This window comes from Streptomyces sp. NPDC050416 (assembly GCF_044458845.1).
Lineage (GTDB): Bacteria > Actinomycetota > Actinomycetes > Streptomycetales > Streptomycetaceae > Streptomyces.
In genome coordinates this window covers 733,603-790,024 of the sequence record NZ_JBITII010000001.1, presented here as the reverse complement: position 1 = coordinate 790,024, position 56,422 = coordinate 733,603, and the positions used below count along the sequence as shown (strand labels likewise).

Annotated in this window: 49 protein-coding genes, 1 tRNA gene and 1 pseudogene (2 of these 51 running past the window's edge); 27 read left to right on the top strand and 24 right to left on the bottom strand. The window is 72.1% G+C overall.

Annotated elements, in window-relative coordinates:
* The 3 genes in view from sucC to ACIBL4_RS03580 are tightly spaced (at most 44 nt apart) and all read left to right on the top strand, a layout consistent with a single transcriptional unit that may run on beyond the window.
* Nucleotides 1-151: the end of an ADP-forming succinate--CoA ligase subunit beta gene (gene sucC / locus ACIBL4_RS03590; RefSeq protein ID WP_399406087.1), read on the top strand. Its footprint begins 980 nt before the window's first position; 151 of the gene's 1,131 nt are visible here — the last part of the coding sequence; its start codon lies off the left edge, out of view; the stop codon is at nt 149-151.
* A gap of 9 nt (nt 152-160) precedes the next feature.
* A complete protein-coding gene (sucD, locus tag ACIBL4_RS03585; RefSeq protein ID WP_399406085.1) occupies nt 161-1,084 on the top strand; it encodes a succinate--CoA ligase subunit alpha in 924 nt (307 codons plus the stop codon).
* Nucleotides 1,085-1,128: 44 nt separating this feature from the next.
* Nucleotides 1,129-2,670: an aldehyde dehydrogenase family protein gene (locus tag ACIBL4_RS03580; RefSeq protein WP_399406083.1), complete on the top strand. Its 1,542-nt coding sequence runs from the start codon at nt 1,129-1,131 to the stop codon at nt 2,668-2,670.
* Between the two features lie 456 nt (nt 2,671-3,126).
* Here the strand turns inward: ACIBL4_RS03580 and ACIBL4_RS03575 are convergent, their stop codons facing one another.
* Nucleotides 3,127-4,461, bottom strand: coding sequence for a DUF2254 domain-containing protein (locus ACIBL4_RS03575; protein ID WP_399406081.1), 1,335 nt, complete (start codon nt 4,459-4,461; stop codon nt 3,127-3,129).
* 141 nt (nt 4,462-4,602) lie between these two features.
* Between ACIBL4_RS03575 and ACIBL4_RS03570 the strand changes: the two genes are divergently transcribed.
* Nucleotides 4,603-4,687, top strand: a tRNA-Leu gene (locus ACIBL4_RS03570).
* Nucleotides 4,688-4,790: 103 nt separating this feature from the next.
* On the opposite strand, the gene ACIBL4_RS03565 is transcribed toward ACIBL4_RS03570, so the two are convergent.
* Nucleotides 4,791-6,587: a sigma-54-dependent Fis family transcriptional regulator gene (locus tag ACIBL4_RS03565; protein WP_399406079.1), complete on the bottom strand. Its 1,797-nt coding sequence runs from the start codon at nt 6,585-6,587 to the stop codon at nt 4,791-4,793.
* A 152-nt stretch (nt 6,588-6,739) separates the two neighbouring features.
* Here ACIBL4_RS03565 and ACIBL4_RS03560 point away from each other — a divergent pair, with 152 nt between their 5' ends.
* The 7 genes from ACIBL4_RS03560 to ACIBL4_RS03530 all read left to right on the top strand — a co-directional run bounded on the left by ACIBL4_RS03560 (nt 6,740) and on the right by ACIBL4_RS03530 (nt 16,152).
* The gene (locus ACIBL4_RS03560) at nt 6,740-8,512 is read left to right on the top strand and encodes an FAD-dependent oxidoreductase (protein WP_399406077.1); all 1,773 of its coding nucleotides are present in this window, start codon (nt 6,740-6,742) and stop codon (nt 8,510-8,512) included.
* Nucleotides 8,513-8,590: 78 nt separating this feature from the next.
* Entirely contained in the window at nt 8,591-9,460 is an 870-nt protein-coding gene (locus ACIBL4_RS03555; RefSeq protein ID WP_399406074.1) for an intradiol ring-cleavage dioxygenase, read from the top strand.
* Nucleotides 9,457-10,599 (top strand): maleylacetate reductase, encoded by a 1,143-nt coding sequence (locus ACIBL4_RS03550; RefSeq protein WP_399406072.1) that lies wholly within the window; start codon nt 9,457-9,459, stop codon nt 10,597-10,599. Before ACIBL4_RS03555 ends, ACIBL4_RS03550 begins: the two co-directional genes overlap by 4 nt.
* Nucleotides 10,600-10,608: 9 nt before the next feature.
* Nucleotides 10,609-11,451, top strand: coding sequence for an SDR family oxidoreductase (locus ACIBL4_RS03545; protein WP_399406070.1), 843 nt, complete (start codon nt 10,609-10,611; stop codon nt 11,449-11,451).
* A 138-nt stretch (nt 11,452-11,589) separates the two neighbouring features.
* The gene (locus ACIBL4_RS03540; protein WP_399406068.1) at nt 11,590-12,504 is read left to right on the top strand and encodes a YceI family protein; all 915 of its coding nucleotides are present in this window, start codon (nt 11,590-11,592) and stop codon (nt 12,502-12,504) included.
* A 533-nt stretch (nt 12,505-13,037) separates the two neighbouring features.
* On the top strand, nt 13,038-15,080 hold the full coding sequence (gene fusA / locus ACIBL4_RS03535) for an elongation factor G (protein WP_399406066.1): 2,043 nt from the start codon (nt 13,038-13,040) through the stop codon (nt 15,078-15,080).
* 208 nt (nt 15,081-15,288) lie between these two features.
* Entirely contained in the window at nt 15,289-16,152 is an 864-nt protein-coding gene (locus ACIBL4_RS03530; protein WP_399406064.1) for an alpha/beta fold hydrolase, read from the top strand.
* 124 nt (nt 16,153-16,276) lie between these two features.
* Here ACIBL4_RS03530 and ACIBL4_RS03525 read toward each other — a convergent pair whose 3' ends face one another.
* Complete coding sequence (locus ACIBL4_RS03525; protein WP_399406062.1) at nt 16,277-16,894, bottom strand: HD domain-containing protein; 618 nt, start codon at nt 16,892-16,894, stop codon at nt 16,277-16,279.
* A 171-nt stretch (nt 16,895-17,065) separates the two neighbouring features.
* Between ACIBL4_RS03525 and ACIBL4_RS03520 the strand changes: the two genes are divergently transcribed.
* Nucleotides 17,066-17,608 carry a hypothetical protein gene (locus ACIBL4_RS03520; RefSeq protein WP_399406560.1) on the top strand — a complete coding sequence of 181 codons (543 nt, stop codon included), beginning with the start codon at nt 17,066-17,068 and terminating at the stop codon, nt 17,606-17,608.
* A 13-nt stretch (nt 17,609-17,621) separates the two neighbouring features.
* Here the strand turns inward: ACIBL4_RS03520 and ACIBL4_RS03515 are convergent, their stop codons facing one another.
* Together ACIBL4_RS03515 and ACIBL4_RS03510 are read right to left on the bottom strand one after the other, a co-directional pair.
* Complete coding sequence (locus tag ACIBL4_RS03515; protein WP_399406059.1) at nt 17,622-18,014, bottom strand: SCO5389 family protein; 393 nt, start codon at nt 18,012-18,014, stop codon at nt 17,622-17,624.
* Nucleotides 18,015-18,036: 22 nt separating this feature from the next.
* On the bottom strand, nt 18,037-18,996 hold the full coding sequence (locus ACIBL4_RS03510) for an ATP-binding protein (RefSeq protein ID WP_399406057.1): 960 nt from the start codon (nt 18,994-18,996) through the stop codon (nt 18,037-18,039).
* A 151-nt stretch (nt 18,997-19,147) separates the two neighbouring features.
* Here ACIBL4_RS03510 and ACIBL4_RS03505 point away from each other — a divergent pair, with 151 nt between their 5' ends.
* Nucleotides 19,148-20,662 carry an ABC transporter substrate-binding protein gene (locus ACIBL4_RS03505; RefSeq protein ID WP_399406055.1) on the top strand — a complete coding sequence of 505 codons (1,515 nt, stop codon included), beginning with the start codon at nt 19,148-19,150 and terminating at the stop codon, nt 20,660-20,662.
* A 30-nt stretch (nt 20,663-20,692) separates the two neighbouring features.
* Here the strand turns inward: ACIBL4_RS03505 and ACIBL4_RS03500 are convergent, their stop codons facing one another.
* The gene (locus ACIBL4_RS03500) at nt 20,693-21,094 is read right to left on the bottom strand and encodes a RidA family protein (protein ID WP_399406053.1); all 402 of its coding nucleotides are present in this window, start codon (nt 21,092-21,094) and stop codon (nt 20,693-20,695) included.
* A 122-nt stretch (nt 21,095-21,216) separates the two neighbouring features.
* Here ACIBL4_RS03500 and ACIBL4_RS03495 point away from each other — a divergent pair, with 122 nt between their 5' ends.
* A complete protein-coding gene (locus tag ACIBL4_RS03495; RefSeq protein WP_399406051.1) occupies nt 21,217-21,597 on the top strand; it encodes a winged helix-turn-helix transcriptional regulator in 381 nt (126 codons plus the stop codon).
* Nucleotides 21,598-21,620: 23 nt separating this feature from the next.
* Here the strand turns inward: ACIBL4_RS03495 and ACIBL4_RS03490 are convergent, their stop codons facing one another.
* A complete protein-coding gene (locus ACIBL4_RS03490) occupies nt 21,621-22,379 on the bottom strand; it encodes a CDP-alcohol phosphatidyltransferase family protein (RefSeq protein ID WP_399406049.1) in 759 nt (252 codons plus the stop codon).
* A 108-nt stretch (nt 22,380-22,487) separates the two neighbouring features.
* On the opposite strand from ACIBL4_RS03490, the gene ACIBL4_RS03485 reads away from it, so the two are divergent.
* The 5 genes and pseudogenes from ACIBL4_RS03485 to ACIBL4_RS03465 all read left to right on the top strand — a co-directional run.
* Nucleotides 22,488-23,468, top strand: coding sequence for a zinc-binding alcohol dehydrogenase (locus ACIBL4_RS03485; protein ID WP_399406047.1), 981 nt, complete (start codon nt 22,488-22,490; stop codon nt 23,466-23,468).
* Nucleotides 23,469-23,606: 138 nt separating this feature from the next.
* Nucleotides 23,607-24,005, top strand: a complete 399-nt coding sequence (locus tag ACIBL4_RS03480; RefSeq protein ID WP_010043117.1) for a 6-carboxytetrahydropterin synthase — start codon at nt 23,607-23,609, stop codon at nt 24,003-24,005.
* The gene (locus tag ACIBL4_RS03475) at nt 24,002-25,207 is read left to right on the top strand and encodes a glycosyltransferase family 4 protein (protein WP_399406045.1); all 1,206 of its coding nucleotides are present in this window, start codon (nt 24,002-24,004) and stop codon (nt 25,205-25,207) included. The genes ACIBL4_RS03480 and ACIBL4_RS03475 overlap by 4 nt, the downstream gene beginning before the upstream one ends.
* 350 nt (nt 25,208-25,557) lie before the next feature.
* On the top strand, nt 25,558-26,523 hold the full coding sequence (locus ACIBL4_RS03470) for a class I SAM-dependent methyltransferase (RefSeq protein WP_399406558.1): 966 nt from the start codon (nt 25,558-25,560) through the stop codon (nt 26,521-26,523).
* Nucleotides 26,520-27,542 (top strand): annotated as a pseudogene (locus ACIBL4_RS03465) (lysylphosphatidylglycerol synthase transmembrane domain-containing protein); the annotation flags it as partial. The gene ACIBL4_RS03470 and the pseudogene ACIBL4_RS03465, both read left to right, overlap by 4 nt.
* A gap of 155 nt (nt 27,543-27,697) precedes the next feature.
* Here the strand turns inward: ACIBL4_RS03465 and ACIBL4_RS03460 are convergent.
* The gene (locus tag ACIBL4_RS03460; protein WP_399406043.1) at nt 27,698-28,426 is read right to left on the bottom strand and encodes a creatininase family protein; all 729 of its coding nucleotides are present in this window, start codon (nt 28,424-28,426) and stop codon (nt 27,698-27,700) included.
* A gap of 41 nt (nt 28,427-28,467) precedes the next feature.
* Here ACIBL4_RS03460 and ribA point away from each other — a divergent pair, with 41 nt between their 5' ends.
* The 3 genes from ribA (at nt 28,468) to ACIBL4_RS03445 (ending at nt 31,483) form a co-directional block, all read left to right on the top strand.
* A complete protein-coding gene (gene ribA / locus ACIBL4_RS03455) occupies nt 28,468-29,127 on the top strand; it encodes a GTP cyclohydrolase II (RefSeq protein ID WP_399406041.1) in 660 nt (219 codons plus the stop codon).
* A 147-nt stretch (nt 29,128-29,274) separates the two neighbouring features.
* Entirely contained in the window at nt 29,275-30,336 is a 1,062-nt protein-coding gene (locus ACIBL4_RS03450) for a saccharopine dehydrogenase (RefSeq protein WP_399406039.1), read from the top strand.
* Nucleotides 30,326-31,483: a saccharopine dehydrogenase family protein gene (locus tag ACIBL4_RS03445; protein ID WP_399406037.1), complete on the top strand. Its 1,158-nt coding sequence runs from the start codon at nt 30,326-30,328 to the stop codon at nt 31,481-31,483. Before ACIBL4_RS03450 ends, ACIBL4_RS03445 begins: the two co-directional genes overlap by 11 nt.
* 6 nt (nt 31,484-31,489) lie before the next feature.
* Here the strand turns inward: ACIBL4_RS03445 and ACIBL4_RS03440 are convergent, their stop codons facing one another.
* Nucleotides 31,490-32,722: a serine hydrolase domain-containing protein gene (locus ACIBL4_RS03440; RefSeq protein ID WP_399406035.1), complete on the bottom strand. Its 1,233-nt coding sequence runs from the start codon at nt 32,720-32,722 to the stop codon at nt 31,490-31,492.
* A 255-nt stretch (nt 32,723-32,977) separates the two neighbouring features.
* Here ACIBL4_RS03440 and ACIBL4_RS03435 point away from each other — a divergent pair, with 255 nt between their 5' ends.
* The gene (locus tag ACIBL4_RS03435) at nt 32,978-33,388 is read left to right on the top strand and encodes a VOC family protein (RefSeq protein ID WP_399406033.1); all 411 of its coding nucleotides are present in this window, start codon (nt 32,978-32,980) and stop codon (nt 33,386-33,388) included.
* Nucleotides 33,389-33,428: 40 nt separating this feature from the next.
* Here ACIBL4_RS03435 and ACIBL4_RS03430 read toward each other — a convergent pair whose 3' ends face one another.
* Nucleotides 33,429-34,787 (bottom strand): MFS transporter, encoded by a 1,359-nt coding sequence (locus tag ACIBL4_RS03430; protein WP_399406031.1) that lies wholly within the window; start codon nt 34,785-34,787, stop codon nt 33,429-33,431.
* Between the two features lie 175 nt (nt 34,788-34,962).
* The gene (locus tag ACIBL4_RS03425; protein WP_399406029.1) at nt 34,963-35,634 is read right to left on the bottom strand and encodes a TetR/AcrR family transcriptional regulator; all 672 of its coding nucleotides are present in this window, start codon (nt 35,632-35,634) and stop codon (nt 34,963-34,965) included.
* 141 nt (nt 35,635-35,775) lie between these two features.
* Between ACIBL4_RS03425 and ACIBL4_RS03420 the strand changes: the two genes are divergently transcribed.
* Both ACIBL4_RS03420 and ACIBL4_RS03415 read left to right on the top strand, forming a co-directional pair.
* The gene (locus tag ACIBL4_RS03420; RefSeq protein WP_399406027.1) at nt 35,776-36,651 is read left to right on the top strand and encodes a shikimate dehydrogenase; all 876 of its coding nucleotides are present in this window, start codon (nt 35,776-35,778) and stop codon (nt 36,649-36,651) included.
* Between the two features lie 14 nt (nt 36,652-36,665).
* Nucleotides 36,666-38,471, top strand: coding sequence for a bifunctional sugar phosphate isomerase/epimerase/4-hydroxyphenylpyruvate dioxygenase family protein (locus ACIBL4_RS03415; protein WP_399406025.1), 1,806 nt, complete (start codon nt 36,666-36,668; stop codon nt 38,469-38,471).
* Here ACIBL4_RS03415 and ACIBL4_RS03410 read toward each other — a convergent pair.
* From ACIBL4_RS03410 to tkt, 8 genes are all read right to left on the bottom strand, one after another.
* The gene (locus ACIBL4_RS03410; protein WP_399406023.1) at nt 38,458-39,924 is read right to left on the bottom strand and encodes a membrane-associated oxidoreductase; all 1,467 of its coding nucleotides are present in this window, start codon (nt 39,922-39,924) and stop codon (nt 38,458-38,460) included. The two genes, ACIBL4_RS03415 and ACIBL4_RS03410, sit on opposite strands and share 14 nt — an antisense overlap.
* A gap of 73 nt (nt 39,925-39,997) precedes the next feature.
* A complete protein-coding gene (locus ACIBL4_RS03405; RefSeq protein ID WP_399406021.1) occupies nt 39,998-40,585 on the bottom strand; it encodes a histidine phosphatase family protein in 588 nt (195 codons plus the stop codon).
* Nucleotides 40,586-40,588: 3 nt separating this feature from the next.
* Nucleotides 40,589-41,473: a phosphogluconate dehydrogenase (NAD(+)-dependent, decarboxylating) gene (gnd, locus tag ACIBL4_RS03400; protein WP_399406019.1), complete on the bottom strand. Its 885-nt coding sequence runs from the start codon at nt 41,471-41,473 to the stop codon at nt 40,589-40,591.
* A 1-nt stretch (nt 41,474) separates the two neighbouring features.
* A complete protein-coding gene (pgi, locus tag ACIBL4_RS03395; RefSeq protein WP_399406017.1) occupies nt 41,475-43,139 on the bottom strand; it encodes a glucose-6-phosphate isomerase in 1,665 nt (554 codons plus the stop codon).
* Complete coding sequence (gene opcA / locus ACIBL4_RS03390; RefSeq protein WP_399406015.1) at nt 43,132-44,067, bottom strand: glucose-6-phosphate dehydrogenase assembly protein OpcA; 936 nt, start codon at nt 44,065-44,067, stop codon at nt 43,132-43,134. Before opcA ends, pgi begins: the two co-directional genes overlap by 8 nt.
* Nucleotides 44,064-45,734 carry a glucose-6-phosphate dehydrogenase gene (gene zwf, locus ACIBL4_RS03385; RefSeq protein ID WP_399406013.1) on the bottom strand — a complete coding sequence of 557 codons (1,671 nt, stop codon included), beginning with the start codon at nt 45,732-45,734 and terminating at the stop codon, nt 44,064-44,066. The genes opcA and zwf overlap by 4 nt, the downstream gene beginning before the upstream one ends.
* On the bottom strand, nt 45,731-46,876 hold the full coding sequence (gene tal, locus ACIBL4_RS03380) for a transaldolase (RefSeq protein ID WP_399406011.1): 1,146 nt from the start codon (nt 46,874-46,876) through the stop codon (nt 45,731-45,733). The genes zwf and tal overlap by 4 nt, the downstream gene beginning before the upstream one ends.
* A gap of 20 nt (nt 46,877-46,896) precedes the next feature.
* On the bottom strand, nt 46,897-48,972 hold the full coding sequence (gene tkt / locus ACIBL4_RS03375; RefSeq protein ID WP_399406009.1) for a transketolase: 2,076 nt from the start codon (nt 48,970-48,972) through the stop codon (nt 46,897-46,899).
* 184 nt (nt 48,973-49,156) lie between these two features.
* On the opposite strand from tkt, the gene ACIBL4_RS03370 reads away from it, so the two are divergent.
* A complete protein-coding gene (locus ACIBL4_RS03370; protein WP_399406007.1) occupies nt 49,157-50,044 on the top strand; it encodes a helix-turn-helix domain-containing protein in 888 nt (295 codons plus the stop codon).
* A 64-nt stretch (nt 50,045-50,108) separates the two neighbouring features.
* Here ACIBL4_RS03370 and ACIBL4_RS03365 read toward each other — a convergent pair whose 3' ends face one another.
* From ACIBL4_RS03365 to ACIBL4_RS03345, 5 genes are all read right to left on the bottom strand, one after another.
* The gene (locus tag ACIBL4_RS03365) at nt 50,109-51,503 is read right to left on the bottom strand and encodes a glycoside hydrolase family 16 protein (RefSeq protein ID WP_399406005.1); all 1,395 of its coding nucleotides are present in this window, start codon (nt 51,501-51,503) and stop codon (nt 50,109-50,111) included.
* Between the two features lie 232 nt (nt 51,504-51,735).
* On the bottom strand, nt 51,736-52,527 hold the full coding sequence (locus ACIBL4_RS03360) for an IclR family transcriptional regulator (protein ID WP_399406003.1): 792 nt from the start codon (nt 52,525-52,527) through the stop codon (nt 51,736-51,738).
* Complete coding sequence (locus ACIBL4_RS03355) at nt 52,524-53,888, bottom strand: alpha/beta hydrolase family protein (protein ID WP_399406001.1); 1,365 nt, start codon at nt 53,886-53,888, stop codon at nt 52,524-52,526. The genes ACIBL4_RS03360 and ACIBL4_RS03355 overlap by 4 nt, the downstream gene beginning before the upstream one ends.
* Nucleotides 53,889-53,890: 2 nt before the next feature.
* Complete coding sequence (locus ACIBL4_RS03350) at nt 53,891-55,183, bottom strand: MFS transporter (RefSeq protein ID WP_399405999.1); 1,293 nt, start codon at nt 55,181-55,183, stop codon at nt 53,891-53,893.
* 136 nt (nt 55,184-55,319) lie between these two features.
* Nucleotides 55,320-55,745, bottom strand: coding sequence for a MarR family winged helix-turn-helix transcriptional regulator (locus ACIBL4_RS03345; RefSeq protein ID WP_399406556.1), 426 nt, complete (start codon nt 55,743-55,745; stop codon nt 55,320-55,322).
* 209 nt (nt 55,746-55,954) lie between these two features.
* Here ACIBL4_RS03345 and ACIBL4_RS03340 point away from each other — a divergent pair, with 209 nt between their 5' ends.
* Nucleotides 55,955-56,422 carry the 5' portion of an SDR family NAD(P)-dependent oxidoreductase gene (locus tag ACIBL4_RS03340; RefSeq protein ID WP_399405997.1) on the top strand. It continues 450 nt past the right edge of the window, so only the first 468 of its 918 coding nucleotides appear in the window; its start codon is at nt 55,955-55,957; its stop codon lies off the right edge, out of view.

The window sequence follows — 56,422 nt, the reverse complement described above, 5'->3', positions numbered from 1 at the left end:
CCTCACCAAGCCGCTCGTCGTGCGCCTCGACGGCAACAACGCGCCACGGGGCCGCGCCATCCTCGACGAGCACGCGCATCCGCTGGTCCAGCAGGTCACCACCATGGACGGCGCCGCCCGCCGTGCCGCCGAACTCGCCACCACAGCCTGAGGGGGCGTCATGGCCATCTACCTGACCAAGGAGAGCAAGGTCCTCGTCCAGGGCATGACCGGCAGCGAGGGCATGAAGCACACCCGGCGCATGCTGGTGGCCGGCACGAACGTCGTCGGCGGCGTCAACCCGCGCAAGGCGGGCAGCACCGTCGACTTCGACGACCGGGCCGTCCCCGTCTTCGGCACGGTCGCCGACGGGATGCGCGCGACGGGAGCGGACGTCACCGTCGTCTTCGTGCCGCCGGCCTTCGCCAGGGCGGCCGTCCTCGAAGCCGCCGACGCCGGCATCGGCCTCGCGGTCGTCATCACCGAGGGCATCCCCGTCCACGACTCCGTCGCCTTCACCACGTACGCGAGGAAGAAGGGCACACGGGTCGTCGGACCCAACTGCCCGGGCCTCATCACCCCCGGCCAGTCCAACGCGGGCATCATCCCGGCCGACATCACCAAACCGGGCCGCATCGGCCTGGTCTCCAAGTCGGGCACGCTGACGTACCAGCTGATGTACGAGCTCCGCGACATCGGCTTCTCGACCTGCGTCGGCATCGGCGGCGACCCGGTCGTCGGCACCACGCACATCGACTGCCTCGCCGCCTTCCAGGACGACCCCGACACCGAACTCATCGTCCTCATCGGCGAGATCGGCGGCGACGCGGAGGAACGGGCGGCGGCCTACGTCCGCGAGCACGTCACCAAGCCGGTCGTCGGCTACATCGCCGGGTTCACCGCACCCGAGGGCAAGACGATGGGGCACGCGGGCGCCATCGTCTCCGGCTCCGCCGGCACGGCACAGGCGAAGAAGGAGGCGCTGGAGGCGGCCGGGGTCAGCGTGGGCAGTACCCCGACCGAGACGGCGAAACTCGTGCTGGCGCGCCTCGAAGTGAGCCCCGAAGGGAGCCCCGAAGCGAGCCTCGGAGAACAACGGCAATGAGCCAGGTCCCGCCCCCGACCGTGCACCGAGAGCGGAGCAACCCGATGGCACCCACCCTCACCCTCAAATCCGGCACGACCTGGCCCGACGCGTGGCAGCGCTGCCTCGCCGCCGCGCCCGAGGCCTTCCGCGACGAGCGGGTCCTCAACCTCTGGAACGCCGCCTGGCAGGCTGACGGCCGGGTCCTGCCCGCCGTCAGCCCCGTCGACGGCAGCCCGATCGCCGGCCCGCCGCGCCTGGACGGGGCCACCGCCCGCCGGGCCGTGCGCGCCGCCCTCGACCAGCACCGCGCCTGGCGTCACGTCCCCCTGCCGGAGCGCCGGGCCCGCGTCGCCGCCACCCTCGACGCCCTCGCCGAACACCGCCGGCTGCTCGCCCTCCTGCTCGTCTGGGAGATCGGCAAGCCCTGGCGACTCGCCCTGGCCGACGTCGACCGCGCCATCGACGGGGTCCGCTGGTACGTCGACGGCATCGAGGAGATGGTCGCCGGCCGGGCCCCGCTGGACGGGCCGGTGTCCAACATCGCCAGCTGGAACTACCCGATGAGCGTGCTCGTTCACGCAGTGCTGGTCCAGGCACTGGCAGGCAACGCGGTCATCGCCAAGACCCCGACCGACGGCGGTGCCGCCTGCCTGACCCTGGCCTGCGCCCTCGCCGCCCGTGAGGGGATTCCCGTGACCCTCGTCAGCGGCAGCGGAGGCGAGCTGTCCCAGGCGCTGGTGCGGGCGCCCGAGATCGGCTGTGTCTCCTTCGTCGGCGGCCGCGACACCGGCGCCGCGGTGGCCACGGCCGTCGCCGACCTCGGCAAACGACACGTACTCGAACAGGAAGGACTCAACACCTGGGGCATCTGGAACTACTCGGACTGGGACGCGCTCACGGCGGTCATCCCCAAGCTCTTCGACTACGGCAAGCAGCGCTGCACGGCGTACCCGCGCTTCGTCGTCCAGCGGCATCTGTTCGACGCGTTCCTGGCGGCGTACCTCCCGGCGGTCCGCACGCTCAGGGTCGGACACCCGCTCGCCGTGGAGCAGCCGGACGACCCGTACCCGGAACTGGACTTCGGGCCGGTCATCAACGCGGCCAAGGCCAAGGAACTCCAGGACCAGGTCGCCGAGGCGATCGAGCGCGGCGCCGTACCGCTGCACCGCGGCAGTCCGTCCGACACCCGTTTCCTGCCCGGCCAGGACACCTCGGCCTACGTCCAGCCGGTCACGCTCCTCAACCCGCCCCCGTCCTCTCCGCTGCACCACGCGGAGCCGTTCGGCCCGGTCGACACGATCGTCCTGGTCGACACGGAGGCGGAGTTGCTGGCCGCGATGAACGCCTCCAACGGCGCGCTGGTGGCCACGCTGTCCACGGACGACCGGGCGACCTACGAGCGACTCGCCCCGCAGATCCGCGCGTTCAAGACCGGCCACGGCCGGCCCCGTTCCCGCGGCGACCGCGACGAGCTGTTCGGCGGGCTCGGCGCCTCCTGGCACGGCGCGTTCGTCGGCGGCGAGCTGCTGGTCCGCGCGGTGACACGGGGACCGGCGGGGGAGCGGCTGCCGGGCAACTTCCCGGAGTATCAGTTGCTGCCGTGAGGGCAGGCCGCCCTGGGGCCCAGTGCGACCGACGCCGGTCCACCGCGCGGACGCCCGCGCGGGGCTCCGGTGTCGGTCGCCGACGGGTGGTGAAACCGGCGTGTCTTGAAAACCGTATCGGCGTTGGACGCCGCCGGGGTGCCGGGGTGCCGGGGTGCCGGGGTGCCGGGGTGCCGGGGTGCCGGGGTGCCGGGGTGCCGGGGTGCCGGGGTGCCGGGGTGCCGGGCCGCCGCGCCGCCGGGCCGCGCCCCTGGGCTGCCGGCCCGCTGGGCCACCGGTCAGCCGATGCCTTGCCGGTCCGCTGGCCCGCCGGTCAGCCGATGCCTTGCCGGTCCGCTGGCCCGCCGGTCAGCCGATGCCTTGCCGGCCCGCTGGGCCCGCCGGTCAGCCGATGCCCTGCCGACCCGCTAGGCCCGCCGGTCAGCCGATGCCCTGCCGACCCGCTAGGCCCGCCGGTCAGCCGATGCCCTGCCGGTCCGGGCGCAGGGCGAACGCGCGGTCCGAGGGAGCCGGCCCGGACCGGTCGACCGCCTGCCGGAGCAGCTCGCGATGGCGGAGCAGTGGCTCCCGCCGCCCCGGCGGCACGAGCAGGAGCAGGTCGTCCAGCCCCGCCAGCATGCGCCGCGAAACCTGCGGGCTCCCGATGGCGCACCCTCGTACCTCGGTGAACCCGAGATCCACCAGCTCGGTCCAGCCCGGCACGGGCTGCACCAGCCGCACCGCCCCGCCCCGGTCCCGGTACAGGGCGGCGTCGAGCGGCCGTCGGCTGAGCGCGGCCAGGAACTGGACGATCCGGTCCAGCGCCTGGACGGCGGTCGTCGGATCGTTGATCGCGGGCGACAGGGCGCGCAGCGCGATGTCGGACAACTGGCGCAGTCCGAAGCCGAGATCCTGGTGGTAGGTCCGCTCCACTCCCACCGAGATCGCGTAACGCAGCGCCCGGCGCGGCGGGACCGGCCCGCCGTGGACCGCCAGCACGGGCATCCCGGGCACCACGAAGTCCCCGATCCGCGGGATCAGCCGCAGCACGACCCCGTGTTTGCGCGCCACCCGTACGATCCGCGTGATGTGCACGTCCCGCAGCACCCCCGCCCGGCCCTCGTGCGGGACCCACGCGGTCGCGGAGCCGAGGCGGGCGGCCTCGTTCTGCCCGCCCGTCGGCACGGGCATCGAGGCGGCCACCCGGAAGGACTCCGTGGCGATCCGCGCGATCACATGGCTGATCCGCATCAGCCGCAGGGTGGTGTTCACGTACAGCACGAAGAGCAGCAGGCTCAGCGCGACCATGCAGAGGGTGAGGACCGACTGCACCAGCGGCACGGTCGTGACGGTCCGCGGGTCGCCGGCGCTGTCGAAGGAGGTCAGGACCAGCAGGGTCAGCACGAAGGTCGCCAGGAAGACCGCGAAGGTCGCCTTGGTGATCCGGCTCCGGACGAAGAGCCGCACCACGCGCGGGGTGAACTGCCCGCTCGCCATCTGCACGGCCACCAGCGAGATGCTGAAGACCACACCGATGAAGGTCATCATCGCCGAGCCGACCGCGTTCACGACGGCCTTGGCGTCCTCCGCGAACCGCAGCAGCTCCTCGAGTGTGTCGTAGTCGCGGTCGTCCTGGAGCGCTTCCACGATGGCCGCGTCCAGCGCCTGGGCGCCCGCCCAGACCACGAAGACCCCCACCATCGCCGCGGTGGGGGCGAACCAGAACGTGTCCCGCAGATGCTCCCTGAGCGGCGACAGCACACGGGGGCGACGGCCCGACATGGGGCTCTGCGTAACCATCCAGTCACTCATGGTGTGACCCTAGGTGTATCGGGCCGCGAGGCCCCGGACCCCCGCCCTGGGAAGGAAACGCAGGTGAAAGGCACTGCGAAACCTTGGTATGGTTGTCCATGTCGCCGCCGGGCAGAGCCCTGGCAAGGCGGCAGACACCTGGTCCGGGTGGCGGAATGGCAGACGCGCTAGCTTGAGGTGCTAGTGCCCTTTATCGGGCGTGGGGGTTCAAGTCCCCCCTCGGACACTTGCTTCGGCGTATGAGAGGTGCCGACCGGTTCTGGTCGGCACCTTTTCTGTGTCCTCTTCTGTGTCCGGCGACGCTGGCAGGGCGTCGCGGAACCGCGCCCTCAGACCCGGTAGCCCCGCAGCTTGCGATACAGCGTCGCCCTTCCTATCCCCAGCGCCGCCGCCGCGCGTGCCTTGTTGCCGCCGTGCAGGCGCAGGGCCTCCAGGATCGCGGCGCGCTCGGCGTGCTCCATCGGGCTGAGAGGCCGCGCGGCCGGGCCTTCCCGCACGGCGTCCGGCAGCTCCGCCCGGCGGACCGGCCCCGACATCCGGCGGTGTTCCGCCAGGGCCCGGACGACATGGGCCAGCTCGGTGACGTTCCCGGGCCACGGGTAGCGATCCAGCGCGCGCAGGGCGTCCAGCGTCCAGGTCAGCGGCGGCTGCCCGGCGGCCGGCCGTGGCGCCAGGGCGGGCAGCAACTCCCGTATGTCCTCGGTGCGTTCCCGCAGCGGGGGCAGGGTCACCGAGCGGGCGGACAGTTTGTCCAGCAGGCGCTGGAGGCAGGGGCCGGGCGGCGCGCCGGGCGTGTAGGTGACCAGCAGCCGGGTGGCCGGGTGGGTATCGAGCAGGGAGTTGAGCGCGGCCACGCCGGGCTGGGTGAGGCGCTCAGCGTGCCGGAGCAGGAGCGGGCGATCGGCCGACCAGGTGGTCAGGGCCCTTTCGAGCCCGGCGTCCAGCGCCGCGTCGGCGATCTCGACGGCCGCCCGGGCCTTTGTGCCGAGCAGGTCCAGAGCCAGCGCGGACTTGCCGGTTCCGCGTTCACCGGTCAGCAGCAACGGCTCCGTCGAGCGGGCCAGTTCGACGGCACGGCCGACGGCGTGTCGCCAGGGCAGCGACGAACCGGTGAGCGAGCAGGGAGCGTGCGCAACGGTCGGCACGGATGCCGGCTGAGACGGCGCGGGACCGGCGAGCGGCTCCAGGACGGCGACGATCCCGACGACCATGCCGTCCAGCCGTACGGGGTCGACCCGTGCGACGCATCCAGAGCCATCCGGCAGCTCGGGCGGGCCCGTTCCCTCGGACTGCCCGGCCTCACCCGCAGTATCGGTGTGTCGCGCGCTCACCGCCGTACGCTCCAGCGCTCCGAGCACCTCGGGCGTCAGCAACCGCTGCGCGGAGTCGCTGATCAGGCGGTTACGACCGTCCAGAGCGACCACGGCACGGTCCGGGCCGTCCATGACCCGGCCCGGTCCGCCCACCGCCCGCACATACGCGTCCAGCAGCACCCGCTCGGCCCGCCCCGCCCGCGCCCGCAGCTCCGTCTCCACCGCCGCGGCGGCGGCCTCGGCGAGTGCCGCGTGCGGGTGGGGCGAACGTACGGTACCCAGCCGCGACGCGAGCGACGCGACGGTCAGCGTGCCGACGAGCCGGCCGCCCTCCGGGGCGAGCACCGGAACGCTCACGGCGGACACGTCCTGCCACCGGTCGAGGAAGTGCTCCGGCCCGTGCACCTCGGCCCGGCGCCGGGTGCGCAGGGCGACAGCCGCACTGTTGTTGCCGACCTCCTGCTCCGACAGGACGGGGCATGGATCGAGCCCGGGTACGCTCCCCGCGCTCCACAGCACCCGCAGCCGCTCGTCGGTCAGGAGGAGCAGGGACCGGTCAGTGTCCAGGGCCGGGGCGATCCGGTCGAGCACCGGCCGGGCGGCACCGAGCAGCGCCGAGTCCACCGGCCGGGACGGGGCGACGGCCGGTTCCTTCAAGTCGTGCGGCACACCGAAGAACCGTGCCCGCCGCCATGCCGCGACGACCTCCTCCGGAACACCGCCGGGCAGCGGGCCGCCCGACAGGAAGCGCTCGCGGGCGAGACGCAGCGAGGGGCGGGCGGTGGCTGCGGCGGAAGGCTCGGTCGTGGTCACGGCATGCAACACCGTAGCGGGTTCGGTTGAACGGGCAACAACGGGCCCGACGGCAGCAGCTGCGGTGCCCGGCGCCCCCTCGCGGACCCGCCGGGTGTCTCGTAATGAGACACCCGCGACCGGCCGAACCGCTCCATGATCATGGACGCTCGATGTCCGCCCCCGTCCCCCTTGCAGGAGCGCCCGTGCCCACCACCGTCGAGACCGACGTCCTGATCGTGGGCAGCGGCCCCGCCGGGGCCTCCGCCGCGCTCGCCCTGAGCACCTACGGCGTGCCCAACATCGTGGTGACCCGCTACGCGAGCCTCGCCGACACGCCCCGCGCGCACATCACCAACCAGCGCACCATGGAGGTGCTGCGCGACCTCGGCGTGGAACAGGACGTCGTCGCACAGGCCACCCCGCAGCACCTGATGGGCAACACGACGTTCTGCACCAGCCTGGCGGGCGAGGAACTGGGCCGGGTGCGCTCCTGGGGCAACGACCCGATCGTCCAGGCGGAACACGAACTCGCCAGCCCCACCCGCATGTGCGACATGCCGCAGCACCTCATGGAGCCGGTCCTCGTGAACGCGGCCGTCGCCCGCGGCACCCGGCTGCGCTTCCAGACCGAGTACCTCTCCCACACCCAGGACGCCGACGGCGTCACGGCCACCGTCCGCGACCGGCTGCGCGGGGACACGTACGAGATCCGCGCCAGGTACCTGATCGGCGCCGACGGCGGACGGTCGAAGGTCGCCGCGGACGCCGGGCTGCCGATGGGCGGCCAGATGGGCGTGGCCGGCAGCATCAACATCGTCTTCGAGGCGGACCTGGCCAAGTACACCGCGCACCGTCCCTCCACGCTCTACTGGGTCCTCGCGCCCGGCGCCACGGTCGGCGGCATCGGCGCGGGCCTGGTGCGCTGCGTCCGCCCCTGGACCGAGTGGCTGATCGTGTGGGGCTACGACGTCACCGCGGGCGCCCCCGACCTCACCACCGAGTACGCCGAATCCGTCGTGCGGGGGCTCGTCGGCGACGACGACATCCCCGTGACCATCAAGTCGTCCTCCGCGTGGACCGTCAACGAGATGTACGCGGAGAACTACGCGAACGGCCGCGTCTTCTGCGCCGGCGACGCCGTGCACCGGCATCCCCCGTCCAACGGCCTCGGCTCCAACACCTCCATCCAGGACGCCTACAACCTGGCCTGGAAGCTGAAGCTCGTCCTGGACGGCACCGCCCACCCCCGGCTGCTCGACAGCTACACCGCCGAGCGCGCGCCCATCGGCCGGCAGATCGTCACCCGGGCCAACCGGTCCATCCGCGAGACCGCCCCGGTCTTCGAGGCCCTCGACGGGCTCTCCCCGCAGACCCCCGAGCAGCTGTGGGCCAACATCGCCGCCCGCAAGGACAGCACCGAGGCCGCCGCGAAACAGCGCGCCGCGCTGCGGGAGGCGATCGCCTTCAAGGCGTACGAGTTCAACGCGCACGGCGTCGACCTCAACCAGCGCTACACCTCCCGCGCGATCGTCCCGGACGGCACGCCCGACCCGGGCTTCGCCCGCGACCCCGAGCTGCACCACCAGCCGTCCTCCCGCCCCGGCGCCCGGCTCCCGCACGCCTGGATCACCTCCGGATCCCGCACGCTCTCCACCCTCGACACGGTCGGCCGGGGCCGCTTCACCCTGCTGACCGGCATCGGGGGAGAGGACTGGGTGCGGGCCGCCTCGGCTCAGGACATCCCGGTCGCCACCGTGGTGATCGGCCCCGGGCAGGAGTACGAGGACCCGTACGGCGACTGGGCGCGCCTGAGCGAGATCTCCGACGCGGGCGCCCTGCTCGTGCGCCCCGACGGGTTCGTCGCCTTCCGGCACGCGACCGCCGCACCGGACGCCGGCGAACTGCTCACGCACGCGGTGCGGACCGTCCTCGGACACGCCTGAGCGAGCAATCACCGAGGCACCGCAGCGCGCCATCATGGAAGCAAGGGCAGCAGCGAACTTCGACGACGAGGAGCCGGGATGACCACCGACGCGACCGGGACCGGCGTCACCGAACAGGCCCTCGCCAGCCTCCGGGGAACCGCCGACCCGCGGCTGCGTGAGCTGCTCACCGGCCTCGTCCGCCATCTGCACGACTTCGCGCGCGAGACCCGGCTGACCCAGGTGGAGTGGGAGCGGGCGATCGCCTTTCTGACGGCGACCGGGCAGGCCTGCACCGACACCCGGCAGGAGTTCATCCTGCTGTCGGACGTGCTCGGGCTGTCCATGCTCGTGGAGACCGTCAACGGCCACCGCGCGCCCGGCGTCACCGAGTCGACCGTGCTCGGCCCCTTCCACATGACCGAATCGCCCGTGCGCGCCCTCGGTGATGACATCGACCTCCTGGGCGGCGGCGAACCGTGCGTGGTCAGCGGCCGGGTGCGGTCCGAGGACGGCACCCCTCTGCCCGGCGCCGTCGTCGACGTGTGGCAGGCCGACGACAAGGGCTTCTACGACGTCCAGCAGCCCGGTGAACAGCCCGCCGGCAACGGACGCGGGCTGTTCACCGCCGACACCGAGGGCCGCTTCTGGTTCCGCACCTGCGTCCCGGCGCCGTACCCGATCCCCACCGACGGCCCGGTCGGTGGGCTGCTGCGCGCGACCGGGCGGCACCCCTACCGACCCGCGCACATCCACTTCATCGCCACGGCCGAGGGACACACGTCCGTCACCACGCACATCTTCGTGGCCGGCGGCGACTACCTCGACTCGGACGCGGTGTTCGCCGTGAAGGAGAGCCTGGTCCAGGACTTCGCGGAGACCGACGATCCTTCCCTGGCCCGGGAGTTCGGCGTGCCGAACCCCTTCCGCCACGCCCGCTTCGACCTCGTCCTGGAGCGTGCCGCATGACGTTCCCGAGCTTCCAGAGATTCGACAGCTCCCCGAGCTTCCAGAGCGATTTCACGTACGAGACCCGGCCCGTGCGGGTCGTCTTCCGGCCCGGCGCGGCCGTCACCGCGACCCCGGGCGAGGCCGCGCGCCTGGGCCTGCGGCGGCTCCTCGTGGTCTGCGGCAGCCGGGGCGAAGCCGTCGCCCGGGCGGTCGCGGACGCGCTCGGCGACACCTGCGTCGGGGTCCACGCCGAGGCCCGGATGCACGTCCCCGTCGAGAACGCCGACCGGGCCGTGGCAGCGGTACGGGCGGCCGGGGCGAACGGCTGCGTCGCGGTCGGCGGCGGCTCCGCGATCGGCCTCGGCAAGGCGATCGCCCTGCGCACCGGACTGCCGCTGATCGCCGTGCCCTCGACCTACTCGGGTTCCGAGATGACCCCGGTCTGGGGCCTGACCGAGCACGGCACCAAGCGCACCGGCCGCGACCCGGTCGTCCAGCCCCGCAGCGTCGTCTACGACCCCCGGCTCACCCTCTCCCTGCCCGTACCGCTGACCGTGACCAGCGGTGTCAACGCGCTCGCGCACGCCGTCGAGGCGCTGTACGCCCCGGACACCTCGCCGCTGGTCTCGGTCATGGCCGAGGAGGGCGTGCGCGCCATGGCCGAGGCGCTGCCACGCCTGGCCGCCGACCCGGAGGACCTGGACGCGCGCAGCCGGGCGCTGTACGCGGCATGGCTGTGCGGCTCGTGCCTCGGTGCGACCACGATGGGGCTGCACCACAAGCTGTGCCACGTCCTCGGCGGCACGTACGGCCTGCCCCACGCCGAGACGCACACCGTGGTCCTGCCCTACGCCCTCGCCCACAACGCCCCCGCTGCCCCGCGGGCGCTGGCCGTCCTGCGACGGGCCCTCGGCGCCGACGACCCGCCCCGCGCCCTGTGGGAACTGGCCGGGCGCCTGGGCGCACCGCGCTCCCTCGCCGAACTCGGCCTCGAGGAGGCCGACCTGACCCCGGCGGCGGCCCGGGTCGCGGGGGAGCCGTACGCCAACCCGCGCGAGGTGACGGCGGAGGGGGTGCGGGGCGTACTGCTCGCGGCGTTCGAGGGGGGCCCGCCGGACTCCGGCTTGCGGACAGAAGGTGACCGCAAGCCTTCCTAGGGTCGTGGCATGACTCAGAAGCAGAGGATTCTTGTCACCGGCGCCACGGGAACCGTCGGCCGTCAGGTCGTCGCCGAGCTGCTCGACCGGGGGCACGAGGTGCGTGCCCTGACGCGCGACGCGTCGAAGGCCGCCTTCCCGGCCGGTGTCGAGGTCGTCGAGGGCGACCTGACCGCACCGGACGGCCTGGCCCCGGCGCTGGAGGGCGTCACCGGCCTCCATCTGATCACCTTCGGCGGTGCGGCCTTCTGCCCGCTGGAGACCGGCCCCCGGATCCTGGAACTCGCCCGCTCTGCCCGGGTCCGCCGCGTCACCGTGCTGCACGGCGGCGGGCCCACCCCGCTGGAGGACGCGGTGCGTGCCGACGACGGCGTCGACTGGACCGTGCTCATGCCGGTCGAGTTCATGGCCAACGCCCTGGAGTGGGCGGACGGGATCGTGGCCTCGGGCGAGGTGCGGGAGCCGTTCGTGGACCGGCTGAGTGCCATGGTCCACGAGGGCGACATCGGCGCCGTCGCCGCGGTCGCGCTCACGGAGGAAGGACACGCGGGCCAGGAATACGTGATCACGGGCCCCGACGTGCTCACCGTCGGCGACAAGGTGGAGACGATCGCCGCCGCCGTCGGCCGGGAGATCACCCTGGTCGAGCTGACCGAGGAGCAGGCCGTCGCGCAGTGGCGGGCGGCGGGTCTCGCGGAGGACGTCATCGGCTTCCTGCTCATGGCGTACGGGGACACCCCCGAGGCGGGCCGTACCGTCTCCGGCACCGTCGAGAAGGTCACCGGCCGCCCCGCACGCCCCTTCGCCTGGTGGGCCGCCGAACACGCGGGCGTTTTCCAGGGGCAGTCCTGACTGTCTCGTATTGAGACACCCGCACCGGAGCCCGGCCCGTCAAGATCGGCAAGGGGGTGTGACCGCAGCAAGGTGCGGCCGTCGGCATGCGCTGAATCGCTGACCGTGCGGCCGCACACCCGAAGAAAGGTGACCACCATGGCCCTCGCACTGCTCCGGCGCCGGTGGCTCAAGAACACCTCCGCCGCAGCGGCGGGTCTCGCCCTCCCCCTCCCTGCGGGCGCGGGCGCCGTGGCCCGCGAGGTCGTCGACCCGATGGGCACGCCCCTGGCGGCCGCGGACGTCACCGTCACCGCCCTGGACACCCACCGCGTCGCGGCCCGCGGCACGACCGACCCGTACGGCTACTTCCTCGCGGCGCTGCCGCCCGGCCGGTACAGCCTGCTGGTCTCGGCGCAGGGCCTGCGTCCGCACCGCGAGACGATCGAGACGGGCCCGGGCGCCCCGACGGCCACCGAGCGCGTCTGGCTGCAGCCCGCCGAGGCGCTCCAGCTGCCGACGCCCGGCACCTGGCTCTTCGACCCGCCGCACACCGCGATCCGCTTCATCGCCAAGCACGTCGGCATGGCCCATGTCCACGGCCGCTTCGAACGCTTCGAGGGCGGCATCCGGATCACCCAGGACATGACCGACTCCCAGGTGCACGTCCGCATCGACGCCTCCAGCATCACCACCGGCAACACCACCCGCGACAACCACCTGCGGTCCGCCGACTTTCTGGACGTCGAACGCTTCCCGCACATCGACTTCACGAGCACCCGCTTCGCCTACCGGGGCGGCAGCAAGTGGACGCTCCAGGGCTCCCTCACGATGCACGGCGTCAGCCGCTCGGTGGCCCTGGACACGACGTACCTCGGCACCGTGAACGGCGGCTACGGCCAGGAGCTGCGCTGCGCGGCCCTGGCGACGGCGGAACTGCACCGCGAGGACTACACACTCAACTGGCGTTCCATGCTGGCCCGCGGCATCGCGGTGGTCGGCCCGACCGTCCAACTGGAGCTGGACGTCCAGGCGATGTACCGGACCCACGACACTCCTACTCCCCCGGAATAGGAGGGGGAGTCGGGCGCGCGTCGTCGTCCTCAGCCGGTGATGCGGCCGGTGAACTCCGGAAACTCGACGTCGAAGTTCTCGGGCCGGCTCCTTGCCGGAGTTCTGCAGCTTCAACGTGACTCGGAAGTCCGTGCTGCCGGGCTCCGGCGACTCCAGCAGATCCTCGTCGTAGTGCCGCCGCATGCGGTCAGGAGTCTCCCGGCCCGCCGGAAATTCGCTGGTCCCGTAAGCCCCGGGCTCCCTACACTCACGCACGTATCCGCGCCGCCCACTACCAGGCGCCGGACGCCGCCGCGACGAACGAAGGGAGACGGCCATGCGTGACCGCACCGCTGACGCCGTCTCCCTGCCTCGCTACGAGGTGATCCTCGTGTCCTCGTCGCCCCGGTGTCCGCTGCGCGGCGGCACCGGCTGACCGGACGAACGCCCGGGTCCCGTAGATCTGACGTGATGTCAGATCTACGTGCTCGCCTGCTCGTTCCGCCCGGTAATCGCGCTGCCCCTTTCCTGAACGCTTCGAAAGGCCCTGGGCCGTGCGCACCAACCACAACCCGCTCGCCGTCGTCCGCAACCTCGGCATCCTCGCCCACGTCGATGCCGGCAAGACCACCGTCACCGAACGGATCCTGTTCGCCACCGGAACCACGCACAAGCGCGGCGAGGTCCACGACGGCACGACCGTCACCGACTTCGATCCGCAGGAACGCGACCGGGGCATCACCATCTTCGCCGCGGCGGTGAGCTGCGCCTGGGACGGTCACCGGATCAACCTGATCGACACCCCGGGGCATGTCGACTTCGCCGACGAGGTGGAGCGTGCCCTGCGCGTGCTCGACGGTGCCGTGGCCGTGTTCGACGCGGTGGCCGGGGTGGAGCCGCAGAGCGAGTCGGTGTGGCGGCAGGCCGATCGGCACGGCGTACCGAGGATCGCGTTCGTCAACAAGATGGACCGTGCCGGTGCCGACCTCGACGCGGCCGTCGCGTCGATCCGGGAGCGGCTGCACCCCGCCCCGCTGGTCGTGCAGCTGCCCATCGGCTCGGAGGACGCCTTCACCGGCGTCGTCGACCTCGTACGCCTGCGCGCCCTGCGGTGGGCCGGCGGTGACGTCGTCGAGGAGACGCCGGTGCCGGACGACCTGCGGGACGAGGCCCTCGCGCGCCGCCGGGCGCTGGAAGAGGCCGTGGCGGAACTCCATCCGGGCGCCCTGGAGGAGTTCTGCGACACGGGCACGCTCGGCGCGCGGAACCTGGCCTCGGCGCTGCGGGACCTGACCCGGGACGGTGACGGCGTGGTCGTGCTGTGCGGATCCGCGTACCGCAACCGGGGTGTGGAGCCGCTGCTCGACGCGGTGGTGGACTATCTGCCGTCGCCCCTGGACGTGCCGCCGGTCCGAGGCACCCACGAGGGTGAGGAGCGGGAGCGGCCCGCCGACCCGGCGGCTCCGCCGGCCGCCCTCGCGTTCAAGGTGCAGGCCACTCCGACGGGACGGCTGACCTACCTGCGGATCTACTCCGGGACGATCGAGAAGGGAGACACGCTGTGGGACGCGAGCGCGCGGCGCACCGAGCGCATCGGCCGCATCCTGCGCGTCCGGGCCGACCGGCACGCGCCGCTGGACCGTGCGGTCGCCGGGGACATCGTCGCCGTCGTCGGGCTCAAGTCGGCCCGCGCCGGCTCGACCCTGTGCGCGCCGGACGCCCCGCTCGTGCTGGAACCGCCGGGCGTGCCCGAGCCGGTGGTGTCGGTGGCGGTCGAGTCCCGCAGGGCCGGCGACACCGACCGGCTGGCGTCCGGGCTGGCCCGGCTGACCGAGGAGGATCCCTCGCTGGTCGTGCGGACCGACCCGGAGACCGGGCAGACCGTGCTGTCGGGCATGGGTGAACTGCACCTGGAGGTGGCGGTGGAGAAGCTCCGGCGCGAGCTGGGGCTGGAGGTCAACGTCGGCCGCCCCCGGGTCAGTTACCGCGAGACCGTCGCCCGAGGCGTGTCCGGTCTGGTCTACCGGCACGTCAAACAGGACGGCGGGGCGGGGCAGTTCGCCCATGTCGTCCTCGACGTGGAGCCGTACGAGGAGGGCGGGTTCGCGTTCCGCTCGGCCGCCGTCGGCGGACGCGTGCCGCAGGAGTACGTCCGGGCGGTCGAGGCCGGCTGCCGCGACGCCCTCGCCGAGGGGCCACTCGGCGGGCATCCGGTGACCGGCCTGCGCGTCACGCTCACCGACGGGGCGACCCATGTGAAGGACTCCTCGGACACGGCGTTCCGCACGGCCGGCCGGCTCGGCCTCCGCGAGGCCCTGCGCGCCTGCGCGATGACCTTGCTGGAGCCGGTCGTCGAGGTCACGGTGACCGTGCCCGAGGACGCGGTGGGCGGCGTTCTCGGCGACCTCGCCGCCCGGCGCGGCCGTGTGACCGGCTCGGTCGCCCGCGCGGGCGCGGCGGTCGTCACGGCCACCGTGCCGCTGGCCGAACTCTTCGGTTACGCGACCCGGTTGCGCAGCCGCACCCAGGGCCGCGGCACCTTCACGGCCCGGCCCACCGGCTACGCGCCGGCGCCGGTCGCGACGCCGGCGCGGTAGCACCGAGGGCGGCGGTCCCTCCCCTGGACCGGAAGGGGAGGGACCTGTCCCTCACGGGTACGACACCACCGTCGACGGCACGGTGGACGTCCCCGAGCGGCAGGACTGCCCCTGCCTGGGCCCTCCGACCGGGTGCGGGCGCAGAAGGGCTGCCCCTGGCCCGGATATCCGGTTGCCCCGGCCTCCACCCCCTGCGAACCTCGCCCCCATGCCCACCTTCACCGCTCCCGACGGCATCACCCTCGCCTACCACGTGACGGGGGACGGACCGCCCCTGGTCTGTGTCCCCGGTGGTCCGATGCAGGACTCGGTCTACCTGGGGGACCTGGGCGGTCTGACCGCCCACCGCAGCCTGATCCGGCTGGACCTCAGGGGCACGGGCCGGTCGGCTGTGCCTCGGGACACGGGGTCGTACCGGTGCGACCGGCAGGTCGACGACATCGAGGCGCTGCGGGAAGAGCTGGGGGTGGAGCGGCTGGATCTGCTCGCGCACTGCGCCGGTGCGAATCTCGCCGCGCTGTACACGGCCCGACATCCGGACCGCGTGGACCGGCTCGCACTGATCACGCCCAGCGTGTTCGCCGTCGGCATCGGCATCACCGCCGAGGACCGCCTGGAGACGGCACGCCCGCGCCGGGACGAACCGTGGTTCGCCCCGGCGTACGCGTCCCTGGAGGCCATCACGGGCGGCCGGGCGACGGCCGTCGACTGGGACGCCGTCGCCCCGTTCTGGTACGGCCGGTGGGACGACGAGGCCCGGGCCTTCCGTGCGGCGGAGCAGCGACAGCGCAACGACGAGGCCGCCACCTTGTACGCCTCCGACGGCGCCTTCGACCCCGACGCCACCCGGACCGCCCTCGCCATGTTTTCCTCGCCCGTCCTTGTGCTGGCGGGGGAGTACGACGTGGCGGCACCTGCCCGCGTGATGAAGGAGTACGCGGGGCTGTTCCCGAGTGCCGAGCTGGTCGTGCAGAGCGGGGCGGGGCACTTTCCTTGGCGGGACGATCCGGAGCAGTTCGTGACCGCTCTGGCGGCCTTCCTGGACAAGGCCGGTGGTGTCGGCGGCCCCTGAACCCGGGCGTCGGAACGTGCCCCGGGTCCACCTGTGCGGCCAGGTACTCACCATGCGTGCGTCCGCCCAGGCCCGCGCGCTGCGCAGGACGGCCCCCGCGCCGTCGATCGGGACGGTCCGCCGGTCAGGCGGCCCCTGTAGCGGCGCCTCCCTCCGCTTCGATGCCTGGTACCGGTTCGGTGAGGTCCGGGTCGCCGAACTCCGCACGCAGGTTCCGGAAGGCGGTCACCTTGTCCTCGCCGAAGCGGCGGAGGTAGGTGGCGTACTCGTCAGGGGAAAGGAACGCCGACGGCCTGGACTTGGTGTGGAACTTGTCCGCGTACATCACCAGCCTCTCCTCCTCCGTCACCGCCAGGTAGTCGGCGGGCGGGAGGGGCAGCCCCTGGCTCACGATGCCGTGGCGCGTGAGTCCCACTCCGGTGTGGTGGGAGCAGAAGCGGCGGAGGGTTTCGGGGAAGCCCTCCGCTTCGAGGATCTCGTGGCCGAGTAGTCCGTGTCGGATGTAATTCTCGTGGTCCAGCCGTCCGTCGTTCCCGTAGAGGCGGTAGACGCCGATGTCGTGAAGGAGGCAGCCGGCGCGGACCAGTTCGGCATCGAGGTGAGCGAGGCGGGGCGAGGAGAGAAGCTGCTCGGCGACTCCCCAGACGATCTCGCAGTGCGTGTGGACGAGCGTGAACGCTTCGGTGGTGGGCGCGTGCTTCTCGTGCAGCGCTTGGATCTCTGCGGGGCTCGGAATCCTCACCGGGGGAGCGTAACAATCGCCGATCCCGCTTGGTCGGTCAGTTCCCACGCCGCATGTTTCCACGCGATCGGGTGATGCTGCAGAGAAGCGGGCACGGGCTGGCTTCGCGGGCCGTTCGAGCTGGTGACGGGGAATTCTCGTCCATTGTCAGCACGGCAGCGGGAGCACACCATGGGCCTGCACTTCCACCGCAACCCCGACGGCACGACGACCGGGCGCAACGAGGCCAACGGCTTCACCGTGACGCATGCCGAAGAAGAAGAGGTGAAGCGGCAGTTGTATGAGGATGCCGGGTGGGAGTACACGCCTCCACCGCCTCCGGTTCCGCCCGGGTTCCATCGGTTCTCTTTGGTGCACGACGAGTTCCGGGCCTCCGGGTTCGGGGACGAGAGGTATGCGGGGCTGCGGGAGCGTCCGCCGGAGGGGTGTGTGCCGGCCGACTGGGGTTGCTTCGCCCTGGAGTGCGAGCGGCCGGGGAAGACACTCATGGACGCCGTCGCCGGTACCGTCGCGGAAATCCGTCGGCAACACGGGCTGGTGATGAACAGCCTGGGTGTCGAGAAGCCCCAGGAATGGTTCGACGCGAACAACAAGAACGGATACGCGGCGAACATCGTCGCGCACTTGGTGCTGATGGCCGCTGACCGTGCCCGACTGCTCGGATACGGGCGCAAGGAAGTGGTCCGGCTACTCGATGCCACGGGGATCGAGTAGCCGGTGCGGAGCGTCAGCAGTCCCTGAACTCCGGTGACTGGTTCAGGATCTGCGAGCGGGCGGAGGTGAAGCGCGCGTACCTCTCCCCGCCCCGCGCTCCCGGGCGGAACGCCGCCACCCGGTGGCAGTTCTGGAAGGCCAGGGCGATGCCGAAGTGGCGCTCCAGGCTGGTGCGGATCGCGTCGCCGGCGAGGGCGCGCAGGAGCTGGCCGCGCTCCTGTTCCGAAGGGGGAGGGGTCTGGTTGTCGGTGAACTCGGACCGGCCGTCGTGGAGTTCGGTGGCGAGGGAGGCGATCAGGTCATAGGCGTAGGGGAGGGACGTGCGGACCGTGTCCACGAAGTCCTCCTCGCGGATGTCGCCCTGCTCGGCTTCGGCGAGGAGGTTCGGGGAGACGTCGAGGGACATAGGGGTATGTCGTCCTGTCTGGTCAGAGGGTGGGCCGGGCGCCCGGGATGTACTCCGGGTCGACCTGCGCCGCCAGGTCCTCGCCCGTGCGGGCGTCCGCCCACGCTCGGGCGTTGCGCAGGTGGAACTCGACGGCGTGGCGATGGAGCCGGTCCCAGTCGCGGGGGTGGGAGTCGACGGCCTCGCGGAGGATCGTGAGGGCGTGGCGGTTGTGGGGTTCGAGGGAGTCGAGCGCGTCCGGACCGGCCTCGACGCGGCCCTGTTCGGCCGCGCGGACCCAGGGGGAGTGGACCAGGTGGGTCAGGAGGTCGTCCCCTACCTGTTCCTTCAGGAAGAGGAGGTCCTCCTCGCCGGTCACCTTGTTGCCGATGACCGCGACGCGGATGCCGAACTGTTCCGCGTGGTCACGGTACTGGCGGTAGACGGAGACGCCCTTGCGGGTGGGTTCCGCCACCAGGAAGGTGATGTCGAAGCGGGTGAACAGGCCCGAGGCGAAGGCGTCCGCGCCCGCCGTCATGTCGACCACGACGTATTCGCCGGGGCCGTCGGCCAGGTGGCCGAGGTACAGCTCGACCGCGCCCAGCTTGGAGTGGTAGCAGGCCACACCCAGGTCGGACTCGTCGAACTCGCCCGTGACCATCAGCGGGACGCCGCCCGCCCGGCCGACGTGCCGGGCGTGCAGTTCGTCGTCGCCGAGTGGGCGCAGGAGGCGCGAGCCGCGTCCCGGAGGAGTCGTTTTGATCATCGCCTCGCGGGAGGTGATGCGGGGGTTCGTGCCGCGCAGGAAGTCCTTGATCTCGGCCAGGTGCTCGCCCAGGGGCGGTGCGGACGTCTCCTCCTCGCCGAGCGCCTCGGCCAGGTGCTGGTTGATGTCGCCGTCGATGGCGAGGACCGGGGCGCCGGAGCGAGCCAGGTGGCGTGAGAAGAGCGCCGACAGTGTGGTTTTGCCGCTGCCGCCCTTGCCGACGAACGCGACCCTCACGACCGCTCGCCCTTTTTGAAAATGGATGTCATGTGGTTAGGTTTAGGGAGTGATCGTCGCCGCTGTCAAATTGCTTACTCCATACGGGATTTACGGTGGCGTCCAACGGTGGGCCCCCAATCGGCCGCCCCCCGATCTTGATGCATATGCTGTGCAAGTGCGTAAGCTCGGCATCAAGCGTCCCTTCCGTTTCCTCACCGCCCTCGTCCTCGTCCCTGGCCTGGCCGGCTGCTTCGTCTCCCCGCCGGGGGAGTCGTCGTCGGACGGCGGACAGCCGGGCTCGCGGCTGCGCGTCGCCCTCGCCTTCCCGCCCGCCGAGAACTTCTCGCCGTACGGAGCCGACGCCACGCTCCTCAGCCGGCTCGGCGTCACCGAGGGTCTGACCGCCCTGGACGCCAACGGTGCCGCGACCCCGGCGCTCGCCGAGTCCTGGCGCCGCGAGGACGGCCGCACCTGGCGGTTCACCCTGCGCGAGGCCACCTTCCAGGACGGCACGGACGTCACCCCCTCCGCCGTGGCCGACGCGCTCACCCGCGCCACGAAGGCGAAGCCCGTGCCCGCCGCCCTCGCCGGTGTCACCCTCGACGCCGAGGCCGACGGCAGCCGCGGCATCCGGATCACCACCGGCGCGGCCGACCCCGTCCTGCCCATGCGTCTGTCCAGCCCTAGCCTGGCGATCCTCTCTCCGAAGGCGTACGCGAGGAAGGGCGCCCCCACGCCCGTCGGAACCGCCACCGGGCCCTTCGAGATCACCAAGGTCAACAGCGGCGGCTCCGCCACCCTCGACCGCTTCGACGACTACTGGGGCGGCCGCGCCCACGCCTCCGGCATCGACGCACGCTTCGTCAAGGACGGCACCGCGCGCGCCAACGCGGTGCGCACCGGCGACGTCGACATCGCCGAGGCCATCCCCGTCGCCCAGGCCGCCACCCTCGACAAGGAGACGCTGAAGGAAGCCGGCACCACCCGGACGACCAGCCTTCACCTGAACTCCAGGACCGGCCCCTTCAAGGACCCGGAGCTGCGTGCCGCCGCGCGCACGGCGGTCGACTCCTCCGCCATCGTCAAGGGCGTCTTCGAGGGGTACGCCGACCCGGGCGCGGGCGTGTACGGACCCGCCGTCACCTGGGCCGAGAGCAAGCGGGTGAAGCCGACGGGGCGCGCGGACGCCGCCCGGCCCGACGGTACGCGGATCACCCTCGCCACGTACGACAACCGGCCCGAACTCCCCGAGGTCGCCCAGGTCGTACAACAGCAGCTAGAGAAGGCCGGCTTCACGGTCGAGCTGGAAGTCCGCGAGTACTCACGGCTGGAGAGCGACGCCCTGGCCGGGAAGTTCGACGCGTTCATCGGCGCCCGCAACAGCCTGCTCGACACCGGCGACCCCGTCGGCATCCTCGCCAGTGACTACACCTGCGACGGCGGCTACAACCTGGCCCTGCTGTGTGACCAGGACGTCGACCGGGCCGTGCGGAAGGCCGACGGGACCGATGGTACGGGCGAGCGGCAGGACGCGGCCATGGCCGCCGAGGCCGCGGTCCTCGGCACGGACGCGGTCGTGCCGCTGGCCCATCAGCGGATCATCGCCGGTGTCGACCCCGAGGTCCGGGGCGTCGTCCTCGACCCGTACGAGCGGGCCCTGGTGGGAGCCGGGACGCGTCGCTGACCGTCTGCCGCCGAGGGCCCGCTCCCCAACTCACGCGGGCAGCTTCGTGTCGATCACAGCGCTGATCTCCACCGCCTGCCCGGGGAAGGTGAGTTCGGTGACGCCCAGGGCCGTGCTGACCGGGCGGTGGGTACCGAAGTACGCCCGGTTGCCCTCCGCCACCGCGTCGGCGTTCTTCACCAGGTCCACCACGTACAGCGTCTGGGAGACGATCTGGTTGCGCGTGACGCCGTAGTGGGCCAGCACCTTGTCGATGTTGGTGTAGGTCCCCGCCAGTTGAGTGGCGAAGTCGTCCTCGGGGCGGAAATCGCCCGCCTCGTCGAACGAGAGCTGTCCGGAGACGTGGATCAGATCGCCGGACCTGATCGCCTGCGCGTAGCCGAAGTGGCTCTCCGCCGCGATGGCGTGGTCGTAGACATCGATCGTGGTCATGGTTCCCGTCCTTGCGTTCCTTCGGTCGAGCGCGAATACACGCTCTCTTGCGGTTACTCGGAAACCGTAGGAGAGTCTGTGCCGACCTGGAAGAACGCACTTTTCAGTGACTGGGGAACCAGATGGTGACCAAGCAGTTGAGGGACCTGCCGGAGAACGCGGATCTGCGGCGGGCCGACTCCCTGGCGCGGGAGATCTTCTCGGACGTGGCCAACAAGTGGGCGCTGCTGATCATCGAGGCCCTCGGTGAAGGCACCCTGCGCTTCAGCGAGTTGCGCAACGAGGTCGAGGGCGTCAGCCACAAGATGCTCACGCAGAACCTGCGGATGCTGGAGCGCAACGGCCTGGTCGACCGGAAGGTGCACCCCACCGTGCCGCCGAAGGTCGAGTACACGCTCACCGAACCGGGCCGGGCCCTGCGCGCCACCGTCGACCTGATCTGCGGCTGGACCCATGAGTACCTCGGCCACATCGAGTCGGCGCGCGACCGGTTCGACGCCTGACCGGCAGGGGCGTCAGATCGCGATCAGCTCGCGACCAGTTCCCGCACCTGCCGCCGGGCCGGGGTCTTCTCGACCCGCGAGGTCCGGTACAGCCACAGCACATCCCGTCCGAACGACCACACCAGCAGGCCCAGGGCCAGGGCCGCGACCGCGAAGTTGGCCGCGTACGGCAGCAGATCGGCGCCCGCCAGCAGCAGAAGCACGCCCTGGAGCGCCGCAACCGTCTTGCGGGCGGTGCTCGGCGGGAGCGCGGCGGTCAGCCAGGGCCAGACGCGGGCGGCGGCGACGAAGACGTACCGCATCCCACCGATCAGCAGTACCCACGGGCCCAGTTGCATCGACACGTACACGCTCAGCACCAGGATCAGGAACGCGTCGACCTCCATGTCGAAGCGCGCGCCCAGCGGGGTCGAGGTGCCGGTACGGCGGGCCACCTTGCCGTCGACACCGTCGAGGATCAGCGCCACCGCCGTCAGACCGACGAACAGCGACACGGGCGGCGAGCTCTGGAAGGAGTCCGCGACCAGCGCGGTGACCCCGCCGACGAGGGTGGCCCGGCCGAGGGTGACCCGGTTCGCCGCGCCGAACGAACGCAGCCGGGAGCGGTGCAGGGCCCGCGAGAGCACCGCCCAGGTGGCGATCGCGAACGCGAGGCCGGTCAGCCAGCCCGCCGGCCCCATCCCGATCGCCGTACCGATCAGGGCCAGCAGCAGGATCTGCACTCCCGCCCCCAGGGCGGTCTCCTGCTGGAGCCTCGCGTCGTAAGTGTTGTTCAGGGCCACCGAACACCCTCCGGCCGTGTGACAGAGTCGATCAACGCCGCTACCTTGTGCGCGGCCTGTGCACCCCTCGGTACGCAAGCAGCTTCCCGATCGTTCAGGAGGACTTCGATGAAGCACACCGGACGCGCGTTCTGGATCGACTCGCCTGGGCGAGGCGGCATCCGGGACGTCAGTCTGCCGGAGCCCGGTGAGGGAGAGGTGCTGGTCCGCGCCCTGTACTCCGGCGTGAGCCGTGGCACGGAGACGCTGGTCTTCCGCGGCGGCGTACCGGAAACCCAGCACACGGCCATGCGGGCGCCGTTCCAGGAGGGCGACTTCCCGGGCCCGGTGAAGTACGGCTACCTCAACGTCGGCGTGGTGGAGCAGGGGCCCGACGCCCTCGTCGGCCGTACGGTGTTCTGCCTCTACCCGCACCAGACTCGCTACGTCGTCCCGGCGAGCGCCGTCACACCCGTACCGGACACCGTGCCGGCCGAACGGGCCGTGCTCGCGGGGACCGTGGAGACCGCCGTCAACGCCCTGTGGGACGCCGCGCCCCTGGTCGGCGACCGGATCGCCGTGGTCGGCGGGGGCATGGTCGGCTCCTCGGTGGCCGCCCTGCTCGCCCGGTTCCCCGGCGTGCGCGTCCAGTTGGTCGACGCCGACCCGGGCCGGGCGGACATCGCCAAGGCCCTGGGCGTCGGCTTCGCCTCTCCCGAGGACGCCCTCGGCGAGTGCGACCTGGTCGTCCACGCCAGCGCCACCGAGCAGGGCCTCGCCCGGTCCCTGGAACTCCTCACCGCCGAAGGGACCGTGCTCGAACTGAGCTGGTACGGCGACCGGCACGTGAGCCTGCCGCTCGGCGAGGCCTTCCACTCCCGGCGGCTCGTCATCCGCTCCAGCCAGGTCGGCACGGTCTCCCCGGCCCGGCCCGGCCGCACCTACGCCGACCGGCTCGCCCTCGCCCTGGACCTGCTCGCTGACCCGGCCCTCGACGCCCTCGTCACCGGCGAATCCGCCTTCGAGGACCTGCCGGACGTGCTGCCGAAGCTCGCCTCCGGCGAGATCCCCGCCCTGTGCCACCGCGTCCGCTATGACGAGAGCGCCTGACCTGAGAGAAGGCGAGAGCGCCTGACCTGAGAAAAGACGTGGCGGAGGCTGAACAGGGGAAGGGAAGCAGCCGTAATACACGGCATCCCCGGCAGCTGGAGCGGGGGAGCAGACGCGCCGCACCTGGAGGGTCGTCCGTTGTTCAGCATCACCGTCCGCGATCACATCATGATCGCCCACAGCTTCCGCGGCGAGGTCTTCGGACCGGCGCAGCGCCTGCACGGGGCCACCTTCCTCGTGGACGCCACGTTCCGGCGCGAACAGCTGGACGAGGACAACATCGTCGTCGACATCGGCCTGGCGACCCAGGAACTGGGGGCGGTGGTCAGCGAGCTCAACTACCGCAACCTCGACAACGAGCCCGACTTCGCCGGGGTCAACACCTCCACGGAGTTCCTCGCCAAGGTCATCGCCGACCGGCTCGCCGAGCGCATCCACAAGGGCGCGCTGGGCGAGGGCGCCAAGGGCATCGCGGGCCTGACCGTCACCCTGCACGAGTCACACATCGCGTGGGCGAGTTACGAGCGTGCGCTGTGACCGACACGACGATCGAACGGCCCGGGCAGAGCGGACCGGCGCCCGCGCGGCTGAATTATGTTCCCGTGCAGCACGCCACCCTGAAGAACGCCGAGATCATCCCCATGTCCCTGCGCACCGTGCACTTCGTGCTGCCGGGCGGCGTCGACGACCCGGCGACGCCGAGCGGGGGCAACGCCTACGACCGGCGCGTGTGCCTGGACCTGCCCGGCTTCGGCTGGCAGGTCACCAAGCACGCCGTGTCCGGTGACTGGCCCCGGCCCAGGGCGGCGGCCCGTACGGAACTCGCCCATACCCTGAGCGGCCTGCCCGACGGTGCCGTCGTCCTGCTCGACGGGCTGGTCGCCTGCGGCGTCCCGGAGATCGTCGTGCCGGAGGCGGAACGGTTGCGCATGGTCGTTCTCGTCCATCTCCCGCTCGGCGACGAGACCGGGCTCGACCCGGCCGTGGCCGCGGAACTCGACGCCAGGGAGCGGGCGGTGCTGCGGGCGGTACCGGCGGTGGTCGCCACCAGCGACTGGGCGGTCCGCCGCCTGGTCGCCCACCACGGCCTGCCCCCCGAGCGGGTGCACGTCGCCGCCCCCGGCGCCGACATCGCGCCGCTCGCGCCCGGCACCGACGGTGTCTCACGACTGCTGTGCGTGGCCGCAGTGACCCCGCGCAAGGGACAGCACCGGCTGGTGGAGGCGCTGGCCTCGGTGGCCGACCTGCCGTGGAGCTGTGTGTGCGTCGGCAGTCTCACCCAGGACCCGGAGTACGTCGCCCATCTGCGGTCCCTCATCGCCGAGCACGGTCTTCAGGACCGGCTGGAGCTGGCGGGTCCGCAGTCCGGCGCCGCACTCGACGCCAGTTACGCCACCGCCGACCTGATGGTCCTCACCTCCTACGCCGAGACGTACGGCATGGCCGTGACCGAGGCCCTGGCGCGCGGCATCCCGGTCATGGCCACGGACGTCGGCGGACTCCCCGAGGCGGTCGGCCGCGCCCCCGACGGCGGCGTGCCCGGCATCCTCGTCCCGCCGGAGAACCCGGCCGCCATCGCCGCGGAGCTGCGCTGCTGGTTCGGCGAGGCGGACGTACGCCGTCGCCTGAAGGGCGCCGCCCGCAGCCGCCGCGCCGCCCTCGGCGGCTGGGCGACGACCGCACAGAGTTTGGCGGCGGTACTGCGCCGGCTCCCGACCGACCCCCGGAGGGCCGTATGACGAACCCGGTGACGACCCAGCAGAACGGGACGATCCCGGCCCAGCCCGGACCTAGGGCGGCTGCCGAGGCGATGAGTGGCGTGATTCCGGGCGCGGGCCCGAACGGGAAGCCCGGGCCTGACCCGTCGGCCCGGTCGGCGGATGCGGCGCTCCCGGGCGTGGGCCCCGGCGGGCCGTCCGCCTGGTCGGCGGGCGCGGTGGTGTCGGGTGCGGGCTCCGGTGGGCAGTCGGCCCGAACGGCGGGCACGGTGGTGCCGGACGTGGGCCCTGGCGCGCAGGACGTCCGGTCGGCGGACGCCGTGGCTCGGGGCGTGGGCTCCGGCGGGCAGTCTGCCGAGGCGGCGGATGCCGTGGTCGCCGGCTCGGCCCGCAGTGGCCGACCCGGACCGGGGCAGGCCGCGGACGTGGTCATCCCGGGTGCCGGGCCCAGTGGGAATCCCGGTGCGCGGCCCACCGTGAAGCTGCGTGAGGCCGATCCGGACGATCCGCCCCGTTACGCGCCCGAGTGGCTGGAGTTGCGGGAGCCGGCCGATGCCGCCGCGCGGGCGCACGATCTGCTCGACCCCTTGCGGATCCGGCTCGCCAACCTGCCGGGCAGGTCCGGCGGGGTCGTCATCCACGACCTCGGGTGCGGTACCGGCTCGATGGGCCGCTGGCTCGCCCCCTGCCTGGACGGCGCCCAGCACTGGATCCTGCACGACCGCGACCCCTATCTGCTGCACTTCGCCGCCGTCGCCTCCCCGCGCTCCGCGGCCGACGGCAGCCGGGTCACCGTGGAGACGCGGCGCGGTGACGTCGCCCGCCTCACCGCCGACGCCCTGCACGGCGCGTCCCTGGTGACGGCGTCCGCACTGCTGGACGTCCTCACCCGCGAGGAGATCGACGCCCTCGCCGCCGCCTGCGCGGGAGCCGGCTGCCCGGCCCTGCTCACGCTGTCCGTCGCCGGCCGGGTGGAACTGACGCCGTCCCACCCGCTGGACTCGGAGATCGCCCAGGCGTTCAACGACCACCAGCGCCGTGACGGTCTGCTCGGTCCCGACGCGGTGACGGCGGCGACCGAGGCGTTCTCCGAGCACGGCGCGACGGTGCGGCTGCATCCGAGCCCCTGGCGGCTCGGCCCCGAGCAGGCCGCGCTCACCGGGCAGTGGCTGCGCGGCTGGGTCGGCGCCGCAGTCGAGCAGCGCCCCGAACTGCGCGCCCGCGCCGACGCGTATCTGGCCGAACGTCTGGCCGCCTGCGCCGCCGGCCAGTTGCGCGTCACGGTCCACCACACCGATCTCTTGGCACTGAACCGCCCGGCGGGCGGAGCGTCATGAGCCCGCAGGCGACGGGAACGACGCAGGTGCCGCGGGGCGCGCTGACGGCCGTGTGCGAGCGGCCGGCGCCCGTCGACGCGGAGTGGCTGCCGGAAACCGGCGGTGACACGGCTCCGTTCACTGAGTCAGTCGCCCCCTGCGACAATGCGGCCGCCGTCTCGTCGCCCCGTCGCCCGATCCGTACCGCCCTGGCGCGCCTCGGCTCCCCCAAGGTCCGTACGCATCTCGGCACCCTCGCCGGGGTCGTCATCCTCGGCGTACTGCTCTGGCGGCTCGGCACGGGCGTCTTCCTGGACGGGCTGGCCCGGATCGACACCGTGTCGGTGCTGCTCGCACTCGGCATCGGGCTCGTCACCACCGTGTTCAGTGCCTGGCGCTGGGCGCTCGTGGCCCGCAGCCTCAGGATCCGGCTGCCGTTCGGGCCGGCCGTCGCCGACTACTACCGTGCGCTGTTCCTGAACGCGGCGCTGCCCGGCGGTGTGCTCGGCGACGTGCACCGGGCGGTGCGGCACGGCCAGAGCGAGGGGGACGTACGGCGGGGTGTGAAGGCCGTCGTCCTCGAACGGGCCGCCGGACAGATCGCGTTGTTCGCGCTGGGAGCCGTGGTCCTGCTGACCATGCCGTCCCCGGTGCTGGCGCAGGCCCGGCACATCGCCCCGCTCGCCGTTCTGGCCGCACTCGGCGCGGTCGCCGTCGTCCTCGCCCTGCGCATGAACCGCCCGGCGCCCTCCCGCCGGGGCCGGGCGCTGCGTGCCCTGCTCACCGAGGCCCGCGAAGGACTGCTGTCCCGCCGCAACGGGCCGGGAGTCGTCGTCTCCTCGGTGGTCGTCCTGGCAGGCTATGTCGCGATGTTCGTCCTCGCCGCCCGCGTCGCCGGAGCCGCCGCCTCCGTGGCCGTACTGGTGCCGCTCGCGGTACTCGCGCTGCTGGCCATGGGCCTGCCGCTGAACGTCGGCGGCTGGGGGCCGAGGGAGGGCGTCACCGCCTGGGCGTTCGGCGCCGCGGGCCTGGGCGCCGGCCGGGGACTCGCCGTCGCGGTCGTCTACGGGGTGCTCAGCCTCGTGGCGAGCCTGCCCGGCCTGATCGTGCTGGTCGCCCGCTGGTACGCCGGCCTGCGGGCCGGATCCCGGTCCGCCGCACCGGCCGCTGGACCCGGTCCCGCGACCGGGTCCGACTACCCGTCGGAGGTCAGCAGCGAGAAATACGCCCCGAAGGAATCCGCCAGACTCGCCAGGAGTTCCTTCCCCTTTTCCGCCGAACCCAGCGAAGGACGGCCGATGACACCGGAATCGGTATAACCGGACATGCCGAGGGTGAGCAGATGACGCCGGTCGTCAGCGACGAAATCGGAAGTCTCATAACCGGGTCGGAGCATTTCGGGATGAGCGTGCAGAAGGATGGAGGTCTCTATTTCCCCCGCGTGCATGTCGGTGAGCAGCGAGGCGACCACACCCGCCCGCTTTCGCGCCGCCTCCCAGTCCTCCGGGGCCGGGAACAGCGCCATCCGCTCGCCGCGGGCGGAGGATTCCTGAACGACGTTGCCCAGTACGTAGTTTCCGCCGTGCCCGTTGACCACCACCAGGGCGTCGACGCCGGACCGGCTCAGCGAAGCCGCTATGTCCCGTACCACCGCATGAAGGGTCACCGAGGAGATGCTCACGGTCCCCGGCCAGGCCGCGTGCTCGTGCGAGCACGAGATCGTCACCGGAGGAAGGAGGTGCACCGGGTACGCGCCGGCTATCTCCCGCGCGACGGCACAGGCGACGAGCGTGTCGGTCGCCAGCGGAAGATACGGACCGTGCTGCTCGAAGCTGCCCACGGGAAGCACCGCGACCTGCCGTGAGACACCGGAGCTCCGCGTCCGTACGTCTTCCGTGGTGTCCGCCGGCACCAAGTCACTCATAACGTCACGGCCTTTCGTCTCTGCTTAGGAACTCGAGAATCATGACAGAAAAAATTGGCGTACTCGGCAAGAAGTCACCGCAGCGGACCGGCGTGGAACGCGTCGTGAATGCGCCCTTGCCCACCGTGTACGGGAATTTCCAGGCGGTCGGCTACCTGGACCACGACCGCGGTGACGAACAGGTGGCGCTGGTCTACGGCGACCTCGGCACCGACGACGTGCTCATCCGGCTGCACTCGGAGTGCCTGACCGGTGACGCCTTCGGCTCGCAGCACTGCGAGTGCGGTGACCAGCTCGACGCCGCCCTGCGCGCGGTCGTCGCCGAGGGCGCCGGTGTCGTGGTCTACCTCAGAGGGCATGAAGGCCGTGGTATCGGCCTGCTCGCCAAGCTGCGTGCGATGGCCCTCCAGGCGGAGGGTCTGGACACCGTCGAGGCCAACCTCGCTCTCGGTCTGCCGGTGGACGCCCGTGACTACGGTGTGGCCGCCCGGATCCTCGACGACCTGGGCGTCAAGTCCGTGCGGCTGATGTCCAACAACCCGCGCAAGCGGGAGGCGCTGGTGAACCACGGCATCGAGGTCGCCGAGCAAGTGCCGCTGCTGATCCCGCCGTGCGAGAACAACATCACCTATCTGCGGACCAAGCGGGAGCGCCTCGACCACCACCTGCCCCACCTCGACGCGGTGGTCAGCTCCTCCTGAGACGCCGGGGCGGTTCCGGAGCCCCTTCGACGTGACCCGGGCGCATGCGTGCGCGATTCGCGGGCGGGCCGCGTACGCTGCGGGGACATCCGTCCCTTGAGCGCCGGCCGTCACGGCCGGCGCCTCACGTCCGGAGGCCCACCTGGTATGACCGAGCTCCATCTGTGGCTGCGCCACGAGGACCGAACCACCGAGCGGCGCACGCCGGTCGTGCCCGACGACGCCCGGCGGCTCGTCGAGCATGGAGTGGTACTGACCGTCGAGGACTCCCCGCAGCGGGTCTTCCCGACCGAGGAGTACGCGGCGGCCGGCTGCCGTGTCGCGCCCGCCGGCTCCTGGGTGTCGGCCCCGCCGGACGCCGTCGTGCTCGGCCTGAAGGAACTGCCCGAGGAGCCGGCCGAGCTGACGCACCGACACATCTTCTTCGGCCACGCCTACAAGGGACAGCCCGGGGCGGCCGGCCTGCTGCGCCGGTTCGCCGCCGGGGGCGGGGCGCTGTTCGACCTGGAGTACCTGGTGGACGACACCGGCCGGCGCCTCGCCGCCTTCGGGTTCTGGGCCGGCTACCTGGGCGCGGCCCTCGCCGTGCTCCAGCACCGCGGCCGGCTGCGGGCACCGCTGACGCCCACGACGAAGGAGGCCCTGGACGAGACGCTGAAGCCCGCCGCGGACGACGCCGAGTTCACCGGCCTGGTCATCGGCGCCCTGGGACGCAGCGGCCGCGGCGCCCGTGCGGCCTTCGCCACCGCCGGTGCGGACCCGACGTGCTGGGACCTCGCCGAGACCCGCGACCTGGACCGCCGCGCCCTGCTGGAGCACGACGTGATGGTGAACGCGGTGCTCGCCACCAGCCCCGTCCCGCCCTTCCTCCGCGAGCAGGACCTCGACATCCCGGAGCGCCGCCTGCGCACCCTGTGCGACGTCACGTGCGACGTCGGCTCCCCGCTCAACGTCCTTCCGGTGTACGACGAGACCACCGACTGGGACGAGCCCGTCCGCCGGCTGCGCGAGGACCCGCCGCTCGACCTGATCGCCATCGACAACCTGCCCTCCCTGCTGCCGCTGGAGTCCAGCGCCGACTTCTCCGCCGCCCTCCTGCCCCACCTGCTCGACTTCGGCGTCAGCGGGCCCTGGGGACGCTGCCTGGACCGGTTCCGTCAGGCATGCCGCGAACACGGCCTCGACCAGGGGGAGACCCTTGACCACTGACCCGGTCCCCGCGAGCGGCACCGTCCACTGGATCGGCGCCGGCCTGTCCACGGGCAGCGGTCTGGCCGCGCTGTGCGACACCGCCGAGCGCGTACGGCTCTGGCACCGCACCGAGGGCCGCGCGGCCGACGCCCTCGACCGGCTGGGCCTCGCCGGCCGGGCCGAGCCCCGCGCGTACACGCTGCCCGCCCTCGCCGCCGAACTGGCGCCCGGCGACGTCGTGGTGTCCATGCTGCCCGCCCCGGAGCACGCGCCGCTGCTCGCCGAGTGTGTCCGGCTCGGCGCGCACTTCGCCTGCTCGAGCTATGTGTCCCAGGCGGTCCTCGACCAGGTGCCCGCCGCGCAGAACGCCGGGGTCATCGTACTCACCGAGGCGGGACTCGACCCGGGCATCGATCATCTCTTCGCCCACGCCCTCGTCGCCCGCGCGCGGGAGGCCGTCGGGGACGAGACGCCCGCCTCGTACAGCCTCACCTCGTACTGCGGTGGCGTCCCGGCCGTCCCGAACGACTTCACGTACCGGTTCAGCTGGGCACCGGCGGGGGTCCTCAACGCCCTGCGTTCCCCGGCCCGTTACATCGAGGGCGGCGCCGAGACGGTGGCCGACCACCCGTGGGAGGCGACCCGGCGGCACGTCGTCGACGGGGAGACCTTCGAGGTCTACCCCAACCGCGACAGCGTCCCCTTCGTCGAGCAGTACGGACTGCCGGACGCCTGGACACCGCGCACGTTCGTCCGCGGCACCCTGCGTCTGGAGGGCTGGCTGCGCGCCTGGGACGGCGTGTTCGAGGAGCTGAAGCGGGGCGACGACGCCCGGATCGCCGCCCTGGCCCAGGAGTTGGCCGCCGCGTACCCCACCACGGACGACGACCGCGACCGGGTCGTCCTCGCCGTGTCGCTGGACGTGCGGGCCGGGACCGGGCGGGCCTGGGCGGGCGGCTACCTCCTGGACCTGGTGGGCGACGCGCGGGAGAGCGCGATGGCCCGCTGCGTCTCGCGCACCCTCGCCCTGGGCGTTAGCCACGTCCTGGACGGCTCCCTCCCGCCGGGCCTGAACCGGGCCGCCGGGACGGCGGCACGGTCCGCACAGTGGCTGAGTGAACTCGCCCGGGACGGCGTCGAGTTCACACTCCGCGTCGACCAGTAGCGGGGGTCAGGCCGACACGGCCTCGTGGACGAACCTCTTGAGGTCCCGGAAGACCGTGTGCGAGGTCTTGGGCCGCACCTGCGTCATGAACTGCACCGTCAGATCGCGGCCCGGGTCGACCCAGAACGTGGTGGTGGCCACGCCGCTCCAGCCGTAGGCGCCGAGACCGGAGGGCGCCTGGGTGCGGGACGGGTCGATCACCACGGAGACGTTGAGCCCGAAGCCGACCCCCTCGTTGCCGGGCTCGTCGTGGGCCGGGCGGCTGCCGAAGGCACGCAGATCGGCGTTGCCGGGCAGGTGGTTGCGGGTCATCAGGTCCACGGTCTCGGGGGCGAGCAGCCGGACGCCGTCGAGTTCGCCCCGGCGGCGCAGCATCTCCATGAAGCGGTGGTAGTCGTGGGCGGAGGCCACCATGCCGCCGCTGCCGGACAGGAACCGCGGCCGGCCGCCGCGCAGCGGCAGCCCGGCGATCCGCTCGATGCCGCCGCCCTCCTTCTCCCCGTACATCTCGGAGAGCCGGGGCGCCTGCTCGTCCGTGACGTGGAACCCCGCGTCCGTCATGCCGAGTGGCCCGAAGATCCGCTCGGCGCAGAACACGTCGAGCGGCTGCCCCGACACGACCTCGATGAGCCGGCCCAGGACGTTGCTCGCCACCGAGTAGTTCCACTGCGTGCCCGGCTCGAACTGCAACGGCAGACTCGCGTACAGCTCGATCGTCTCGGCCAGGTCCGCGCCCGGCCGCACCGACGACTCCAGGCCGGCCTCGCGGTACAGGGCGTCCACGGGGTGGGTGTGGTAGAAGCCGAAGGTCAGGCCCGCGGTGTGGGTCATCAGGTGCCGGACGAGTATGGGGCCGGTGGCCGGGCGGGTTCTGACGTCGGCTCCGGAGCCCTCGACGTAGACCCGGGGGTTCGCGAAGGCCGGAAGGTGGTCGGCGACCGGGTCGTCCAGTGACAGCCGGCCCTCCTCCACCAGCAGCAGCGCGGCGACCGCGGTGACCGGCTTCGTCATGGAGTAGACCCGCCACAGCGTGTCCGGCTCGACGGGGCGCCCGGCCGCGATGTCGCGCAGGCCGTGCGTCGTGAGGTGGGCGACGCGTCCGCCGCGGGCGACGGACACGAGGAAGCCCGGCAGCCGGCCCTCCTCGACGAGACCGGCGAAGTGCCGGTCCAGGCGGCTCAGCGCCTTCGGATCCAGCCCGGCCTCACCCGGGTCGACCTCTTGCCGCAGCTGTGCCATCGCTCATCCTCCGTCGCGCTCGTCGAGGTGAGATCCGGCATACCCCGACCGGACCGCCTCAGACCCCATACTCGTGCAGGAACCATTCGTGATCATGTAGGAACGGCAACATCACGTGGGAACGGCCACCTGATCCAGCTTGTGCAGACCAAGGCCTAGGGCTGACGGCCGATGTCAGGCGGCGACCGGCCTCCTAGGCTGCGAGGCGGGTCGCCGCCGCAGCAGACCAGGACGCCACGAGAAGAAGAGGTCGCCATGCCCGTGAACGGTCGCAGTCACATCCGGATCGCCCGTCCCTCCCGCGACCTCGCGGCGGCCGAGCGGTTCTGGTGCGAGGGGCTCGGGCTGAGTGTCGTGTGGCGGTCCGAGGGCGGATCCGCACCGGGCCACCACGACCTGCTGATGCTCGGCTGGCCCGACGCCGACTGGCATCTGGAGCTCGTGTACGAGTCCGCCCGGCCGGTGGAGCCCCGCCCCACGGAGGAGGATCTGCTGGTCGTCTACGCCGGCGACCCGGTCCCGGACGAGCTGATCGCCCGCTTGGAGCGGCACGGCGGCAAGCGGGTCGAATCCCCCAACCCCTACTGGAACGAATGGGGCGTCACCATCGAGGACCCCGACGGCTACCGCCTGGTGCTGTGCCGCCGGGCCTGGTCCAACAGCTGACGGGACCCGCCGGGCCCGCGAGGACCCGGCGGGGAGTGGCTCAGGCCGTCACCTTCTCCGGCTCCGTGGTCGCCCGGGCGGCGCGTACGCCCAGCGCCTCCGTCGGAACCCGGTGCGTCTCGCGGGCCGACAGCGCGGCGATGACCGGCGGCACGCACAGGGCCGCCGTGAACAGGGCCACCGCCGACCAGTCGTCGCCGCCCGGACCCGCGATCCGCGCGGCGAACGTCACCGCGAAGCCGGCCGCCGCGAAGCCGATCTGCGTGCCGATGGCCACGCCGGACAGCCGGACCCGGGTCGTGAACATCTCGCCGTAGAAGGCGGGCCACACGCCGTTCGCGGCGCTGTAGACCACGCCGAAGCAGAGGATGCCCAGCAGGAAGGTGAGCGGGTACGAGCCGGTGGAGACGGCCCACAGGTACAGGAACATCGTCACCGCGCTGCCGGCCGCGCCGATCAGGTACACCGGGCGGCGGCCGATCCGGTCGGACAGGGTGGCCCACAGCGGGATCGCGGCGAGCGCGACGAGGTTGGCCAGGGCGCCCACCCACAGCATGGCGGTACGTGACATGCCGACCGCGTCGCTCGTGGCGTACGCCAGCGCCCACACCGTGAAGATGGTGCTGACCGAGGCGATGAGCGCGCCCCCGATCACCCGCAGTACGTCCGCCCAGTGCTCGCGCAGCAGCACCACCAGCGGCATCTTGACGACACCCTGCTCGGCGGCCTGCTGGGCGAAGGCCGGGGTCTCGTCCAGCCTGCGGCGGATGACGTAGCCGACGACGGCGACCGCGACGCTCAGCCAGAACGGCACCCGCCAGCCCCAGGACAGCAACTGGTCCTCGGGCATCGCGGCGACCGGGATGAAGACCAGCGTGGCCAGCAGCTGGCCGCCCTGCGTGCCGCTGAGGGTGAAGCTGGTGAAGAAGCCGCGCCGGCCCGGCGGCGCGTGTTCCAGCGTCATGGAGTTGGCGCTGGCCTGCTCACCCGCCGCCGAGATGCCCTGGAGCACCCGGCACAGCACGAGCAGGACCGGGGCGAGTGGGCCGACCTGGTCCCGGGTCGGCAGGCAGCCGATCAGGAACGTCGACAGGCCCATCAGCATCAGCGTGAAGACCATGATCTTCTTGCGGCCGAGCTTGTCGCCGAAGTGCCCGAGCACCAGGGCGCCGACCGGGCGGGCGGCGTACGCGACGCCGAACGTGGCCAGGGACAGCAGGGTCGCGGTGGCTGGGTCGGACTCGTCGAAGAACACCTCCGGGAAGATCAGCGCGGCGGCGCTGCCGTAGATGAAGAAGTCGTAGTACTCCAGGGCGCTGCCGATCCAGGCGGCGGTCGCGGCTTTCCTGGGCTGACCGGGCGGGGCGGCGGCCCCTCGGGGCATGGCGGGGACGGACACGGCGGCTCCTTAGCGGGCTCCACCATAGGCGGAGTGAACAGAGGGGAGAGCGAAGGGGAAGTGCCGGATCGCGGCTAATTAACCCACTGGATAGTTAGTAGGGGATGGCTAGGGATGCTGCGCCCGAGTGCCGCCGGTGTCAAGGGGTCGTGCGCCGGTGTTCGGCGCCGGACGGTCAGTCCGCCGCGCGCTCCGCCGTCAGATAGGCGATCACCATGTCGCCCAGCATGGCGCGGTAGTGCGCGCGCTGCGCCGGGTCGACCAGGTCACGGCCGAACAGCGCGCCGAAGGTGTGCCGGTTGGAGACCCGGAAGAAGCAGAAGGAGGAGATCATCGCGTGCAGGTCGACGGCGTCCACCTCCGCCGTGAACAGCCCTGACCTGCGGCCTTCCTCCAAGATGCGGCGGATCACGTCCAGGGCGGGGGAGCCGATCCTGCCCAGTTTCTCGGAAGCGGCGATGTGCTGGGCCTCGTGGATGTTCTCGATACTGACCAGGCGGATGAAGTCCGGGTGCTGCTCGTGGTGGTCGAAGGTCACCTCGGCGAGACGGCGGATGGCCGCCACCGGGTCCAGGTGCTCGACGTCGAGCTGCTGCTCGGCATCCCGGATCACGCCGTAAGCCCGTTCCAGCACGGCAGTGAACAGCTGTTCCTTGCCGCCGAAGTAGTAGTAGATCATCCGCTTCGTGGTGCGGGTGCGGGCGGCGATCTCGTCCACGCGGGCCCCGTCGTAGCCGGCCCGGGCGAACTCCTGCGTGGCGACGTCGAGGATCTCGGCCTGGGTGCGGGCGGCGTCACGGACGCGCTCGCGCTCGCCGGGACGGGCCGGTTCTTCGACGCTGGTCATCAGGTTCCTTCGGGCGGAGGGGCCGGTGCCGGTGATTCTAGGAGCAGGGGCCGGATCCCCCCGGGGCCTTTCCGTGGTCGAGCTCGGCTGATATAGCTAACGTACTAGTTCGTACATTAGTGACCCGCTCGGGAGGCCCGTGTGCCCAAGGACTCGTATCTCGTCGGACTGATCGGTTCCGGTATCGGCCCGTCGCTCAGCCCGGCACTGCACGAGCGGGAGGGCGACCGGCAGGGCCTGCGTCTGCTGTACCGGCTGATCGACATCGACCCGCTCGGGGTGGAGCCCGAGGCGGTGGGCGATCTGGTGCGGGCCGCCCGCGACCTCGGGTTCGACGGGCTCAACATCACGCATCCCTGCAAACAGCTCGTCGTCGAGCACCTGGACGCGCTCGCCCCGCAGGCCGAGGCGCTGGGCGCGGTCAACACCGTCGTCTTCGAGGACGGCCGCGCCGTCGGCCACAACACGGACGTCACCGGCTTCGCCGCGTCCTTCGCGCGCGGGCTGCCCGACGCGCGGCTGGAGCGGGTCGTGCAGCTGGGCGCCGGCGGCGCGGGTGCGGCCGTCGCGCACGCCCTGCTCACCCTCGGCGCCGAGCGGGTCACCGTCGTCGACGCCCTGCCCGAACGGGCCGCCGCCCTGGCCGACGCCCTGAACCGCGCCTTCGGCCAGGACCGTGCCGCCGCCGCGGCCCCGGACCGGCAGGCGCGGCTGCTCGCGCAGGCCGACGGCATCGTCCACGCCACACCGACCGGCATGGCGGCCCACCCCGGCCTGCCGCTGCCCGCCGAACTGCTCCATCCTGGGCTGTGGGTCGCCGAGGTCGTCTACCGCCCGCTGGAGACCGAACTGCTGCGCACCGCCCGCGCGCTGGGCTGCGCCACCCTCGACGGGGGCGGCATGGCCGCCTTCCAGGCCGCCGACGCGTTCCGCCTGTTCACCGGACGGGAACCCGACGCCGCGCGGATGCTGGCGGACCTGACCGAACTGGCCGGAGCCGTAGGGGCATCGAACTGAAGAGAGGTACCGACGTGCGTACGTCCATCGCCACCGTCTCCCTCAGCGGATCCCTCACCGAGAAGCTGACGGCCGCCGCCCGGGCCGGCTTCGACGGGGTGGAGATCTTCGAGAACGACCTGCTGGCCAGCCCCCTCACCCCCGAGGAGATCCGCGCCCGCTGCGCCGACCTCGGCCTCTCCATCGACCTGTACCAGCCGATGCGGGACATCGAGGCCGTCCCCGTGGACGAGTTCGCCCGGAACCTGCGGCGGGCCCGCCACAAGTTCGAGCTGATGCGCAGGCTGGGCGCCGACACGGTCCTCGTCTGCTCCAGCGTCTCCCCGCGGGCGGTGGACGACGACGCCCTCGCCGCCGAGCAGCTGAGCCGGCTCGCCGGCCTGGCCCAGGAGTTCGGCATCCGGGTGGCTTACGAGGCCCTGGCCTGGGGGCGGCACGTCAGTACGTACGACCACGCCTGGCGCATCGTCGAGTCGGCCGGGCATCCCGCCCTCGGCACCTGCCTGGACAGCTTCCACATCCTCTCGCGCGGCTCTGAACCCAAGGACCTCGAAGGCATTGCGGCCATCCCCGGCGAGAAGATCTTCTTCCTCCAGCTCGCCGACGCCCCGCTGCTCGCCATGGACGTCCTCCAGTGGAGCCGCCACTACCGCTGCTTCCCCGGCCAGGGCGGCTTCGACGTCGCCGGCCTGCTGCGGCACGTGCTGCGCACCGGCTACGACGGCCCGCTCTCCCTGGAGGTCTTCAACGACGTCTTCCGGCAGGCCGAGGCCGGTCCGACCGCCGTCGACGCCCGGCGTTCCCTGCTGGTCCTCCAGGAGACCGTGGGCCGGGCCGCCCTGCCCGAGCCCGTCGTCCCCACCGGCGTCGCCTTCGCCGAGCTGGTCACGCCCGACGCCGAGCCCCTCACCGCCCTGCTCGGCGCCCTCGGTTTCTCCCGCACCGCCCGCCATCGCGGCAAGCCCGTCGCCCTGTGGGAGCAGGGGGACGCCCGGATCCTCGTCAACACCGGGCCGATGGTCCGCCGCGACGGCACCCAGCTCGCCGCCGTCGGGCTGGAGTCACCGGACCCGGCCGCGGCGGCCCGGCGTGCCGAGGCGCTGCTGGCTCCCGTCCTGCCGCGCCGCCGGGCACCCGAGGACGCCCCGCTCGACGCGGTCGCCGCCCCCGACGGCACGGAGCTCTTCTTCTGCGCCACCGGCCGCCCGGACCTGCCCGACTGGCGGGCCGACTTCGAGGACACGGACCCGGCACCCGCGCCCGCGACCGTCCGTCGCATCGACCATCTCGCCCTCACCCAGCCCTGGCACCACTTCGACGAGGCGGCCCTCTTCCACCACGGTGTGCTCGGCCTGCACGCCCAGGAGAGCGTGGACGTCGCCGACCCCTACGGTCTGCTGCGCAGCCGCGCCGTCACCAACGCCGACGGCAGCGTCCGGATCGCCCTCACCGTCGGCCCCGCGCCCACGGACGACACCGTCCACGCCCAGCACATCGCCCTGGCCACCGACGACGTGGTCGCCTCGGCCCGCCGCTTCCGGGACGCCGGCGGCGCTCTGCTGCCCGTCCCGGCGAACTACTACGACGATCTCGCCGCCCGCTTCGAGTTGGCCGACGGCGAGCTGGAGACCTACCGCGACCTCGGCATCCTCTACGACCGCGACGCCCACGGCGTCTTCCGCCACTGCTACACCCGCACCGTCGGCCGCGTCTTCTTCGAACTGGTCCAGCGCGACGACGGCTACCGGGGCTACGGCGCCCCGAACGCCCCCGTCCGGCTGGCGGCACAGCACACGGCACGGGCACTCACTGGCGGCTGACCGACCGGGTGATGCCGGTGACGACCGTCGTCGCCAGGATCCAGCCCGTGAGCACCAGCGTGCAGGAGAGCCACTGGTATCCGCCGGTGGGAGCGAACGCGCCCTCCTGCCCGAAGGAGATCACCGGCAGCAGCAGGTCGAGCGTGTAGAAGACCGGGTTGAACTGCGGGGCCTCGTCCGCCTTCAGCGGCCGGGGGTGGTGCAGCGCGTAGGTCAGGGAGCCGATCGCCAGCAGGGACACCAGCCAGCCGGCGGCGCGCAGGGGCCGGAAGCCGTAGCCGACAGCCGCATCCTGGACGTAGCCCCACAACCGGCCGTACCACGGCAGGGTGGCGCGACGGCGGCGCTGCTTGGCGAGCTGGACGACGCGGGCGGCGTCGTCGTCGCCGATCCGGCGGTAGGCCGCGGTCAACTGCTCGTAGGCGTGCGGGACATAACCCTCGCGGTCCCGCTCCAGCATCGTCAGGCGCCGCTCGGCGGGTTCGTGCGGGGTGAGGGAGGCGTAGACGAGGCTGTTGAGCAGGACCTCCCCGGGGACCACGTCCGGTTCGAGAAACAGGACGTCCAGCTGGGCGCGGCGCAGGTTGAGGGCGCCCGCCATGGGCGGGCTTCTGCGCAGCCAGAGTTCCCCGACGGTGCAGCTGCTGGCGCGCAGCGCCGTGCCACCGGGGTTCGCCAGCCGCGCGTGGGAGAGATCGAGGCGGCCCGCGATCCGGGCGCCGCGCAGTCCGATCCAGCCGAGGACGTCCACGTCGCGCAGCAGGACGTCGCCTTCGACCGTGAGCGTCTCCGCGTCGAGGGCGGGCTCACCGGTACCGGCCTCCAGCCGCGCCCGGTTGAGGTCGATCGTCCCGGCGACCGAGGCACCCGTCAGGCGTACCTCGCCGCGGGTGCGCAGGTCCTGCGCCGACAGGCCGTCGCCGATGGTCACGTGGTTGAGCTGGAGCGCGGGTTGACCGACGGGCCGCTCATCGATATCGGCCCGGTCCATGAACAGCGCGCCGGAGATCTGCGCCCCGCCGAGCCGGACGGGCCCCTCGAACAGGCAGTCCGACAGGCGCAGCACGCCGTCCACGCGGAGGGTGGCGGCGTCCAGCCCGGGCAGGGCGGATTCGCGCAGGTTCAGCTGCCGCAGCCGCGCCCCGTACAGGACGGGGACGTGCTCGAAGTAGCAGCCGCTGAGGCGCACGGCGTGGTCGACCTCTCCGTACTTGAGGTCCAGCACGCCCGTGATCCGCGCGCCCGCCAGTCGGAGGGCGGCCGTCTCCCCGTCTTCCTGCGGGGCGCTCAGCAGCAGGGCCCGCACCACGGCCGCCCGTACGGTCCGTTCGGGTCCCCAGTCCGCGCCCCGCGCCGCGTCCTCGTCCGCCGACCGCCGGAAGTCGACGTCACCCCCGCGCGGAAAGGCCCGCCACACCCGCTCCTCGGCGGGTGTCATGTCCTCGATCTCCATCAGCGGGGACTCTGACGCGCCCGGCCGGAGGCTGTCAACTCGCCTCCGGCCGGGGTGGGTTACGCCGACGTGTTCACGCCCTGGTGTTCCACTCCGCGATCACGGGCCGCCCGTGCTCGGTCGACAGCCGGCAGACCGTGCCCGTCTCCAGCCGGAACAGCCGCCCCATCGAGGGCGGCAGGCCCAGCCGGCGGGCCGTCAGGACGCGGAGGAAGTGGCCGTGTGCCACCAGCAGCACATCGCCCTCGGGCAGCGCGTCGGCCACCCGGGACAGCACCTGGTCGGCACGCTCGCCGACCTCCTCGGGGGATTCGCCCGGCTTGCCGTCGGGACCGGGCGGGCCGCCGTCGGTCCACAGGTCCCAGTCGGGGCGGGTGCGGTGTATCTCCTCGGTGGTGACGCCCTCGTAGGCGCCGTAGTACCACTCGTGCAGGTCAGCGTCCCGCACGGCCCCCGTCAGGCCCGCGAGTTCGGCGGTGCGCACCGCGCGGCCGAGCGGGCTGGTGAGGACCAGCGCGAAGGAACGGCCCGCCAGGAGCGGAGCCAGCGACTTGGCCTGCTCCTCGCCGTTCGGGGTGAGGGGCAGGTCGGTGAAGCTGGTGTGCTGTCCGCTCCGGCTCCACTCCGTCTCGCCGTGGCGGACCAGCAGCAGATCTCCCACGTCCTACGCCTTCTTCGCGGACTCGACGGCGTGGCCGCCGAACTGGTTGCGCAGTGCCGCGATCATCTTCATCTGCGGCGAGTCGTCCTGCCGGGAGGCGAACCGGGAGAACAGGGAGGCGGTGATCGCGGGCAGCGGCACGGAGTTGTCGATCGCGGCCTCCACGGTCCAGCGTCCTTCGCCGGAGTCCTGGGCGTAGCCCCGCAGGCCCTCCAGGTGCTCGTCCTCGTCGAGGGCGTTGACCGCGAGGTCCAGCAGCCAGGAGCGGATGACGGTGCCTTCCTGCCAGGAGCGGAACACCTCGCGGACGTTGTCCACGGAGTCCACGGCCTCCAGCAGCTCCCAGCCCTCGGCGTAGGCCTGCATCATCGCGTACTCGATGCCGTTGTGGACCATCTTCGCGAAGTGCCCGGCGCCCACCCGGCCGGCGTGCACGAAGCCGTACGGGCCCTCCGGCTTGAGCGCCTCGAAGATCGGCCGGAGCCGGTCGACGTACTCCTTCTCGCCGCCGACCATCAGGGCGTAGCCGTTCTTCAGGCCCCACACACCGCCGGAAACGCCCGCGTCGACGAAGCCGATGCCGCGCTTGCCCAGCTCCTCGGCGTGCTTCTCGTCGTCCGTCCAGCGGGAGTTGCCGCCGTCGACCACCGTGTCGTACGGCTTGAGGAGGTCGGCCAGACGGTCGATGACGTGCTGGGTGGGGTCGCCGGCCGGGACCATGACCCAGACCGTGCGCGGCGCCTCCAGCTCGTTGACGAGGTCGGCCAGGCTGGCGACGTCGGACTTGTCCGGGTTGGTGTCGTAGCCGATGACGGTGTGGCCGGCGTTGCGCAGGCGCTCGCGCATGTTGCCGCCCATCTTGCCGAGACCCACAAGACCGATCTGCATGTCAGTTCACTTCCCGAAGATTGCGGTAGGCGGCCACCAGCGCGGCCGTGGACGGATCGAGACCGGGGACGTCAGCGCCCTCGGTCAGGGCGGGCTCGACGCGCTTGGCGAGGACCTTGCCGAGCTCGACGCCCCACTGGTCGAAGGAGTCGATGTTCCAGACCGCGCCCTGCACGAACACCTTGTGCTCGTAGAGGGCGACCAGCTGGCCGAGGACCGACGGGGTCAGTTCGGTGGCCAGGATCGTCGTGGTGGGGCGGTTGCCCCGGAACGTGCGGTGCGGCACCTGCTCCTCGGGCACGCCCTCGGCCCGCACCTCCTCGGCGGTCTTGCCGAAGGCGAGCGCCTGCCCCTGCGCGAACAGGTTGGCCATCAGCAGGTCGTGCTGTGCCTTCAGTTCGTCACCCAGCTCGGCGACGGGCTGTGCGAAGCCGATCAGGTCGGCCGGGATCAGCTTGGTGCCCTGGTGGATCAACTGGTAGTAGGCGTGCTGCCCGTTGGTGCCCGGCGTGCCCCACACCACCGGCCCCGTCTGCCATTCCACCGGACGGCCGTCGCGGTCCACCGACTTGCCGTTGGACTCCATGTCGAGCTGCTGGAGGTAGGCGGTGAACTTCGACAGGTAGTGGCTGTACGGCAGGACGGCGTGCGACTGGGCGCCGTGGAAGTTGCCGTACCAGATGCCGAGCAGGCCCATGATGAGCGGCGCGTTGGCCTCGGCGGGGGCGTTGCGGAAGTGCTCGTCGACGATGCGGAAGCCGTCGAGCATCTCCCGGAAGCGGTCCGGCCCGATCGCGATCATCAGGGACAGGCCGATCGCGGAGTCGTACGAGTAGCGGCCGCCGACCCAGTCCCAGAACTCGAACATGTTGTCGACGTCGATACCGAAGTCCGCGACCTTCCCGGCGTTCGTGGACAGCGCCACGAAGTGCTTGGCGACCGCCTTCTCGTCACCGCCCAGCCCTTCCAGCAGCCAGGAGCGCGCCGAGGTCGCGTTCGTGATGGTCTCGATCGTCGTGAAGGTCTTGGACGCGACGATGAACAGCGTCTCCGCCGGGTCCAGGTCGCGGACGGCCTCGTGCAGGTCGGCGCCGTCCACGTTCGACACGAAGCGGAACGTCAGTTCCCGGGCGGTGAACGGCCGCAGCGCCTCATAGGCCATGGCCGGGCCCAGGTCGGAGCCGCCGATGCCGATGTTGACGACATTGCGGATCCGCCTGCCGGTATGGCCGGTCCACTCACCCGAGCGCACCCGGTTCGCGAAGTCGGCCATCTTGTCGAGCACGGCGTGCACCCCGGGGACGACGTTCTCGCCGTCGACCTCGATGACGGCGTCCCGCGGGGCGCGCAGCGCGGTGTGCAGCACGGCCCGGTTCTCGGTGACGTTGATCTTCTCGCCGCGGAACATGGCGTCCCGCAGCCCGAACACGTCGGTGGCGGCGGCCAGCTCCTGGAGAAGGGCCAGCGTCTCGTCGGTGATCAGGTGCTTGGAGTAGTCGATGCGCAGGTCGCCCACGTGCACGACGTAGCGCTCGGCGCGCCCCGGGTCCGCGGCGAACAGCTCACGCAGGTCCGGCTGCGGCAGGGCGTCCTTGCGGTGGTCCTCCAGGGCGGTCCATTCGGGCCGCCGCGTGAGCTTGGGGGAGCCGGAGGGGGAGTCAGACATGAGCAGGGGTCTCCTCGGTTGCCTCACCGTTCAGGGCGATGGCGTACATCTCGTCCGCGTCGAGGCGCCGCAGCTCCTCGGCGATGAGTTCGGAGGTGGCACGGACTTTCAGGGCGAGGGTGCGCGACGGCTGGCCCGGCAGGGTCAGCGTGGCCAGCGGCCCCTCGGGGCGATCGATGAGGATCTCTCCGTTCTCCGTGCCCAGGCGGACGGCCGTCACGACCGGCCCGGCGGTGACCACCCGGTCGACCCGGACGTGCAGCCGCGCCTCCAGCCAGCGGGCCAGCAGCTCGGCGGCCGGGTTCTCGGCCTCGGCCTCCACGGCCGCCGAGATCACCTTCGCCCGGGCCTGGTCCAGCGCCGCCGCCAGCATCGAACGCCAGGGCGTCAGCCGGGTCCAGGCGAGATCCGTGTCACCGGGCGCGTAGGAGCGGACCCGGGTCTCCAGCATCTCCAGGGGGTTCTCCACCGCGTACAGGTCGGTGATGCGCCGCTGCGCCAGTGCCCCGAGCGGGTCCTTCGAGGGCACCTCCGGCGCCTCCATCGGCCACCACACCACCACCGGCGCGTCCGGCAGCAGCAGCGGCAGCACCACCGAGTCGGCGTGCTCGGACACCTCGCCGTAGGTCCGTAGCACCACCGTCTCGCCGGTGCCCGCGTCGGCGCCGACCCGGACCTCGGCGTCCAGCCGGGACTGGGTGCGGTCGCGCGGGGTGCGGGCGTGCCGCTTGATGACGACCAGGGTGCGCGAGGGGTGCTCGTGCGAGGCCTCCTCGGCCGCCTTGATCGCGTCGTAGGCGTTCTCCTCGTCCGTGACGATCACCATCGTCAGGACCATGCCCACGGCGGGCGTGCCGATGGCGCGGCGGCCCTGCACCAGCGCCTTGTTGATCTTGCTTGCCGTGGTGTCGGTCAGGTCGATCTTCATGGCCTGCGCCAGCTCCGTCCGTCTCGTGCGAGCATCTCGTCGGCTTCCGCGGGTCCCCAACTGCCCGAGACGTACTGCGCGGGCCGGCCGTGCGTGGCCCAGTACCGCTCGATCGGGTCGAGGATCTTCCAGGACTCTTCCACTTCCTGGTGACGGGGGAACAGGTTGGCGTCGCCCAGGAGGACGTCCAGGATCAGCCGTTCGTACGCCTCGGGGCTCGATTCGGTGAACGACTCGCCGTAGGCGAAGTCCATCGTCACGTCCCGGATCTCCATCGACGTACCCGGCACCTTGGAGCCGAACCGCACCGTCATGCCCTCGTCCGGCTGGACGCGGATGACGATCGCGTTGGAGCCCAGCTCCTCGGTGGCGGTGGAGTCGAAGGGGGAGTGCGGAGCCCGCTGGAACACCACCGCGATCTCCGTCACCCTGCGGCCCAGGCGCTTGCCGGTGCGCAGGTAGAACGGCACGCCCGCCCAGCGGCGGTTGTCCACCTGGAGCTTGATCGCGGCGTAGGTGTCGGTCGAGGAGGCCTGGTCGATGCCCTCCTCCTCCAGGTAGCCGCGGACCTTCGCGCCGCCCTGCCAGGCCGCCGCGTACTGCCCGCGCACGGTATGCCGGCCCAGGTCCTCCGGCAGCCGCACGGCCCGCAGCACCTTCAGCTTCTCGGTGAGCAGCGACGCCGCGTCGAAGGCGGCGGGTTCCTCCATCGCGGTGAGCGCCATCAGCTGCAGGAGGTGGTTCTGGATGACGTCACGGGCGGCACCGATGCCGTCGTAGTACCCCGCGCGGCCGCCGATGCCGATGTCCTCGGCCATCGTGATCTGCACATGGTCGACGTACGAACGGTTCCAGATCGGCTCGAACATCTGGTTGGCGAAGCGCAGCGCCAGGAGGTTCTGGACCGTTTCCTTGCCCAGGTAGTGGTCGATGCGGAAGACCTGCTCCGGGTCGAACACGTCGTGCACGATCGCGTTCAGCTCGCAGGCGCTGTCGAGGTCGTGCCCGAACGGCTTCTCGATGACCGCGCGGCGCCAGGAGCCCTCCGGCGCGTCGGCCAGCTTGTGCTTCTTCAGCTGCTCGACGACCTTGGGGAAGAACTTCGGCGGCACCGAGAGGTAGAAGGCGTAGTTGCCGCTGGTGCCCCGGGAGGCGTCCAGCTCCTCGACGGCGGAGCGCAGCTGCTTGAACGCCGTGTCGTCGTCGAAGTCGCCGGGGATGAACCGCATGCCCTCGGCGAGCTGCTGCCAGACCTCTTCGCGGAACGGGGTGCGCGCGTGCTCCCGGACCGCGTCGTGCACGACCTGCGCGAAGTCCTGGTCCTCCCAGTCCCGGCGGGCGAAACCCACCAGCGAGAAGCCCGGCGGCAGCAGGCCGCGGTTGGCCAGGTCGTACACCGCCGGCATGAGCTTCTTGCGGGACAGGTCACCGGTCACACCGAAGATGACGAGCCCGGACGGGCCCGCGATCCTGGGCAGACGGCGGTCGCGCGGGTCGCGCAGGGGGTTGTCGAAGTCGGTGGTACCGGCGTACTGCGGGCGCGGTGCGGCCCGGCCGCTCACCCCGGTCTGCTCGACCCCGGCGGCCTCCTGCGCCGCCCGGGCCTCCTTGTCCTCCTTGGTTCCGATGGTCTCCTGCTCGGCCGTCTGGGGGATGCCCTCGGTCATTCCGCGTCAACTCCCTTGCTGTTCAAGGACTTGGTGACCGCGTCCAGCAGGTCCTGCCAGGCCACCTCGAACTTGGCGACGCCTTCGTCCTCCAGTTGCCGCACCACCTCGTCGTAGGAAATGCCGAGCCGCTCGACGGCCGCCAGGTCGGCGCGCGCCTGGGCGTAACCGCCGGTGACGGTGTCGCCCTGGACGTCACCGTGGTCGGCGACGGCGTTCAGCGTGGCCTCCGGCATGGTGTTGACCGTGCCGGGGGCGACCAGTTCGTCCACGTACAGGGTGTCCTTGTAAGCGGGGTCCTTCACACCGGTGGAGGCCCAAAGGGGGCGCTGCCGGTTCGCCCGGGCACCGCCCAGGGCCTGCCAGCGCGGTCCGGCGAAGACCTGTTCGTACGCCTCGTAGGCCAGCCGCGCGTTGGCCAGGGCCGCCCTGCCCTTCAGGGCGAGGGCCTCGTCCGTGCCCAGCAGCGTCAGCCGCTTGTCGATCTCGGAGTCGACCCGGGAGACGAAGAAGGACGCGACCGAGTGGATGGCCGACAGGTCGTAACCGGCCGCCTGCGCCTTCTCCAGGCCGGCGAGGTAGGCGTCCATCACCTCGCGGTAGCGCTCCAGCGAGAAGATCAGCGTCACGTTCACGCTGATGCCCGCGCCGATCACCTCCGTGATCGCCGGCAGGCCGGCCTTCGTCGCCGGGATCTTGATCATCACGTTGGGGCGGTCCACCAGCCAGGCCAGCTGCCGGGCCTCGGCGACGGTCGCCGCCGTGTCGTGGGCCAGCCGCGGGTCCACCTCGATGGACACCCGGCCGTCCCGCCCGCCGGTGGCGTCGTACACCGGCCGCAGGATGTCGGTGGCGGCCCGGACGTCGGCCGTCGTCATCATCCGGACGGCCTCGTCGACGGTGACGCCCCGCACCGCCAGGTCGGCGAGCTGCTCCTCGTAGCCCTCACCGGAGCCGATGGCGGCCTGGAAGATGGACGGGTTGGTGGTGACGCCGACGACGTTCCCCGTCGCCACGAGCCCGGCCAGGCTGCCGGACTCGATCCGCCGGCGGGACAGGTCGTCCAGCCAGATCGACACGCCCTCCTCGGACAGGCGCTTGAGTGCTCCCGCGCTCGCGGTCGCTTCGGTCACAGTGATCATCTTCTTTCGGGGCGGTCGGATCAACCGCGCACAGCGGCGAGGGATTCCCGGGCTGCGGCGACGACGTTCTCGGGGGTGAAGCCGTACTCGGCGAACAGGGTCTTCGCGTCGGCGGAGGCGCCGAAGTGCTCCAGGGAGACGATGCGTCCCGCGTCCCCGACGAACCGGTGCCAGGTCAGGCCGATACCGGCCTCGACCGCGACCCGGGCCTTCACGGACGGCGGCAGGACGCTGTCCCGGTACGCGCGCGGCTGCTCCTCGAACCACTCCACGGACGGCATGGACACGACCCGCGTGGGTACGCCCACCGCCTGGAGCCGCTCACGGGCCTCGACGGCGAGGTGCACCTCGGAACCGGTGGCGATCAGGATCACCTGCGGCTCGCCGCCTTCCGCCTCGGCCCGCACGTAACCGCCGCGTGCCACGTCCGGGTCCGGCTCGTACGTGGGCACGCCCTGGCGGGTGAGCGCGAGACCGTGCGGGGCCGGGTCGGTGGTGTGCCGCCGGAGGATCTCGGCCCAGGCGAGCGCGGTCTCGTTGGCGTCGGCCGGGCGTACGACGTTCAGGCCCGGGATGGCCCGAAGCGCGGCCAGGTGCTCGACCGGCTGGTGGGTCGGGCCGTCCTCGCCCAGGCCGATGGAGTCGTGCGTCCACACGTACGTCACCGGCAGCTGCATCAGGGCCGACATGCGGACGGCGTTGCGCATGTAGTCGGAGAACACCAGGAAGGTGCCGCCGTAGACGCGCGTGTTGCCGTGCAGGGCGATGCCGTTCATCTCCGCGGCCATGGAGAACTCGCGGATGCCGAAGTGGATCGTCCGGCCGTACGGGTCGGCCTCCGGCAGCGGGTTGCCCGCCGGGAGGAAGGAGCTGGTCTTGTCGATCGTGGTGTTGTTCGAACCGGCCAGGTCGGCCGACCCGCCCCACAGTTCGGGGACGACCGCGCCGAGCGCCTGGAGCACCTTGCCGGACGCGGCACGGGTGGCGACCGCCTTGCCCGGCTCGAACACCGGCAGGGCGTCCTCCCAGCCCGCGGGCAGCTCGCCCTTGCTGACCCGGTCGAAGGTGGCGGCGCGCTCCGGGTTCTCGCCGCGCCAGACGGCGATCCGCTTGTCCCAGGCGGCGTGCGCCTCGGCGCCCCGGTCCAGGGCCCCGCGGGTGTGCGCCAGCACCTCGTCGGCGACCTCGAAGGTCTTCTCCGGGTCGAATCCGAGGAGGCGCTTGGTGGCGGCGACCTCGTCCTCGCCGAGCGCCGAGCCGTGCGACGCCTCGGTGTTCCGCGCGTTCGGGGCGGGCCAGGCGATGATCGTGCGCATCGCGATGATCGAGGGGCGCCCGGTCTCGGCCTGAGCCTCCTTCAGCGCCGCGTACAGCGCGTGCACGTCGACGTCGCCGTCCTCCCGCGGCTCGATCCGCTGGACGTGCCAGCCGTACGCCTCGTACCGCTTCAGCACGTCCTCGGAGAACGCGGTCGCGGTGTCGCCCTCGATGGAGATGTGATTGTCGTCGTAGAGGAAGACCAGGTTGCCGAGCTTCTGGTGGCCGGCCAGCGAGGAGGCCTCGGCGGAGACGCCCTCCTGGAGGTCGCCGTCCGAGACGATCGCCCAGACGGTGTGGTCGAAGGGGGACTCGCCCTCGGGGGCCTCGGGGTCGAACAGGCCGCGCTCGTAGCGGGCGGCCATCGCCATGCCGACCGCGTTCGCGACGCCCTGGCCGAGCGGGCCCGTGGTGGTCTCCACGCCTGCGGTGTGCCCGTACTCGGGGTGGCCGGGCGTCTTGGAGCCGTGCGTGCGGAACGCCTTCAGGTCGTCCAGCTCCAGCTCGTAGCCCGCGAGGTACAGCTGTGTGTACAGGGTCAACGACGTGTGGCCGGGGGAGAGGACGAAGCGGTCACGGCCGGTCCACTCCGGATCGGCCGGGTCGTGCCGCATCACCTTCTGGAAGATCGTGTAGGCGGCCGGCGCCAGGCTCATCGCGGTGCCGGGATGGCCGTTTCCCACTCGCTGGACGGCATCGGCCGCCAGCAGACGGGCGGTGTCGACGGCACGCCGGTCGAGGTCGGTCCATTCGAAGCTGTCCGCTGTCTGCGTGCTCATCTTCAAGAAGTCCTCGATAGGAGCGAAGTGGCTGGTCTGACGTGTTCAAAACTAAAAGTCTGACTTTTTCGAGGGAAGGTCGCCGTGTGCCAGCCTGTGGTGAAAGTGGGACACCCGCGGGCGGTGCGGCGCGCGAACGGGGCGGCACGAGGCGGACATGGTGGATATGGCAGATATGGCAGATATGGCAGACAGAGGCATCCAAGGCGGCGACGGGATCAGAACGTTCCCCTTCCCGGTCGAGCTGAGCGTCGGCGGCGTCGGCATGCAGGTCGGCCCGATGGGCACCGGCCGCACCTGGCACGCCGACGCGCCCCTGGAGCGCGTGCACCGCATCGACTTCCACGTCGTGCTGCTGTTCGGCGAGGGCCCGGTCCGGCACATGGTCGACTTCACCGAGTACGGGGCCACGGCCGGGGACCTGCTGTGGATCCGCCCGGGGCAGGTCCACCGCTTCTCCCGCACGAGCGAGTACCGCGGAACCGTGCTGACCATGCAGCCCGGCTTCCTGCCCCGCGCGACCGTCGAGGCCACCGGCCTGTACCGCTACGACCTGCCGCCGCTGCTGCGCCCCGACGCGGCCCAACTCGCCGGTCTGCGCGACTCGCTCGGCCAGCTCCGCCGCGAGTACGAGGACACGGACACGCTGCCGCCGAGCCTGCACACCGCCGTCCTGCGCCACTCGCTGACGGCGTTCCTGCTGCGGCTCTCCCATCTCGCCGCCAGTACGGCGGAGTCGGTACGGCAGACGTCCGACTCCACCTTCACCCTGTTCCGGGACGCCGTGGAGAAGGACTTCGCCACCAACCACAGCGTCAGCGCCTACGCCGACGCGCTTGGCTACTCCCGCCGCACCCTGGTCCGCGCGGTCCGCGGCGCGACCGGGGACACGCCGAAGGCGTTCATCGACAAGCGCGTGGTCCTGGAGGCCAAACGGCTCCTCGCCCACACCGACCTGCCGATCGGCCGGGTCGGCGCGGCGGTCGGCTTCCCCGACGCCGCGAACTTCTCCAAGTTCTTCCACCAGCACACGGACGTGACGCCGGCGGCGTTCCGGGCGGAACTGCGCTGAGGCGGCGGAGGCCGGGCAGCGAAAAGGGGCTCCACGCGCGCGTGGAGCCCCCTGCCGGGGATCGTCAGTGCCCGAAGGTGAACCAGTTGACGTTCACGAAGTCCGCCGGCTGTCCGCTGGTGAAGGTCAGATACACGTCGTGCGTGCCCGTCACGGAGGCGATGTTCGCCGGAACGGTCCGCCACGCCTGCCAGCCGCCGGTGCTGCCCACGGCGAAACTCCCGATGGGCGCGTTGCTCCGGCTGTCCAGCCGCACCTCGACCAGTCCGCTGACGCCGCCCGCCGCGCCGCTCGCGACCCGGGCGCTGAACTGCCGGGCCGCGGTGGAGCCGAAGTTGACGCCCTTGAAGTGCAGCCAGTCCCCGCCCGCCAGCGAGCCGACGTTCTGGCCGCCGCCGGAGTCCGACGTCGTCTCCGTCGTCACGCCGGACTGGCCGTCGTAGGACTCGGCCTGGATGGTGGAGTAGGCGTCGCGGTTGCCGGTCGGGGGAGGTGTGGTGCCGCCACCGGACGACAGCACCTGGACGTAGTCGACGACCATCGCGTGACCGGGCTGCGTGCCGGCGTCCGGGCCGCCGCCGAACGCGTCCGGGAAGCCGCCGCCCATCGCGACGTTCAGGATGATGAAGAAGCCGTGATCCGTGGCGTTGCGCCAGGTCGTCGCGTCGACCTGATTGGCGCGCACCGTGTGGAAGTTGACGCCGTCCAGGTAGAAGCGGATCTCCTCGACGCTCGTCGAGCGGTCCCACTCCATCCGGTAGATGTGGAACCCGGCCTGGCAGGTGGTGCCCTGGCAGGTGGTCGAACTGCCGATGCCGCTCGTCTCGTTGCAGGGGCCGCCCGGCGAGGTGCCGCAGTGCATCGTCGCGAACACGGTGTTCTGGCCCTGGGTGTTCTCCATGATGTCCAGCTCGCCGACCGCCGGCCAGTTCCAGTAGTTGCCGCGGTAGGGGGAGCCCAGCATCCAGAACGCGGGCCAGTAGCCCTTGGCAGCGGCCCCGGTGACGTTCGGCACCTGGATGCGCGACTCCACGCGGAGCTTGCCGCCGGCCGGGGGCTGGAAGTCGGTGCGGTTGGTCTCGATGCGGCCGGAGGTCCAGTTCCCGGCACCGTCCCGCCGAGGAGTGATGCGGAGGTTGCCGTTGCCGTCGAGTGAGACGTTGTCGGTGCTGCTCGTCATCGTCTCGATCTCGCCGGTGCCCCAGTTGGCGGGGCCGCCTGCGTAGCCCTTGCCGGTCGCGTACTGCCAGTGGGCCGTGTTGACGCCGCTGCCGGCCGGGCCGTTGAAGTCGTCGAGGAAGACCTGGTTCCAGCCCGACGGGGGCGGCGGCGCGGAGGCGCTCGCTGAGGGGGTCGCGGCGGTGGCGGCGACCGCGGCGAGGCCGAGTGTGCCGATGACGGCGACGAGCGCCCGCCGCAAGGGGCGCCGTGCGCGGGGTCTGCCGGAGGTGTCACTCATGTGGGGATGCCTCTCGGGTACGGGTGCGGGGAGGTTGAGAGCGCTCTCAAAGTGTCGTCAATGTGCTCCACGTCACCCGCGTCGTCAAGAGGTGAAACCGGGAAAAGTACGGGGCGTGCGATGAGTGCACGTCCTGAAGGGGCTCTGTCGGCCGGGGCGTTGCGGGCATGACGAAGGGGCGGGCCGTGGGGTGCCCGCCCCTCGTGTGCAGGGAGGTGCTGAACCCGCCGCTTCAGGCCCGCTCCGGCCGCCACCCCAGGGCCCGGGAGATGCCGCGCGCCGCCACCCGTACCGCCGGGACCAGTACCGGCACCTGGGCGTCGGCCTGTGGCACCACGATGGACACGGCGGCGGTCACCGACCCGTCCGCCGTGCGGACCGGCGCGGCCACCGACAGGGCGTCCTCCGTGACCTGACGGTCGCTCACCGCCACACCGGTCCGGCGCACTCCGGCGAGCTCCCGCCGCAGCCGCGCCGGGTCGATGATCGTGTACGGCGTGAAGGACGCGAGTGTGCCCGCGCAGTACTCCTCCTGGAACTCCGGATCGCCGTGGGCCAGCAGGGCGAGCCCGACCCCGGTGGCGTGCAGCGGCCAGCGCGCGCCGACGCGGATGTGCACGCCGACCGCCGAACGCCCCGAGAGCCACTCGATGTAGACGACGTCCGAGCCGTCCCGCACCGCCAGCTGCACGTTCTCGTGCGTCGCCTCGTACAGGTCCTCCAGGTACGGCAGCGCGATCTGCCGCAGGGCGAGGCCGCGCGGCGCCAGTGCGGCGATCTCCCACAGCCGGAGCCCGACGTGGTAGACGCCGGACTCGTCCCGTTCCAGGGCACCCCACTCGGTGAGCGCGCCCACCAGCCGGTGCGCGGTGGTCAGGCTCAGCCCGGCCCGCCGGCTGATGTCCGTCAGGCACAGCGCCGGGTGCTCGTGGTCGAAGGCCGCGAGGACGGACAGCAGGCGGTCGGTCGCGGTCGGGGCGCCCCCGGTGTGAGCGGAGTCCAGGACTCGGGGCAGAGCGGTCATGGCCGGGTGTCTCCCGGGTGGGCGAGGTCGTAGGGGCGGGGGTAGGCGGCCGGGCGGTACGGGACGTAGCGAGGTTCCGCCGTCGGATCCGCCGCTGCGGCACGGGAGTTGAGGGCGGCGGGCGAGGTGTCCCAGCGGCCCGTGTCCAGGCGGTGTTCCAGGGTGTGCAGGGCGGCCAGGGTCTCGCCGGGGGTGAACGTGCAGTGGCCGGGGGCGTCGACGTAGGCCTGGCGGAGCAGCGGACCGGAGCCGGCCGCGCCGGCCGCCCGCCGGTAGGCGCTCTCCGCCTGCACCGGTATCAGCGCGTCACCGGTCGTGTGGATGTTCAGCTGGGGGTCGGCCAGCCGGCCGGAGAACACGCTGGTGTTCCGCATCCACCGCACGGCCGGCGGGTCGGCGGAGATCCGGGGTGCGCGGCCCAGGGCCGAGAGGTCGGTACGCAAGGACAGTCCCGCCTCCTTGTAGAGCTCCTTCACCTCTTTGTACAGCGGGGAGCGGCCGAGCATGGCCGTGTAGTCGACACCGGTGTTCCACGACGGGTTGCCGCCCGCCCGGCCCTCGGCCTCCTGCCGCCAGCTGAACGCGGGCATCTGGAGCAGGCCCCGGACGGCCGTGTACTGGTTGGCCTGCTGGGTTTCCCAGTCCGTGGGGCCCGGCTCGGTCTGCGAGGCGTCGTTGTAGCCGGGGATGTCGTGCAGGGCCGCGGCCAGGGCGATACGAGCCCGGCCCTCCGGAGTGCGCTGGGCGGCGTCGACCTTCGAGGTGAGCGCCTTCCCGGCGGCGACCGCCTCCGGCTGGCCGGTGAAGCCCGTGAGCCGGATCCCGGAGCCGGGCGCGAGGAGCGTGCGCAGCGCGAACACCGGGTCCAGGGTGCTGTTCCAGTTGGCGACGCCGCCCTGCACCAGCCCGCACATCGACAGCGAACCGTCGAACCGGCCGGCGTGCCGCTCGGCGAGCATCGTGGTGACGAAGCCGCCGTACGAGGTGCCCCACGCGAGGGTCCGCCGCGCCGCCCCGAACGTCTCGGTGAACAGGTCCAGCGTGGCGAGCTGGTCGGGCACCGCGTCGGTGACGGCCCAGCCGTTCGTCGCGTACGAGGAGCCGATCAGGGCGTAGCCCTCGGCCAGCAGCCTGTCCCGGGCGGTGGCACTCGGCGTGTTCTCGGCCCGCTTGGGGGATCCGGCCGGGGCGTAGCCGTGGCTGTACAGCAGCACCGTCCCGTTCCAGGACGCGGGGACGTCCATCACATACGCGGCGCCGGAAGAAAGCTCGCCCTCCAGGTGGGTGCCGGTGGTGCCGGCGGCCTGCGCCGGCAGTGCGGTCGCCACGGACAGGCAGGCGGCAAGCAGAGCGAGGCGCATCCTCAACGCGGGGTCCCTTCCAGGGTGGGCGCGGTGGCGGCGGGGGAGTCCAGGGCGTCGGTGTGCGTCTCGCGCAGTCGCCACACGGTGACGGCGGTGATCGCCGCGCCCGCGCACAGCAGCAGCGAGACGGGCGTGCTCCCGCCCCCGTACGAGGCGAGGAGGCTGCCGGCGATGAGCGGGGAGAAGCCGGCGCCGATCAGGGTGGCCGCCTGGTAGCCGAGGGAGGCGCCGGTGTAGCGGACGCGGGTGCCGAACATCTCGGTGAGCAGGGCGCCGAGCGGCCCGTACATCGTGGACTGGGCGACACCGTGACCGAGGGCGAGGGCGAGGATCAGCAGTCCCGGCGAGCCGGAGTCGACCAGCGCCAGGACGGGGAAGGCGAGCGCGGCGGAGGCGACCGCTCCGGCGAGCACGACGGGCCGGCGGCCGACCCGGTCCGACAGCGCGGACGCGGCGGGCAGGACGACGAGGGCCACGCAGGAGGCGACGGTCACCGCGGTCAGCACCTGCGGGCGGGTGTACCCCTCGTCGACGGCGTAGGAGATCATGAAGCTGGTCAGCAGCGACTGCGTGGTGAAGGCGCCGATGCCGACGCAGGCGGCGAGCAGTACGGGCTTCGGGCGGCGCAGCACCTCCAGGATCGGCGGCTTGTCCATCGGTTGCCGCTTGACCTGGGCGAACAGCGGGCTCTCGGCGACCTTGAGGCGCACGAACAGCCCGACGGCCAGCAGCACGATGCTCAGCAGGAACGGCACCCGCCAGCCCCAGGAGCGGAACTCGTCGTCGGGCAGACCGGCGACGAGGGTGACCACACCGGCCGACAGCACGGAACCGAGCGGGGCGCCGAGCTGGGTGAAGCTGGACCACAGGCCGCGCCGGGAACCCTGCGTCTGCTCGGCGTGCTCGACGACCATCAGCATCGCGCCGCCCCACTCGCCGCCGATCGCGATGCCCTGCACCACGCGCAGGGCGACCAGCAGGATCGGAGCCCAGACGCCGATCGCGTCGTAGGTGGGCAGCAGGCCGATGAGGAAGCTGCCCGAGCCCATCAGGACCATGGTCAGCAGCATCATCGACTTGCGGCCGATCCGGTCGCCGAAGTGGCCGAAGACGATGCCGCCGAGCGGTCGGGCGAGATAGCCCGCGGCGAAGGTGCCGAACGCCGCGATGGTGCCGACCGCCGGGTCGGCCCGGGGGAAGAACAGCTCGCCGAAGACGAGCGCGGCGACCGTGCCGTAGACGAGGAAGTCGTAGAACTCGACGGCCGTGCCGAGCAGGCCGGAGACGGCCACGCGGCGCAACTGCCGCGAATCGGGGGCGGGTTGAGCGGCAGAAGGGGATGGCTGCACGGGAGCTCCCTGGGGACGGGTCTCGGTTGGCCGATGAAGTTATGCATCTCCCGTGCGGCCGTCAATCATTTGCACAACATCAGTTCAGTCCGTCCTCGGCGATCCGCAGCAGCAGCGCGTGCAGCGCGTCCCGCTCGGCCGGGTCCAGCGGGCCCAGGAGCTCGTTCGTCACCCGCTGGCCGGCCTCGTCGGTGTCGCGCAGGAACGCGCGGCCCTTCTCGGTCAGCGCGACGATCCGGCTGCGGCGGTCGTCGGGGGAGGCGCGGCGCTCGGCGAAGCCCTGCTTCTCCAGGTCGTCCACCAGGCCGACGATCGCGCTCGGGTCGTAGCCGAGCCGGGTGCTGAGCTCGCGCTGGAGGACGCCCTCGGAGGTGGCGAGGAAGCGCAGCACCGCGTAGTGGCGCAGACGCAGGCCCGATTCCTGGAGGCAGGCGTTGAAGAGCTGTCCCGAGCGCAGGCCCAGGCGGTACAGGAGGTAGCCGGTGTCGGCGTGCAGCCCGCGCATCCACGGCTCGTGCGCGTCGATGGGCTTCGGGGTGACGTTCTGGCGTGTGATGACGGGCTCCCTGTGCTCGGTGCTTCCTGGTGATTCCAGCATCTCGCACCCGTGGGTCCTCAACAACTATTGACGTCGACAATTATTGCTCTTAGCTTCGATCTCGTAGCCGCACCCCGTGCGACTCGTAGCCGCACCCCATGTGGAGGGACCCACCCGTGCCCAGCATCGATCTCACCGGCAAGGCCGCCGTCGTCACCGGAAGCGGCCGGGGCCTCGGCCTCGCCTACGCCCACGCCCTGGCCGCCCACGGCGCCTCCGTGGTCGTCAACGACGTCGACGAGGCGGTGGCCGAGGCGGCCGTGAAGTCCATCACCGAGGTGGGCGGCAAGGCCGTGGCGGAGGTGGTCCCGGTCGGTACGGCCGAGGCGGCTGACCGGCTGGTCGCCCGCGCGGTCGAGGAGTTCGGCCGGCTGGACGTCCTCGTCACCAACGCCGGCATCCTCCGCGACAAGGTGCTGTGGAAGATGACCGACGAGGACTTCGACGCGGTGATCACCACCCACCTCAAGGGCACCTTCACCTGCGCCCGCGCCGCCGCCGTCCGGATGCGCGAGCAGGGCGAGGGCGGCTCGCTGATCCTGGTCGGCTCCCCGGCCGGCCAGCGCGGCAACTTCGGCCAGACG

What these genes read in the sequence shown, in the direction of transcription:
- ACIBL4_RS03515 (WP_399406059.1), bottom strand. Translation starts at nt 18,014, where the DNA reads ATGTCCCTCGACGTCTCCCCGAACCTCCTCGCCGAAGCCGAGCAGGGC.
- ACIBL4_RS03365 (WP_399406005.1), bottom strand. Translation starts at nt 51,503, where the DNA reads ATGAGTGACACCTCCGGCAGACCCCGCGCACGGCGCCCCTTGCGGCGG.
- ACIBL4_RS03575 (WP_399406081.1), bottom strand. Translation starts at nt 4,461, where the DNA reads ATGAGTGACTGGATGGTTACGCAGAGCCCCATGTCGGGCCGTCGCCCC.
- ACIBL4_RS03410 (WP_399406023.1), bottom strand. Translation starts at nt 39,924, where the DNA reads ATGGAGATCGAGGACATGACACCCGCCGAGGAGCGGGTGTGGCGGGCC.
- ACIBL4_RS03450 (WP_399406039.1), top strand. Translation starts at nt 29,275, where the DNA reads ATGACCGAGCTCCATCTGTGGCTGCGCCACGAGGACCGAACCACCGAG.
- ribA (WP_399406041.1), top strand. Translation starts at nt 28,468, where the DNA reads ATGACAGAAAAAATTGGCGTACTCGGCAAGAAGTCACCGCAGCGGACC.
- ACIBL4_RS03485 (WP_399406047.1), top strand. Translation starts at nt 22,488, where the DNA reads ATGAAGCACACCGGACGCGCGTTCTGGATCGACTCGCCTGGGCGAGGC.
- ACIBL4_RS03495 (WP_399406051.1), top strand. Translation starts at nt 21,217, where the DNA reads ATGGTGACCAAGCAGTTGAGGGACCTGCCGGAGAACGCGGATCTGCGG.
- ACIBL4_RS03435 (WP_399406033.1), top strand. Translation starts at nt 32,978, where the DNA reads ATGCCCGTGAACGGTCGCAGTCACATCCGGATCGCCCGTCCCTCCCGC.
- sucD (WP_399406085.1), top strand. Translation starts at nt 161, where the DNA reads ATGGCCATCTACCTGACCAAGGAGAGCAAGGTCCTCGTCCAGGGCATG.
- ACIBL4_RS03345 (WP_399406556.1), bottom strand. Translation starts at nt 55,745, where the DNA reads ATGCGCGGGCTGCACGCCGACACCGGCTACCTCCTGTACCGCCTGGGC.
- ACIBL4_RS03500 (WP_399406053.1), bottom strand. Translation starts at nt 21,094, where the DNA reads ATGACCACGATCGATGTCTACGACCACGCCATCGCGGCGGAGAGCCAC.
- tkt (WP_399406009.1), bottom strand. Translation starts at nt 48,972, where the DNA reads ATGAGCACGCAGACAGCGGACAGCTTCGAATGGACCGACCTCGACCGG.
- ACIBL4_RS03560 (WP_399406077.1), top strand. Translation starts at nt 6,740, where the DNA reads ATGTCCGCCCCCGTCCCCCTTGCAGGAGCGCCCGTGCCCACCACCGTC.
- ACIBL4_RS03555 (WP_399406074.1), top strand. Translation starts at nt 8,591, where the DNA reads ATGACCACCGACGCGACCGGGACCGGCGTCACCGAACAGGCCCTCGCC.
- ACIBL4_RS03520 (WP_399406560.1), top strand. Translation starts at nt 17,066, where the DNA reads ATGGGCCTGCACTTCCACCGCAACCCCGACGGCACGACGACCGGGCGC.
- ACIBL4_RS03460 (WP_399406043.1), bottom strand. Translation starts at nt 28,426, where the DNA reads ATGAGTGACTTGGTGCCGGCGGACACCACGGAAGACGTACGGACGCGG.
- tal (WP_399406011.1), bottom strand. Translation starts at nt 46,876, where the DNA reads ATGATCACTGTGACCGAAGCGACCGCGAGCGCGGGAGCACTCAAGCGC.
- ACIBL4_RS03530 (WP_399406064.1), top strand. Translation starts at nt 15,289, where the DNA reads ATGCCCACCTTCACCGCTCCCGACGGCATCACCCTCGCCTACCACGTG.
- pgi (WP_399406017.1), bottom strand. Translation starts at nt 43,139, where the DNA reads ATGTCTGACTCCCCCTCCGGCTCCCCCAAGCTCACGCGGCGGCCCGAA.
- ACIBL4_RS03355 (WP_399406001.1), bottom strand. Translation starts at nt 53,888, where the DNA reads ATGCGCCTCGCTCTGCTTGCCGCCTGCCTGTCCGTGGCGACCGCACTG.
- ACIBL4_RS03370 (WP_399406007.1), top strand. Translation starts at nt 49,157, where the DNA reads ATGGCAGACAGAGGCATCCAAGGCGGCGACGGGATCAGAACGTTCCCC.
- ACIBL4_RS03360 (WP_399406003.1), bottom strand. Translation starts at nt 52,527, where the DNA reads ATGACCGCTCTGCCCCGAGTCCTGGACTCCGCTCACACCGGGGGCGCC.
- ACIBL4_RS03440 (WP_399406035.1), bottom strand. Translation starts at nt 32,722, where the DNA reads ATGGCACAGCTGCGGCAAGAGGTCGACCCGGGTGAGGCCGGGCTGGAT.
- ACIBL4_RS03580 (WP_399406083.1), top strand. Translation starts at nt 1,129, where the DNA reads ATGGCACCCACCCTCACCCTCAAATCCGGCACGACCTGGCCCGACGCG.
- ACIBL4_RS03425 (WP_399406029.1), bottom strand. Translation starts at nt 35,634, where the DNA reads ATGACCAGCGTCGAAGAACCGGCCCGTCCCGGCGAGCGCGAGCGCGTC.
- opcA (WP_399406015.1), bottom strand. Translation starts at nt 44,067, where the DNA reads ATGAAGATCGACCTGACCGACACCACGGCAAGCAAGATCAACAAGGCG.
- zwf (WP_399406013.1), bottom strand. Translation starts at nt 45,734, where the DNA reads ATGACCGAGGGCATCCCCCAGACGGCCGAGCAGGAGACCATCGGAACC.
- ACIBL4_RS03550 (WP_399406072.1), top strand. Translation starts at nt 9,457, where the DNA reads ATGACGTTCCCGAGCTTCCAGAGATTCGACAGCTCCCCGAGCTTCCAG.
- ACIBL4_RS03545 (WP_399406070.1), top strand. Translation starts at nt 10,609, where the DNA reads ATGACTCAGAAGCAGAGGATTCTTGTCACCGGCGCCACGGGAACCGTC.
- gnd (WP_399406019.1), bottom strand. Translation starts at nt 41,473, where the DNA reads ATGCAGATCGGTCTTGTGGGTCTCGGCAAGATGGGCGGCAACATGCGC.
- ACIBL4_RS03540 (WP_399406068.1), top strand. Translation starts at nt 11,590, where the DNA reads ATGGCCCTCGCACTGCTCCGGCGCCGGTGGCTCAAGAACACCTCCGCC.